The sequence below is a fragment of the Paenibacillus ihumii genome (assembly GCF_001403875.1).
Taxonomy (GTDB): domain Bacteria; phylum Bacillota; class Bacilli; order Paenibacillales; family Paenibacillaceae; genus Fontibacillus; species Fontibacillus ihumii.
Genome location: NZ_LN884299.1, coordinates 1904008 through 1961678 on the forward strand (window position 1 = coordinate 1904008; position 57671 = coordinate 1961678).

The 57671-nt window shown below is 49.3% G+C and carries 49 protein-coding genes and 1 pseudogene (2 of these 50 only partly in view); 45 read left to right on the forward strand and 5 right to left on the reverse strand.

Translation table 11 applies throughout. The features are described from left to right. The 21 genes and pseudogenes from BN2762_RS16080 to glnA all read left to right on the forward strand — a co-directional run. Positions 1-109: the final stretch of an ABC transporter ATP-binding protein gene (locus BN2762_RS16080; protein ID WP_055107935.1), read on the forward strand. It extends 674 nt beyond the left edge of the window; the window shows 109 of its 783 coding nt (coding positions 675-783); the start codon falls outside the window, past its left edge; the stop codon is at positions 107-109. Continuing rightward, the gene (locus tag BN2762_RS16085; RefSeq protein WP_316246802.1) at positions 109-1116 is read left to right on the forward strand and encodes an ABC transporter permease; all 1008 of its coding nucleotides are present in this window, start codon (positions 109-111) and stop codon (positions 1114-1116) included. Before BN2762_RS16080 ends, BN2762_RS16085 begins: the two co-directional genes overlap by 1 nt. A 519-nt stretch (positions 1117-1635) precedes the next feature. Continuing rightward, positions 1636-1818, forward strand: coding sequence for a hypothetical protein (locus BN2762_RS16090; RefSeq protein WP_055107936.1), 183 nt, complete (start codon positions 1636-1638; stop codon positions 1816-1818). A 519-nt stretch (positions 1819-2337) separates the two neighbouring features. Then, positions 2338-2682 carry a transposase gene (locus BN2762_RS16095; protein ID WP_230202464.1) on the forward strand — a complete coding sequence of 115 codons (345 nt, stop codon included), beginning with the start codon at positions 2338-2340 and terminating at the stop codon, positions 2680-2682. Then, on the forward strand, positions 2589-3599 hold the full coding sequence (locus tag BN2762_RS16100; protein WP_148499853.1) for an IS3 family transposase: 1011 nt from the start codon (positions 2589-2591) through the stop codon (positions 3597-3599). The genes BN2762_RS16095 and BN2762_RS16100 overlap by 94 nt, the downstream gene beginning before the upstream one ends. Before the next feature lie 577 nt (positions 3600-4176). After that, positions 4177-5133 (forward strand): aromatic acid exporter family protein, encoded by a 957-nt coding sequence (locus tag BN2762_RS16105; RefSeq protein WP_055107937.1) that lies wholly within the window; start codon positions 4177-4179, stop codon positions 5131-5133. Between the two features lie 393 nt (positions 5134-5526). Further along, on the forward strand, positions 5527-6072 hold the full coding sequence (gene cotE / locus BN2762_RS16110; RefSeq protein ID WP_055107938.1) for an outer spore coat protein CotE: 546 nt from the start codon (positions 5527-5529) through the stop codon (positions 6070-6072). Positions 6073-6200: 128 nt separating this feature from the next. Continuing rightward, entirely contained in the window at positions 6201-7814 is a 1614-nt protein-coding gene (locus BN2762_RS16115) for a putative amidoligase domain-containing protein (protein WP_055107939.1), read from the forward strand. Positions 7815-7869: 55 nt separating this feature from the next. After that, positions 7870-11049, forward strand: coding sequence for a DNA mismatch repair protein MutS (mutS, locus tag BN2762_RS16120; RefSeq protein WP_055107940.1), 3180 nt, complete (start codon positions 7870-7872; stop codon positions 11047-11049). 791 nt (positions 11050-11840) lie between these two features. Further along, a pseudogene (gene mutL / locus BN2762_RS16125) lies at positions 11841-13671 on the forward strand (DNA mismatch repair endonuclease MutL). A gap of 15 nt (positions 13672-13686) precedes the next feature. Further along, positions 13687-14460: a class I SAM-dependent methyltransferase gene (locus BN2762_RS16130; protein WP_055107941.1), complete on the forward strand. Its 774-nt coding sequence runs from the start codon at positions 13687-13689 to the stop codon at positions 14458-14460. Continuing rightward, positions 14457-15431: a tRNA (adenosine(37)-N6)-dimethylallyltransferase MiaA gene (gene miaA, locus BN2762_RS16135; protein WP_055107942.1), complete on the forward strand. Its 975-nt coding sequence runs from the start codon at positions 14457-14459 to the stop codon at positions 15429-15431. The genes BN2762_RS16130 and miaA overlap by 4 nt, the downstream gene beginning before the upstream one ends. Before the next feature lie 24 nt (positions 15432-15455). After that, the gene (gene hfq, locus BN2762_RS16140; RefSeq protein WP_055107943.1) at positions 15456-15695 is read left to right on the forward strand and encodes an RNA chaperone Hfq; all 240 of its coding nucleotides are present in this window, start codon (positions 15456-15458) and stop codon (positions 15693-15695) included. A 131-nt stretch (positions 15696-15826) separates the two neighbouring features. Then, positions 15827-18499 carry a transglycosylase domain-containing protein gene (locus BN2762_RS16145; protein ID WP_055107944.1) on the forward strand — a complete coding sequence of 891 codons (2673 nt, stop codon included), beginning with the start codon at positions 15827-15829 and terminating at the stop codon, positions 18497-18499. Between the two features lie 179 nt (positions 18500-18678). Next, a complete protein-coding gene (locus BN2762_RS16150; RefSeq protein ID WP_055107945.1) occupies positions 18679-19239 on the forward strand; it encodes a ribonuclease FAU-1 family protein in 561 nt (186 codons plus the stop codon). A gap of 1 nt (position 19240) precedes the next feature. Then, positions 19241-19936: a YdcF family protein gene (locus tag BN2762_RS16155; protein WP_055107946.1), complete on the forward strand. Its 696-nt coding sequence runs from the start codon at positions 19241-19243 to the stop codon at positions 19934-19936. 80 nt (positions 19937-20016) lie between these two features. Beyond that, entirely contained in the window at positions 20017-21009 is a 993-nt protein-coding gene (locus tag BN2762_RS16160; protein ID WP_055107947.1) for an AAA family ATPase, read from the forward strand. A gap of 13 nt (positions 21010-21022) precedes the next feature. Next, positions 21023-22327 carry a GTPase HflX gene (gene hflX, locus BN2762_RS16165; RefSeq protein WP_055107948.1) on the forward strand — a complete coding sequence of 435 codons (1305 nt, stop codon included), beginning with the start codon at positions 21023-21025 and terminating at the stop codon, positions 22325-22327. Positions 22328-22461: 134 nt separating this feature from the next. After that, positions 22462-23715 (forward strand): methionine gamma-lyase family protein, encoded by a 1254-nt coding sequence (locus tag BN2762_RS16170; RefSeq protein ID WP_055107949.1) that lies wholly within the window; start codon positions 22462-22464, stop codon positions 23713-23715. 137 nt (positions 23716-23852) lie between these two features. Then, entirely contained in the window at positions 23853-24263 is a 411-nt protein-coding gene (locus BN2762_RS16175) for a MerR family transcriptional regulator (RefSeq protein WP_055107950.1), read from the forward strand. 23 nt (positions 24264-24286) lie between these two features. Next, positions 24287-25615 (forward strand): type I glutamate--ammonia ligase, encoded by a 1329-nt coding sequence (gene glnA, locus BN2762_RS16180; RefSeq protein ID WP_055107951.1) that lies wholly within the window; start codon positions 24287-24289, stop codon positions 25613-25615. An 802-nt stretch (positions 25616-26417) separates the two neighbouring features. On the opposite strand, the gene BN2762_RS16185 is transcribed toward glnA, so the two are convergent. After that, positions 26418-27428, reverse strand: a complete 1011-nt coding sequence (locus BN2762_RS16185; protein ID WP_148499853.1) for an IS3 family transposase — start codon at positions 27426-27428, stop codon at positions 26418-26420. After that, positions 27335-27679 carry a transposase gene (locus BN2762_RS16190; RefSeq protein ID WP_230202525.1) on the reverse strand — a complete coding sequence of 115 codons (345 nt, stop codon included), beginning with the start codon at positions 27677-27679 and terminating at the stop codon, positions 27335-27337. Before BN2762_RS16190 ends, BN2762_RS16185 begins: the two co-directional genes overlap by 94 nt. A gap of 490 nt (positions 27680-28169) precedes the next feature. On the opposite strand from BN2762_RS16190, the gene BN2762_RS16195 reads away from it, so the two are divergent. Beyond that, positions 28170-28481, forward strand: a complete 312-nt coding sequence (locus BN2762_RS16195) for a hypothetical protein (protein ID WP_148499955.1) — start codon at positions 28170-28172, stop codon at positions 28479-28481. Positions 28482-28774: 293 nt separating this feature from the next. Beyond that, positions 28775-29239 (forward strand): hypothetical protein, encoded by a 465-nt coding sequence (locus tag BN2762_RS16200; RefSeq protein ID WP_148499956.1) that lies wholly within the window; start codon positions 28775-28777, stop codon positions 29237-29239. A gap of 630 nt (positions 29240-29869) precedes the next feature. On the opposite strand, the gene BN2762_RS16205 is transcribed toward BN2762_RS16200, so the two are convergent. After that, the gene (locus tag BN2762_RS16205) at positions 29870-30196 is read right to left on the reverse strand and encodes an SHOCT domain-containing protein (RefSeq protein WP_055107955.1); all 327 of its coding nucleotides are present in this window, start codon (positions 30194-30196) and stop codon (positions 29870-29872) included. A gap of 149 nt (positions 30197-30345) precedes the next feature. Here BN2762_RS16205 and BN2762_RS16210 point away from each other — a divergent pair, with 149 nt between their 5' ends. The 15 genes from BN2762_RS16210 to BN2762_RS16280 all read left to right on the forward strand — a co-directional run bounded on the left by BN2762_RS16210 (position 30346) and on the right by BN2762_RS16280 (position 52241). Continuing rightward, positions 30346-31329 (forward strand): sugar-binding protein, encoded by a 984-nt coding sequence (locus BN2762_RS16210; RefSeq protein ID WP_055107956.1) that lies wholly within the window; start codon positions 30346-30348, stop codon positions 31327-31329. Further along, complete coding sequence (locus BN2762_RS16215) at positions 31326-32762, forward strand: sensor histidine kinase (protein WP_055107957.1); 1437 nt, start codon at positions 31326-31328, stop codon at positions 32760-32762. The genes BN2762_RS16210 and BN2762_RS16215 overlap by 4 nt, the downstream gene beginning before the upstream one ends. Positions 32763-32865: 103 nt before the next feature. Beyond that, positions 32866-34446, forward strand: a complete 1581-nt coding sequence (locus tag BN2762_RS16220) for a helix-turn-helix domain-containing protein (RefSeq protein WP_055107958.1) — start codon at positions 32866-32868, stop codon at positions 34444-34446. A 204-nt stretch (positions 34447-34650) separates the two neighbouring features. Beyond that, on the forward strand, positions 34651-35754 hold the full coding sequence (xylF, locus tag BN2762_RS16225; protein WP_055107959.1) for a D-xylose ABC transporter substrate-binding protein: 1104 nt from the start codon (positions 34651-34653) through the stop codon (positions 35752-35754). 119 nt (positions 35755-35873) lie between these two features. Continuing rightward, on the forward strand, positions 35874-37385 hold the full coding sequence (locus tag BN2762_RS16230) for a xylose ABC transporter ATP-binding protein (protein ID WP_055107960.1): 1512 nt from the start codon (positions 35874-35876) through the stop codon (positions 37383-37385). A gap of 2 nt (positions 37386-37387) precedes the next feature. After that, a complete protein-coding gene (locus BN2762_RS16235) occupies positions 37388-38578 on the forward strand; it encodes a sugar ABC transporter permease (protein ID WP_055107961.1) in 1191 nt (396 codons plus the stop codon). Between the two features lie 289 nt (positions 38579-38867). Next, complete coding sequence (locus BN2762_RS16240) at positions 38868-41549, forward strand: fibronectin type III domain-containing protein (protein WP_187386544.1); 2682 nt, start codon at positions 38868-38870, stop codon at positions 41547-41549. A gap of 14 nt (positions 41550-41563) precedes the next feature. Next, a complete protein-coding gene (locus tag BN2762_RS16245) occupies positions 41564-42448 on the forward strand; it encodes a hypothetical protein (protein WP_055107963.1) in 885 nt (294 codons plus the stop codon). A gap of 4 nt (positions 42449-42452) precedes the next feature. Then, on the forward strand, positions 42453-47225 hold the full coding sequence (locus BN2762_RS16250) for an RHS repeat domain-containing protein (RefSeq protein ID WP_055107964.1): 4773 nt from the start codon (positions 42453-42455) through the stop codon (positions 47223-47225). 17 nt (positions 47226-47242) lie between these two features. Continuing rightward, complete coding sequence (locus BN2762_RS16255; protein WP_055107965.1) at positions 47243-47614, forward strand: hypothetical protein; 372 nt, start codon at positions 47243-47245, stop codon at positions 47612-47614. Between the two features lie 70 nt (positions 47615-47684). Next, a complete protein-coding gene (locus tag BN2762_RS16260) occupies positions 47685-48635 on the forward strand; it encodes a WG repeat-containing protein (RefSeq protein ID WP_055107966.1) in 951 nt (316 codons plus the stop codon). Positions 48636-49176: 541 nt separating this feature from the next. Next, positions 49177-49401: a hypothetical protein gene (locus BN2762_RS16265; RefSeq protein ID WP_055107967.1), complete on the forward strand. Its 225-nt coding sequence runs from the start codon at positions 49177-49179 to the stop codon at positions 49399-49401. Positions 49402-49886: 485 nt separating this feature from the next. After that, positions 49887-50792 (forward strand): YitT family protein, encoded by a 906-nt coding sequence (locus tag BN2762_RS16270; protein ID WP_083484965.1) that lies wholly within the window; start codon positions 49887-49889, stop codon positions 50790-50792. 239 nt (positions 50793-51031) lie between these two features. Continuing rightward, positions 51032-51346: a hypothetical protein gene (locus BN2762_RS16275; protein WP_055107968.1), complete on the forward strand. Its 315-nt coding sequence runs from the start codon at positions 51032-51034 to the stop codon at positions 51344-51346. Between the two features lie 79 nt (positions 51347-51425). After that, the gene (locus tag BN2762_RS16280; protein WP_055110126.1) at positions 51426-52241 is read left to right on the forward strand and encodes an alpha/beta fold hydrolase; all 816 of its coding nucleotides are present in this window, start codon (positions 51426-51428) and stop codon (positions 52239-52241) included. A gap of 67 nt (positions 52242-52308) precedes the next feature. Here the strand turns inward: BN2762_RS16280 and lexA are convergent, their stop codons facing one another. Then, entirely contained in the window at positions 52309-52935 is a 627-nt protein-coding gene (gene lexA, locus BN2762_RS16285) for a transcriptional repressor LexA (protein ID WP_055107969.1), read from the reverse strand. A 255-nt stretch (positions 52936-53190) separates the two neighbouring features. Between lexA and BN2762_RS16290 the strand changes: the two genes are divergently transcribed. From BN2762_RS16290 to BN2762_RS16305, 6 genes are all read left to right on the forward strand, one after another. Continuing rightward, positions 53191-53592, forward strand: a complete 402-nt coding sequence (locus tag BN2762_RS16290; protein ID WP_055107970.1) for a LysM peptidoglycan-binding domain-containing protein — start codon at positions 53191-53193, stop codon at positions 53590-53592. Positions 53593-53771: 179 nt separating this feature from the next. Further along, positions 53772-54014, forward strand: a complete 243-nt coding sequence (locus BN2762_RS26200) for a DUF4183 domain-containing protein (protein WP_187386545.1) — start codon at positions 53772-53774, stop codon at positions 54012-54014. Between the two features lie 87 nt (positions 54015-54101). Then, on the forward strand, positions 54102-54275 hold the full coding sequence (locus BN2762_RS26205; protein WP_074048641.1) for a DUF896 domain-containing protein: 174 nt from the start codon (positions 54102-54104) through the stop codon (positions 54273-54275). Between the two features lie 51 nt (positions 54276-54326). Beyond that, positions 54327-55319, forward strand: coding sequence for an aldo/keto reductase (locus BN2762_RS16295; protein ID WP_055107971.1), 993 nt, complete (start codon positions 54327-54329; stop codon positions 55317-55319). A 19-nt stretch (positions 55320-55338) separates the two neighbouring features. Further along, entirely contained in the window at positions 55339-55875 is a 537-nt protein-coding gene (locus BN2762_RS16300) for a hypothetical protein (protein WP_055107972.1), read from the forward strand. Between the two features lie 33 nt (positions 55876-55908). After that, complete coding sequence (locus BN2762_RS16305) at positions 55909-56700, forward strand: HAD family hydrolase (protein ID WP_055107973.1); 792 nt, start codon at positions 55909-55911, stop codon at positions 56698-56700. Positions 56701-56785: 85 nt separating this feature from the next. Here BN2762_RS16305 and BN2762_RS16310 read toward each other — a convergent pair whose 3' ends face one another. Continuing rightward, complete coding sequence (locus BN2762_RS16310) at positions 56786-57328, reverse strand: cupin domain-containing protein (protein WP_055107974.1); 543 nt, start codon at positions 57326-57328, stop codon at positions 56786-56788. A gap of 205 nt (positions 57329-57533) precedes the next feature. Between BN2762_RS16310 and metH the strand changes: the two genes are divergently transcribed. After that, positions 57534-57671 carry the 5' end (the start) of a methionine synthase gene (gene metH, locus BN2762_RS16315; protein ID WP_055107975.1) on the forward strand. The gene runs 3303 nt beyond the window's last position, so 138 of the gene's 3441 nt are visible here — the first part of the coding sequence; its start codon is at positions 57534-57536; its stop codon lies beyond the right edge, outside the window.

The following is a 57671-nucleotide window of genomic DNA, read 5'->3' on the forward strand; positions in this document are numbered from 1 at the left end:
CATTCGCGAGGCGCAGCCGTTTTATGCCCGGGAGGAACCGGGATTCAACGCCCTGTTCCACGAAATTTGGGGAGAACTCGAAGCATCCGAGAGAAGGGAGCGAGCTTGATGAAGGAGGAGCGCCCGGAGCACCTATCCGCCCAGGAGAATGTGAGTCGGTCTGACGAGGAGAGCCAGGAGCAGACCGTCACAGAGAGTGTGAGTCAATCCGACGGGGAGAGCCGTAATTATTCAACTGCGGAGTACCAGGGCTCTTTTGGCGGAGAGAACCAGAAACAATCGGCTAATACGGATCAAAACCAAGACGGTCAGGAGCCGCAGGCCTGGTTGTCCCATAAATGGCGGCAGCACTTGCAGGCGAAGCGAAGAATGAATAGAGCGGTTTTCGCGGCTCAGGCCTTCATTCTCCTATTTGGAATTGCGCTTTGGGAAATCGCGGGACGGCTCAAATGGGTAGACGTGCTCATTTTTAGTTACCCGTCCAAGATCGGCCAGCAAATTGTAAAGGACATCGTCAGCGGCGAGCTTTGGCCGCATCTAGCCATGACGGTATCCGAGACGGTGGTGGGCTTTCTGCTTGGTACGCTAATCGGCACACTGCTTGCCGTCGTCATCTGGTGGTCGCCATTTCTGTCCAGGGTGCTCGATCCCTACATGGTTGTCTTCAACAGCATGCCGAAGGTCGCCCTCGGCCCAATCTTCATTGTGCTGTTCGGTGCCGGCTTTACCGCGATCGTTATAACGACGCTGTCCATTACCGTCATCGTTACGACACTTGTCGTGTATACAAGCTTTAATGAAGTCGATGCCAACTATACCAAAGTCATACGCACGTTCGGCGGCAGCCGCCAGGATGTTTTTCGCAAAGCGATATTGCCTGCCTCATTCCCGACTATTGTCTCCACACTTAAAGTGAATGTTGGCATGGCCTGGGTCGGTGTCATTGTCGGCGAATTTCTGGTCGCCAAAATAGGCCTCGGTTACCTGATTGTTTATGGCTTTCAAGTGTTTAATTTCACGTTGGTGCTCTCCAGTCTCGTCATTATCGCATTTGTTGCCACCGCCATGTATCAGCTCGTCGTATATATTGAACGCAAACTAGTACGCGAACGGTAAAAACATCCGCCCAAAGAAATCTGCCTAAAAAATCTGTCTAAAAAATCTGTCTAAAAAAATCTGTCAAAAGAAATTTTCTACGACATTCGTTTTATTAATGGGGTTATTCAGCAACACATTTGTTTATAGATAACACTGTTTACTTGAAATAATAGGCTTGGAGCTCCGCTTTGGGCAAAAAGTTTATTTATGCTATAGAGTTAAATTGGGGAGAATTTCGCTCTGCATTACAGGCCGCCTTCTGATTTCACTGCCTCGAGAACCACTCGACTCGTGTGAAAATCTGGAATGCGGCTTATTTGTATGTATGACTCCAAAAATAAAGCAAAATATTTTAAGCGATGCAAAAGTTGAGTAGACTCGATGGATGGGCAGCATATGGGATCGAGGAAGAAGAGGAAGCAAGGGGTATTTGGAGTGGGAGGAGTAAGAGGAGTGTGAGTAGGTGTGAGTAGGTGTGAGTAGGTGTGAGTAGTGTGAGGAGTATAAGGAGCATGAGGAGTGCGAGGAGCTAGAAGTATGTGGGATGTGAGGAGCAAGAAAAAACGGAGGAAACAGGAAAGTGGAGTAAAAGCTGATGAGACAGGTAGGATGATCGCGGGAGAAGACTTAAGAGGGCAGGCAGGGGAGCGCAGGATGATCGCGGGAGAAGATTTAAGAGGGCAGGCAGGGAGAGCACAGGGCGATCGCGGGGAAGCATGAGGAACAGGAAAGCGATTATACAAAAAATAATGAAACTTCAACATACTGAAAAAGATGAATGGCAACATGTAGGAGGAGAATATTAAACAATGACCCAGGCAGGAGCAGGAAAAGTACAAGAAACAGAGTAGGGAGAGATACAAATGGCAGCAGGAGTTTATGCAAAGGGCAGAGAGTCCAGCCGTATTGACAGTAATAGTGTTGAAAAGGGAAGCTCAGTATAGCAATAGTGTCAGTAGTAGTGTAAAGAGGGAGAAAAATACAGCAACAGAGACAGTAGGAGGGTAAAAGGGAGATCAATACAGCAGCAGAGATAGAGCCGTGTAAAAGGGAGATCAGTACAGCCAACAATGGTTAGTAGCAGTGTAGAAGGGGAATAGTCCAGCGACAGTCCGTTATTTCTAACGGACACAGGGTTCGTTATTTAGTCAAAATGGGGGTAAAACGCATACGTATCGGACACAGCTATTTAGCCCCCTAATCCAATTGGACACTCTAATCCACCTCAGATACACTAAAATGAGTGAGGAGTTAGAATCCATGAAAAGACGATTTAGGTGCCCCAATGAAACGAAGAAGGAGCTTGTGGTAGAGGTGCTCTCGGGTTATCGGACGGAGATAGTAGCCCGGAAGCATGGAATGTCTCCTAGAACGTTAAGCCAGTGGGTTCGCCAGTATCAAGATGAGGTGGGTGACCTTATGAAAAAGAAGCAAAACGATGCAGAAAAAATGAAGCAGGATGCAGCCAATTTCAAGGAACTAGAGAAGAAATACAACGATGCCATGAAGCTACTAGGCGAAAAAGAGCTCGAGAACAGCATTCTACGAGACCTGGTAAAAAAAAAGTATCCCGATTGGAAGTAGCTATCTATTGGATTCAGCAAGGGTATCCCGTTCAAAAGGTGCTCCTTCTATGTGGAGTCCCACGTTCAAGTTACTACTATCGCCTAAAGCATCCTGAACGCCAGCAGCCAGTCAGCAGCGGTCGGCCTGTTCCAGGCTTCTCCTATGACAAGGATGGAAAAAAGGTAGGAGATGCTCGCATTAAAGGATACCTCAGACGCTTGATTCAAGGCCTTAACGCTGCCTTCGGCTATCGGAAGCTGACGACGTTGTTGCGGCGAAAATACCGGCTAATTATTAACAAAAAGAAGACCTACCGTCTCTGCAAAGAAATGGGGATTCTCCATCCACAGCGAGAGTTGAAAAACCCCGTACCTAAAAAGCTCGCCAATAACCGTATTGTGAGCGGACCAAACCAGCTATGGCAAATGGATATTAAGTATGGTTACGTAGCCGGCAAACGCCGACATTTCTACCTGGCCAGCATCATTGACGTGTTTGACCGGAGCATTGTCGCCCATTACCGTGGAAAGGTCTGCAGCACAGAAGACATTTTGCGTACGATCCAGAAGGCGCTTTTTAAACGTAGAATCCACGAACAAGAACACAAGTTGGTGATCCGGACGGATAATGGGCCGCAGTTCATTAGCAAAGCGTTCCATGCCTTTTGCGAGCAAGCGGGGTTAGAGCATGAAAGGATCCCCAACCAAACGCCAAACAAGAATGCTTTTATTGAGTCGTACCACAGCATTGTAGAGCAAGAATGCTACCAGCGGAATTGTTTTGAAACCTACGAAGAGGCTTTTGCAGTGGTCGACCGATTTATTCGATACTACAACACAGAACGCATCCACGGCAGTCTCTACGATTGGCCGCCCAAGGAATACTTGCGTTTAGTCACCGCGGGCTTGATTAACCCAAAGAAAATTGCGCTATAATGTGATTTCCTAAGTATGATGTGGAAAGTGTCCAAACTTAGGGGGTTGAACCGACAGAAGCCGCTATTTGCGAAAATCAGGGCCAAATAACCGCAAAAATGATGGAATAGGGTATTCTATGTCCGTTAGGGAGCCAAAAGCTCATTTTTACTGCAAATAAGGGCTCCTGTGTCCGTTAGGAATAGTTCAATGGAATGCCATGCGCAAAACCCGGACGGTTCGGTAAATGAGTATATATTACATAACCCTGAACGGCAAGGGGCTGGATCAAGGCAACATTCCATGCTGAATGTTCCAGCTGGCAGGCTGATGTGAACAATAATTGGAGAGGGACGGCTCGGCCGCCATAGCTGTCTTTTAGAAATCTCATTGTGCGCTAGCCGTAAAGCGTAGTACGATGCATTTAGAGAAACTGTAGAGAGTTGTGAAGGTGTAAGTTCGACCTCTTGCTCGCTTGCGGTTAACTGGCATTTGGTAATACTGAAAGAGTAGTAAAGAGTAGTAAGGAGAAAGAGGATATACAAGCAATTTTTCTTGCTGTATTTATAAATAATCTAATTTCTGTAAGGGTGATCGCATGGGATTTCGTATCATAAAAACAGCAATAGCAACGCTGGCAGCCATTATCATCGCGGATGCGCTGAACATAGAAGGGGCGCTGTCGGCAGGGCTGTTAGCCATATTAGGGGTGGATGTGACGCGGAAGAGGAGCTTGCGTACCGTATCTTCCCGTTTTTTCGCTTCGGTGTTGGGATTGCTGCTGGCTTTTGGACTATTCTTCCTTCTAGGCTTCCACATTTGGGTGCTTATCCTGTACATATTAATCGCGTTCCCGCTGATGGCGCGAACTCATTTCAAAGAGGGAATCGTCACGAGCTCCGTCGTCGTTTTTCGCGTGTTTGGCGGAGAGGAGCTTAGTCTGCACGTTATGTTTGCCCAAATCGAGCTGCTGCTAATAGGGCTTGGTTCGGCGATGGTCGTAAATCTTGTGTATATGCCGAAGGAAGAGAATAAATTAAGCGAAATACGCCATAAAATCGACGAGCTGTTTGCGGCTATTTTTAGCCAAATTGCCTTGACACTCCACCATCCGCAGCATATTTGGGATGGCAAAGAATTAATCGAAGCGTCCTCCCTGATCGAGGACGGGCTGACGAGAGCAAAGCGCGCACTGGAAAACCAGCTGGTCTCGCCGGATGAATCGTGGAGCGTATATTTCTATATGCGCAAGCAGCAGCTGGAGCGGATCGAATCGATGCTGGAGCTGATTGCTCAGGTGTTCCAGCGAATGCCGCAGACCGATATTGCGGCGCTGCTGTTTGAACGATTGAGCCTCGATGTGACCAAGGAAGAATACACTGGTAGAACCGAGGCAATGCTCTCGGAGTGGGAGCAGGAATTCAAAAAGATGGAACTGCCCTCAACCAGGGAGGAGTTCGAAATCCGTTCTGCCGTTCTCCAATTATGCCGGGAGCTGGCGGTGTATTTGGAAATTGCCAAAAAAGATAAAGCCCCCGCTGCTTCCAATCTATAAACTGTAATTTAAATAGCCAAAAATTATATACATTAGAAGAAAGGGCTTATTGGTTGTTGCAAATTTCAAAAAAACGCCAAAGCAGTTTCAGATTACAGCCGAACTATTTTGTTCCAAGGCAGCAGTAACCTTTTATAAGCCGCCTTCTGGAGTGGTCGCGGTCTGTCCGCCATGAAATCTGCGTCGATTCACGTTTTTCTTTAGATATAAGCAAGGTCCATCATCGTAGCCCAGTCTACGTTATATCGCAAGAAAAACAACCTAAAAAAGCGGTCTGTCTGCTTAGAAATCTACGTCGATTCACGTTTTTCTTATTATTTTGCTTCGTCCAATCAACATTCGCCTATGTCCTGCATACAATTGTAGTGAATGATGTATGGAGGAGGTTCGAACATGTCATCGAAATATCAAAGTAGAGAGATTATAACGAAAGCGATCTGCGGCAAAGGTCGTAAGTTCTCTACCGTAACCCATACCGTGACTCCGCCTCATAAACCGACGAGCATACTTGGCGCGTGGATTATAAACCACCAGTATGAGGCGGTCTCCGAAGGCGACGGAATTGAAGTTATTGGTACTTACGATGTGAACATCTGGTATTCCTTTAGCAAAAACTCTCAGACCGAGGTAGCCAAAGAAACGATTTCCTATGTAGAGCATGTGCCACTGAACTACCTGGATTCCAGACATCGCTCTTCAACGGTGGAAGTATCCGCGGAGGCAACGCAGGAGCCGAGCACCGTTGAAGCGAGCGTATCCGGAGATGGCCGTGTATCCATCCGCGTAGAGCGGGAATTCGCCGTCGAGCTCATCGCTGAGACGAAGATCAATGTCCTCGTTGTGCCGGGCGGTGGTCACGAAGACAAGGATTTCGATTTTGGCTCCGATCCGGGCGAATACGAAGACCTGGATCCGGATCTCCTCGACGACGAGCTGTAATTCGAGAGGATACGCGCTAGGTGAAGATAATCTAATATATGCGGCAGGGGCGGCGTCGTCGAGGGCGGCTGCCCTATTTTTGTATAAAAAATGATGCAATATTTCCGTAGTACGAGGGGGAGCAGGGGATGGAGAGACTTCGTCAATTCAAAATCCGGATTCAGATCATGGCTGGAGTATCCGCGGAAAAGCTGCTGGCAGCGCTGAAGGAAGCATCGCGCGGCGAGGCGTACCGTATCGGCAGAAGCAATAGCAATGCACATGGGAAACGACCTGGACGCTCGCGGACAGACGCCTTGGAATGGATAGAGCTTGCCTTGCATACCGACGATCTACCGGGATTGGAGGGACTTAAAAAGGCGTGCATTGACGGCGTTAACAGCGTTAACAGTGTGGATATTCCATACACAGATTCATCTTACAGCAATAGTCAAAATACTTGCCCGGCTAACACCAACACTCATCATGTTAAGGTTTACAGCATTAACGAACATTTAAGCGAATATCTCGGCCGCTCGATGACGAATTGCCACAATCGATTAACGTTAAGCGGATTGAGTACCAGCCTGTCTTCAGCAGACAGCGATCCGCTCATTTCCCGGAACCGTAAAATCCTGCGCCGTTTTGTCGTTCAAGTCTTTCATTTAAAGGCTACTTACATGGCTGAGCTTGGGGCTGGAGGGATACATCGTCCGTTGTCATTGCATAGGCCGGAAGAGGAGGATGGACACCGCCCGCTGCTCGAACGCCGGCTGGAGAAAGTCGCTGTCCGCGCGCTTTACGCCCTGCTTCTGGAAGTAGGGGAAGTAACGATTCGCGCCGGGGAGGACGGCAGGTACATCGTTGAGCAGGTGTCAGCGATGCCGGATTATCGGGGGGAAGAGCGGGCAGGCAGCACTGCCAGGGCGATATGGAGTACCTTGGAGGAGATAGGCCGGCAGGAGGCTGCAGCCAAAGAACGGCAGCTGCTTCTCGGGATGGATCCGGAATTTTTGCTGTTTAACCGAGCGACAGGCAAAGTGATCCCGGCCTCCCGGTTTCTGGCGAGGTCTGGAGAGGCGGGGTGCGATTCCTTAAGATACCGGGGGGAGCGCCGTTTTCCCCTGGCTGAGCTGCGCCCGCGGCCAGCGGGGGATCCGCGTAAAGTGCTCGTGCAATTGCTGCATGCCTTCCGGCTTGCCGAGCGGTCGATCGAGGACAAGGCGCTTCTGTGGCAGGCTGGCGGAATGCCGCAACGCGGCTTTCCTTTAGGCGGGCATATTCACTTCAGCGGCATCCCGCTGACCTTTCAGCTGCTGCAGGCACTGGACAACTATCTCGCCTTGCCTGTCGCCGCCCTGGAGGATCGGCGGAGCTTAGGGCGCCGGCCGCGTTACGGCTGTCTGGGGGATTTCCGGCTGCAGGGGCATGGAGGGTTCGAATACCGTACCTTGCCCAGCTTTCTGATCTCCCCTCTGGTGACGAAGGGCGTGGTCGCGATTGCCGCGCTGATTGCGGACCATGCGGAGCGGCTCCACCGAAGGCCGCTGCAGGATGACGCAATGTATGCCGCTTTTTACCAAGGGGATCAAAAACAGCTTCGAGAGGCGCTTCCCGGGCTTCACGACGACCTTAAGCAGCTTGCGGCTTATGCGCAATATGAGAGCTACATCGCCCCGTTCATGGAAGCAGCAGGCTCCGGACGAACCTGGGATGAGACGACGGATATCCGCAGGCTGTGGAAGTTGGAAAACCATTCGTAAGCTGTGTAGGCTTTTGATATAATAGAAGTCTACGAAATGGGCATGGAGGATGATCATGGCAACCTATACGCCGATGATTCAACAATACTTAAGCGTGAAGGCCCAGGCACAGGATGCGTTTCTATTTTTCCGGCTGGGCGATTTTTATGAAATGTTTTTTGATGATGCGATACTTGCTTCAAAAGAACTGGAAATTACATTAACAGCCAGAGCGGGAGGACCCGATGAGAAGATTCCGATGTGCGGCGTTCCTTATCATTCCGCCGAGAACTATATTCACCGGCTGATCGAGAAAGGCTACAAGGTCGCAATCTGTGAGCAGACGGAGGATCCGGCGGAGGCCAAAGGCGTCGTGCGCCGGGAGATCGTTCGTGTCGTAACGCCGGGCACGGTCATGGAAGGGAAGACCGTCGGCGAGAAAGCGAATAACTATATTCTATGCATCACAGAGCGGCAAGGCATGATGGCTATTGCTTCCTGCGACCTGTCCACCGGCGAGCTGTACGTCAGCTCCTCGCCTTCCAGCAAGGAATGGCTGAGGGATGAGGTCGGTCTCTACGACCCGTCTGAAATGATCGGCGACAGCGCCCTGTTGGATTGGCTGCGGGAGGCCAGCAGCCCTGTGGGCAAACCGGTCGTGTATACTCCGTGGGACAAAGCGAAGGACGAGCTCGGCCGCAAGCAGTTCGGAGAGGCGGCTTGGGCCAGGCTGGAGCCGGAACGCCGGGACTGCGTCGCGCTGCTCGTCGGCTATTTGAGCGAGACGCAGAAGCGCTCTCTCGGGCAGCTGACGAAAATTTCGGCATATGAGCCGGAGAACTTCATGATTCTGGATCCGTTCACTCGCCGTAATCTGGAGCTGGTCGAAACTGTGCGCGAACGCTCTAAGCGCGGATCGCTCCTGTGGCTGCTGGACCGGACGGAGACGTCGATGGGGGCGAGGATGCTGCGCCGCTGGATCGATAAGCCGCTGCTGCATCGCAGTCAGATTGAGGAGCGGCTGGAGGCGGTCGATCAATTGTTTGGCTCTTTTATCCTAAGGGAGGATTTAAAAGAAGCCTTAAAGCAAATTTATGACTTGGAGCGGCTGGTCGGGCGCATTGCTTTTGGCAGCGCCAATGGCCGCGATCTTATCGCCCTCAAGCAGTCTCTGCGACAGGTGCCGGCGATCAAGGCGCTGTGCCAGTCTTCGGCCTCAACGACCCTCTCCCGAATTGCCGGAGAGATGGATGAGTGCGTAGATCTGGCGGACCAGATCGAGGCGGCGATTGCGGACGAGCCGCCAGTATCGGTTCGTGACGGCGGCATTATCAAGGCTGGCTATCACGAGCGCCTGGACGAGCTGCGGGAGGCCGGAACGAACGGCAAGCGCTGGATCGCCGAGCTGGAGGCTGCCGAGCGCCAGGCAACGGGCATCAAATCGCTGAAAATCGGCTACAACAAAGTATTCGGCTACTATATCGAGGTGACGAAAGCGAATTTATCCCTGCTACCGGAAGGCAGATACGAGCGGAAGCAGACGCTGGCCAATGCGGAGCGCTTCGTTACGCCGGAGCTCAAGGAGAAGGAGACGCTGATTCTCGAAGCCGAGGAGAAAATGGTCGATCTGGAATATACGCTGTTCACCGAGCTGCGCGAGCGGATCAGCGGGGAGATCACCCGTCTGCAGCGGCTGGCCGAGCAGCTGGCCGAGATCGATGTGTACCGTTCGCTCGCTGCCGTGGCGGCGGACAGCGGCTTCGTGAAGCCGGCGCTCACGGATGGCTACGATATGGTCATAGAGCAGGGGCGGCATCCGGTCGTGGAATCGGTGATGAGGGATTCCGCGTTCATTGCCAACAGCACGAAGCTGCAGCAGGAGGAAGCCAGCATTCTGCTTATTACCGGACCGAACATGGCCGGGAAGAGCACGTATATGCGTCAGGTGGCGCTCATTTCGATCATGGCGCAAATCGGCAGCTTCGTTCCTGCCGCATCCGCCGAAATTCCGATGATCGACCGGATTTTTACGCGCATTGGCGCAGCTGACGATTTGATTGGCGGGCAAAGCACCTTTATGGTCGAAATGGCCGACATCCAGGTCATGACCGAGAAAGCGACCTCGCGCAGCCTGATCATTATCGACGAGCTGGGACGCGGAACATCGACGAGCGAAGGCATGGCGATCGCCCAGGCGGTCATCGAATATGTCCATGATCACATCGGGTGTAAGGCGCTGGTCTCGACGCATTTTCATGAGCTGGCGCATCTGGAGAACAGCCTGTCCGGCCTGAGCAACTATTCCATGGCCGTTCAGGAGAGCGGGGACAAGGTGCATTTCCTGCGCAAGCTGATTCCCGGCGCAGCGGATTCAAGCTATGGCATCTACTGCGCCAGATTGGCCGGGCTGCCGGGCGGAATTATCGAGCGGGCCTACGGTCTGCTGCAGGGCTTCGAGCAGGCGGCAGCCGAGGTCGCAACCGGAGGAGCCGAGCGCCGTGCAGGGCAGGCCGTCCAGCAGTCGGCAGAAGCTCCGGATGGACGAGCTTCAGGAGTTGCTGTACAACCGGCTAATCGCTTAGACGGATTTGCACAGGCTGGATCGCTGGGTACAGCAGCAGCGCCTCGTGTAATAGGTGAGGGCGTGGCTGGTGCCGAGGGATCGGCTAGCGGCGAAGTATCGCATTTAGCAGGAACGGAAACTGTAAATCAAGTCGTGGCAGAAGCCTCGAACAAGGCTTGGAACGGAGTGTCGCCGCAGGAACCTTATAAGTCAACGGCTGTTGAGAGCGTGGAGGGCCCGGAAGATCCGTATAAGCTAACGGCCGCTAAAGGGGCTGATGGGCCGCAGGAACCGTATAAGCTAACGGCCGCTAAAGGGGCTGATGGGCCGCAGGAACCGTATAAATTAACGGCCGCTGAAGGGGCTGAGGGATCACAGGAACCCCATAATTCAACAGCCGTTGAGGGGTTAGGGGGGGTGAAAGAACCGCATAATTCAACAGCAATTGAAGGGATCGAGGGGTCGAGGGGGGCATCCGCCTTATCGCCAAACGAGACGCCGGGAAATGCGGAAGTCGTGCAGCTCTCAATTTTTGGAGATGAATTGCCGGTCGCAAAAGCGAAACCTGTCGAGGAAGATGCCAAGGTGCGCAGCATACTCAATATGGTTAAGAATGCCGATCTGCTGAATATGACGCCGCTTCAGGCGATGCAACTGATCAATGATTTGAAGATGAAGGCCAAAAACTTATAATCTAAATATAAGAGAAACTCACATAAGAGGCTCGGGAATGTAAAAAATGGATGAAGGCAAGGGAGAACATCTCATGAACCTATATTATCCAGGGTATGGAATATAGGAGCAACAGCGACCGCGGGAACAATTGATGTACTTGTCTTACCTCCATTTCCATTTGTATCGTTCAACTTATAATAAATGGATTTACAGCGGTTATTTTCTACGACAAGAAAAGGAAGTTGGATTTAAATGGATTTCATGTCACTAAAGAAGGAAATTTACCAATGATGGGTGGGAGCCTTGATTTTAGGTATGTAAAATCCATTTATTTCCCTAAAACATTTGTTTAGGGTTTAATTAGATGCATGAATTCCATTTAAAAATTAATGTTTGGGATTTGCATCTTCGTTTGGCATTTACATCATAGTTTCGTATTTACATCATATTTCGTATTTGCATCATAGTTTCGTATTGCATCATTGTTTCGTATTTGCATCATAGTTTGGTGTTTGCATCTCGTATTTGCAATTTTGATTGTATCTGCCCCTTTATATGGGATTTACAGCCTGTTTGGTATTGCATCATTTGTTGGTATGTGTATCATCGTTTCGTATTTGCATCTTTTGGTGCGGTATCTTAGTGTACAACGGTGTAATATAAAATGAACTAGATCTTGCTGGTTAAGGGGATCTTCCAAGATATCAGGGATTAGCTTATTAGTTCATCTTATATATAAATACAAAACCGAATATACAATAATCCCGGAAAAAATAATCCCAGAAAAGTTCAGGAAGAGGTGAGTAATGATGGCCCATATCGTTGTGCTGGACGAGCATATCGCCAACCAGATTGCTGCCGGAGAAGTGGTGGAGCGCCCTTCTTCCGTCGTAAAGGAACTGGTCGAGAATGCGGTCGATGCCGGGGCCCGCAAAATCGACGTTCAGGTAGAGGAGGGCGGGCTGCAGCTGATCCGGGTCACGGACAACGGCTCGGGGATCGAGCCGGAGGACTGCGAGAAGGCTTTTTATCGCCATGCGACAAGCAAGCTGCTCACCGGACGCGATTTATTCCAAATCCGCAGCCTCGGATTTCGCGGGGAGGCGCTGCCCAGTATCGCGGCCGTTGCCAAAGTACAACTGCTGACAAGCAGCAATGACAGCGGCCTCGGCCGGGTGATTGTCATTGAAGGCGGCTCCCTGAAGCAGAATGAGGAGGCGGCAGCGCCAAAGGGAACAGATATTACGATTCGGGAGCTTTTCTACAATACGCCGGCGAGGCTGAAATACATGAAGACGATTCAGACTGAGCTCGGGCATATTTCCGACGTCATGTATCGGCAGGCGCTGGCTCACCCCGAGATTGCCATCTCCCTGCGCCACAATGGAAATACCCTACTGCAAACGCAGGGCAATGGCGATTTGCTTCAGGTCATCGCATCGATTTACGGGATCAATGCCTCCAAGGCAATGCTGCCTATCGATGAAGAGAATCTTGACTATAAATTAAGCGGCTATATCGGGCGGCCGGATTTGACCCGTTCCAACCGGAGCGGTATTTCGACGATCGTGAACGGCAGGTATATTCGCAATCAGGGATTGTACCAAGCGATTCTGCGCGCCTATCATACGCTGCTGCCGATTAACCGTTACCCGCTTATTGTTCTGCAGCTGGACATGCATCCCTCTCTCGTGGATGTCAATGTGCATCCGTCCAAGCTGGAGGTTAGATTCAGCAAAGAGCCCGAGTTGAATGCCTTCGTCGAGGAGAGCATTCGCGGGCTGCTGCAAGGTCAGGTGCTCATTCCGCAGGTCGTGAAGCAGAGCATCGGGAAGGGGGCAAACCGCTCGGTCATTCAAGAGCAGTTCCACTTCCCGGCGGCGCGCGCGGATGCTGCCGACCCCCGGCTGTTCCCTCAGCGTGACACCGCTGATCCCGGGCTGTCCCCGCAGCGTGAAGCTGCCGGCCCTGGGCTGCAGCAGCTATGCGCCACCGCAGGCGGGCGGCCGTATGCCGGAAGCGTTGTACGGCTCGCCGGAGGCGGCGCCGGAGCTTCCGTCCTTCCCGGAGCTGACCCTAATCGGCCAGCACCATGGCACCTACCTGATCGCTCAGAATGAGGACGGGCTGTATCTGATCGATCAGCACGCCGCACATGAGCGGGTCAACTATGAATATTATTATGAGAAATTCGGTCACCCTGCGGACGCTTCCCAGGAGCTGCTCATTCCGATCACGCTGGAATTCACGTCCGCGGAGAGCGAGAAGCTCAAGGAGCGGCTGAATTGGTTCGAGAGCGCCGGGGTCATCCTGGAGCACTTCGGCGGCGGAACGTTCCGCGTCGTCTCTTATCCGTACTGGTTCCCTTCGGGCGAGGAGGCGGCCATTATCGAGGAGATGGCCGAATGGGTGCTGCAGGAGCGGCAGATTGATCTCGCAAAGCTGCGGGAGAAATCTTCGATTCTCGTCTCCTGCAAAGCATCCATCAAGGCGAACCAGAAGCTGACGCAGGAGGAAGCGACGACGCTTATCCAGAGGCTGGCGGCCTGCAAGCAGCCGTATACCTGTCCGCATGGAAGACCGATCGTCGTCAGCTTCTCGACCTATGATTTGGAGAAGCTGTTCAAACGAGTCATGTGATCGGAGGAAGAAAGATTGATTATTACGACCGGAGAGCATCATGCCCCGGCGGCGGTGAAGCGCGCCGCAGCTCTGGCAGCGAAGTCGGGCTGCCGCTATGTACCGAGAAACCGGGCCTCGATGGCGAGGCTTGCAGAGCTGCATCCCGGGGAAGACATACTTGTCATACTCGAAGGGGGAGCCCGGCTGCACCGCCCCGGCGAGCAGCCGATGAACTTCCACCCCAGCATGTCGTTCGTCCGGGCCAAGCGGCTGTTCAAAGGGGAGCAGGATACGATGCTGGAAGCGGCTGGCGTGAAGCCCGGGGACACGATCATCGATTGCACGGCTGGGCTCGGGTCGGATTCCATCGTATTTTCCCTCGGTGCGGGGCCCAAGGGCAGGGTCATCGCCATGGAGGATTCGCTCCCGCTTTGGGCGCTGCTCAGCGAGGGGTTGACTTATTATGAGTCCGGGCTCCAGCCCTTTGACGAAGCGCTGCGGCGCATTGAACCGCGGCTTGGACATCATTTGGGACAGCTGGAGCTAATGCCGGATCAAAGCGCGGATATTGTCTATTTTGACCCAATGTTCCGCGATCCTGTCCTGGAGTCCGCCTCGATCTCGCCGCTGCGCGCGTTTGCCAATGACAGCCGCCTGGAGGAGGCGGCCATTGCTGAGGCCTGCCGTGTCGCCCGAAGAGCGGTCATTCTGAAAGAGAAAATCGGCAGCGGCGAATTCGAGAGACTGGGATTTCGCGTGTTGGGCCGCAGCCGTTCCAAAATAACGTACGGAGTGATTACCCCTTGAACTTACAACATAAACCCAAGCTGCTCGTGCTGGTCGGGCCGACGGCCGTGGGCAAGACGCGCCTGAGCATCGAGATAGCCAAGGCGTTCTCCTGCGAAATTATTTCCGGTGATTCGATGCAGGTCTACCGGGGTATGGATATCGGTACGGCCAAAATCACCCCGGAGGAGATGCAGGGGATTCCCCATCATCTGATCGACGTGCTGGAGCCGGACGAGCCGTTCTCGGTCGCCCAGTTCCAGGAATGGAGCAAGCAGCTGATTACGGAAATCCACCAGCGAGGGAACCTGCCGTTCATTGTGGGAGGGACGGGCCTATACGTCGAATCGGTCTGCTATGAGTACCAATTTACGGAAGCGGGCATGGATGAAGCGTTCCGCGAAGCGCATAAGCGGCTCGCCGAGGAGGAGGGGGCAGAGGCGCTGCACCGGAAACTGGCGGCCGTTGACCCTAAGTCTGCGGCGAGATTGCATCCCAACGACGTGCGCCGGGTCGTGCGGGCGCTGGAGATTTACCATTTGACGGGCGAGACGCTGTCGGCCCAGCTGGAGGGCCAGACAAAGCAGTCGCCGTATGATCTTTGCTTGATCGGTTTGACAATGGACCGTCAAATGCTTTATAACCGTATTGAACAGCGAATCGACGAAATGATCGCTAACGGACTGGTAGATGAGGTAAAGGGACTGCTGGATAAAGGATATAACCGGGATATGGTATCCATGCAGGGACTCGGCTACAAGGAGATGGCGGAGCATCTTCAGGATGGCGTGCCCCTTCACGAAGCGATAGAGAAATTAAAGAGGGATACCCGGCGGTTTGCCAAGCGCCAGCTCTCTTGGTTTCGGCGGATGAAGGACATTTCGTGGATCGATGTGGGCGACGGTCAAAATTTTTCCGGGAATTTAAAGGCCGCTCATGCTATAATAGCAGGAAAGTTTCCCACTGATCTTGAATATAATTCAAAACACTAATGATTTCTATTGGGGGTACGGCTAATGAACAAGTCCATTAATATCCAAGATACGTTCTTGAACCAATTACGCAAAGAGAGCATCCCTGTTACCGTCTTCTTGACCAACGGCTTTCAGATTAGAGGAACGATTAGAGCATTTGATAATTTTACGATCGTCATCGACAGCGACGGACGCCAGCAAATGGTGTACAAGCATGCGATTTCGACGTTTCAGCCGCAGCGCAATGTGTCGCTGATGCAAGAAAATCAGGGCGAAGGTTAAGCCTGATTGAAACTTTTTCAAAGCTGTTACGTTTAATGGTATAGGAAATGGAGCGGAGCAACCTGATAAGAGGTTGTTCTTTTCTTTCCGCGCACATTGCGACACTGGCAAGAAGGGAGTCAGAGATAACCATGTCTACGAAAAGACCTTCCAGACTAGAAAGAAGCAGCAGGCCGGAACCGAAGGCTGCGAAGCCGAGGGCAAAAAGAAAAAAGAAGCTGACGGCCAAACGGGTATTGTGGACTTCGTTTTTTACGATTGCGTTTGCTATATTTTGCGCCATAGCAGGTTACCTGTACATTACGATCAGCGGTGAGAAAATATTGGCAGAGAACGAGGGGAAGCTGACGGTCTATGAGACGTCTAAAGTATATGACCGCAATGGCAACCTGATGGGTGAATTGTCGCTGGAGAAGAGCGAGCCCGTCAAGTCCGAGGAAATTCCCGACCTGCTCAAGAAGGCATTCATCGCCACGGAGGACAAACGATTCTATGATCATAACGGCGTCGACCTGTGGGCGATCGGCCGGGCCGCAGTAAAGGATATTGTGGCGCGCAAGCTCGTTGAGGGGGGCAGTACGATCACCCAGCAGCTTGCGAAGAATATTTTCCTGGATTTTGACAAGACGTTCTTCCGGAAAGCGACGGAAGTCTCGATCGCGATGGCGCTCGAGCGCAACAACACCAAGGATGAAATTCTCACCTTGTATCTGAACCGGATTAACTTCGGGGGAACGGTGTACGGCATCAAGGCCGCGTCGATCCGCTACTTTGGCAAGAGCGATTTGAATGATCTTGAGCTATGGCAGATGGCTACCCTCGCGGCGATGCCGAAGGGGCCGTCCAAGTACAATCCGCTCCGCAATCCCGAGCTGTCGATGCAGCGCCGGGGAGTTGTTCTCCAGCTGATGTATGAGCAGGGGTATATTACACAGGCCGAGATGGAGCATGCCAAGGCGGTCGTATACGACTACGAGCCTCCGGCCAGGAACCAGAGCTTCGAAGCCTTCAAGGACTATGTCCTGGAGGAAGCGGAGCGCAAATGGGGCATGACGGAAGACCAGCTGAACCGCGGCGGCTATAAAATCTACACTACGATGGATATGAAGGCGCAGAAGGCTCTGGAGAAGGCGTTCGACAATGACGACTTCTTTGAGAAGAGCAAGGATGACCAGCAGGTTCAGGCCTCGATGGTCATCATGAACCATGAGAACGGAAGCCTGGTGGCATTGCTTGGCGGACGCGATTATCAGCGGAAGGGCTTCAGCCGGCTCGACAGCCGCAGGCAGCCGGGCTCGACCTTCAAGCCGATCGTCTCCTTTGCACCGGCGCTGGATACGGGCAAATTTACGCCGGATTCCATGATCAGCAACGAGAAGCAGTGCTTCGGTAATTATTGTCCAAGCAATTTGGGCGGATCCTACTCCAGTACGATCAGCTTCAGAACCGCACTGACGAAATCGATCAATATCCCTGCGGTATGGCTGCTCAATGAGATCGGCGTCTCGACCGGCGTGAAGTATGCGACGGAGATGGGGATCACGATGGATAAGGAGGACCGCAATCTGGCGATTGCGCTAGGCGGTTTAACGCACGGAACGAATACGCTGGAAATGGCTTCTGCGTTCAGCGTCTTTGCGAACCAAGGCAGATATAACGAGCCGTATTCGATCAAGTCGATCGTCGATCACAGCGGCAAAGAGGTTCATAAGGCCGATGCGCCGAAGCAGAAGCGGGTGCTTAAAGAGCAGACTGCCTATCAGATGACGCAAATGCTTCAGGATGTCGTTAACGAAGGAACGGGAAAAAGAGCGCGCATCAACCGCCCGGTTGCCGGTAAAACGGGAACGACGCAGCACGGCATCAAGAATCTGAAAAGCAGCAAGAACCGCGACGTCTGGTTCGTCGGCTACACGCCGGAATGGACCGGAGCAGTCTGGATGGGGTATGACAACCCGGATAAGGATCACCTGCTGAACGGAAGCAGCGGTCAGACTGCCGCGCTGTTCGCAGCCGTGATGAAGGAAGCGCTGGAAGGCGTTCCGGTCAAGGATTTCCCTGTGCCGAAAAACATGCAGGAGACCGAGCCGCCAGTGGAGGAGCTTAGCGCACCGAGCGAGCTATCCGCTTCGTACAGCGAGGATACGCAGACGGTATCCTTGACCTGGAATGGCGCCGAGCAGGATGGAGCGGTCTATCGTATTTATCGCAAGGAAGCCTCGGAGGCCGAATACACGTATTACCTGGATGCGGCTACGACCGCGATCGAGGATTTAAGTGTCGTGCCGGGAACCAGCTATGAATACTATGTGACCGCGTATGACCCAGCGAATGATATCGAGAGCGGGCCATCGAATAAGGTCGTTATCGAGACCGGCGCCGGCGAGCCGATGGACGATATTGACCCGGATGAAGGGGAACAGCTGCCATTCCCGCCTGGTCAAGGCCAGGACGGCAACGCTCCGGACCAAGGCCAAGGCGGATGGCCAGGTGGAGATGACCAAGGCCAGGGCAATGGCGAAGGAAATAATCCGGGGCAGGGCAACGGCCAAGGCAATGGCCAAGGGAACGGCCAGGGTAACGGCCTTGGCAATGGCAATGGCAACGGCAATGGCAATGGCAGCGGAACAGGCACTCCTTCTGATCCAGGCGGTACCGGAGAAGGCAGCGGTAATTCTGAAGGAACTGACGGCTCGGGAACGACAGAGTCCGGGGCCGGAAATGCGGTAACGCCTCCGCCGGACAACAGCGGCGCGATGGATCCGTTCGGGGACCCTGCTGCAGGCATGAACGTTGAAGGTTAAGAAAACCAGCATTTTCACTTACGAACCACCGGCAGGCTGAAATCAGCTTGCCGGTGGTTTTTTTGATTGCAATGCGGCATTTATCGTTTAATAAACATGTAACTGCCTCAATTTCGGTTTTGTGACTCTCTTTCAAATATGGTAAGCTGAAATTACATTGTGTTGAAAGGGTTTATACCATGAAGCGAAAATTTGGAGACCGAGCGAACTGGCGACGCATCACCCAGCGTCAATTTAAATCCAAGTATGTGGAGAGCGACAGGTTTACAGGCTATGTGACGTTGTACACTATTTTTGCGCTGCGCGATCCTTTGTGGAAGACTTATGGGGGCCATACCTTCCGAATTGCAGATAAAGGCTATACCTGGCTTCAGTACTATCCGAAAGGAAGCCGCTATGTCGTCACAGCCATGTTTGATGAGAAAGGCGATATTGTCGAGTGGTATATTGACGTGTGTAAGAATCAAGGGATTACCGATCAAGGCGTTCCCTGGTTTGACGACCTGTATTTGGACATCGTCGTGCTGAAGAACGGAGAAGTATTCCTGATGGATCAGGACGAGCTTGACGAAGCGCTGAGCAAGGGCCATATTACGGTGAAGGACTACGACATGGCGATGGAGACGGCAAGGGAAGTGCTGGATGCGATCAAGCGGCATAATTTCCCGTACTTCCAAATGTCGCTGGAGCATTTCCGCAGCGGCTTTATGGATTCAGAACCGTTCAGGCCTGGAGGTTAAGATGATACGTTTGGGGAGAAAATCAAGGAATAATTCATACCTAAGCAGTGCACGGGACAGACGCAAAGCGCGTCCGCTGTACATGCGGCTGCTGCGCTGGGGTCTGGTGCTGGCCGTGCTGTGCATTTGCTGGTTCCTCTTTGTGCTGGCGCAGATTGGCAGCGTAGAACGCAGTCAAGCCGTAATGACCAAGGATACACCGCCGGCGGACGTGGGGATCGTCCTAGGGGCAGCCATGTGGGGGGATCGGCCGAGCCCTGGACTGGAAGAGCGGCTTCGCCACAGCCTGGAGCAGTACGAGGCAGGCAAATTCAAGATATTCCTGCTGACCGGAGGGCTGGATCGGGAAGACTATAAATATACCGAAGCTGAGGGAATGGCTAATTATTTGGCAGAGCGCGGCGTGCCGCGAGAGGCTATGCTGCTAGAGAACAAGGCGACGAGCACGTATGAGAATTTGAAATTCAGTCAAGAAATAATGAAGGAGCATGGGTTCAGCTCAGCTCTTATTATGACCCATACGTTTCACGGAAACCGGGCTCTGGAAATCGCGAATGCCTTGAATTATGAACGCCCGAAGCTGTCTCTGACGAAATCTAACGTGCTCAAGCCTGTTCCGAATACGGTGCGAGAAGTGCTGGCATATACGAAGTGGAAGTTGGTTCAGGCTGGTCTTGCGCTGGGGCTGAATTTATAGTCTTCTAATAACGGGTTGGAAGAGAGAATACACTGGAAGAAGATAGTGACCTACCCCTTATACGAAGAGGTGATTCTACGATGCCAGGGCATGTTGTGGTCAGAAGCGGATCTTCTGAAGAGAGGCCTTCCAGACAGATCAACGTAATTCTCCGAAATCCCGAGCCCCCCGTTCTTACGCAGAGCGTACCAGACGCGGATCCCCAGTCAACGGCCAAAGCGATCCCTCAGCAAGGTGCATTCGCAGAAATACAAAAGGAATTAGATCAACTCATCGGGCTTAATCACATTAAGGATTTAATGTATGAAATATATGCGCTGCTGCAAATTACCGATATGCGCTCAGAAGCGGGATTACTGTCAAATCCCCAGGTGTATCATATGGTATTTAAAGGGAATCCGGGCACCGGCAAGACGACGGTCGCCAGAATCGCCGCAAAGATGTTTCAGCGGTTAGGCGTGCTCAGCAAAGGGCATTTAATCGAAGTGGAGCGCGCGGATCTCGTCGGTGAATACATCGGGCATACGGCACAAAAGACGAGGGATCTGGTCAAGAAGGCGCTGGGAGGCATCTTGTTCATCGATGAAGCCTACAGTCTGGCGCGCGGCGGCGAGAAGGATTTCGGCAAGGAAGCCATTGATACGCTTGTGAAATCGATGGAGGATCACAAAAACCAATTTATACTGATTCTTGCCGGTTATTCGGAGGAAATGGACTTTTTTCTGCAATGCAACCCGGGTATGCCGTCGCGCTTTCCGATCGTGATCGATTTTCCAGATTATACGGTCGATCAGCTGATTCAAATTTCGGAGGGCATGGCCAAGGAACGGGACTATATTCTGATGCCACAGGCGATACTCAAATTAAAGCAGCATCTGCTGCGGGAAAAGTGTGAGGGCGAGCACACCTTTAGCAATGCTAGGTACGTCCGCAACGTCATTGAGCGTTCAATTCGCAGTCAGGCGGTGCGTCTGTTGACACAGTACAGCGGCGGATCGCCCGGCAAGCTTGAGCTAATGACGCTGCGGCAGGAGGATTTGAAGCTGGATCAGAAGGAAGAACGGCGCCAATAAGGAGCATGGATGAATGACGAATTCGCTGTATGAGACGAACACGGAAGTACCTGACCGGGCGATCTTGGTCAGCCTAATTACGCTCGATGTGAAGCAAGGCGGGATTGATCCCGCCTATTCCATGGATGAGCTGGTTCAACTGGCCTTGACCGCGGGGGTCGAGGTGGTTGACACCCTTGTCCAGAATAGGGATAAGCCTGATCCGAAATGGTTTATCGGCAAAGGAAAGGTCGATGAGCTGCATGTAGCGATCCAGGATTATGACGTGAATACCGTCATTTTCGATCAGGAGCTGTCAGGGGCCCAGGTGCGGAATCTCGAGGATATGCTCGATGTAAAAATCATTGACCGCACGCAGCTGATTTTGGATATTTTCGCTCAGCGCGCGAAGACGCGGGAGGGCATTATTCAGGTGGAGCTGGCTCAGCTCACCTATTTGCTCCCGCGCCTGTCCGGCCATGGCAAAAATTTGTCCAGGCTCGGCGGGGGCATCGGCACCCGCGGTCCCGGCGAGAGCAAGCTGGAGACCGACCGGCGTCATATCCGGCGGCGGATCGGGGAGCTGAAGCGGCAGCTGGAGGAGGTGACTCGCCACCGCAAGCTGCACCGGGAACGCCGTAAGGAGACGGGCGTCGTTCATTTGGCGCTAGTGGGCTATACGAATGCAGGCAAATCGACGCTGCTCAAGGCGTTGACTTCAGCGGAAGTCTATATCGAGAATCAGCTGTTCGCTACGCTTGACCCGACAACCCGGTCGCTTGAGCTGCCCAGCGGCAAGGAGGTCATTCTTACCGATACAGTCGGCTTTATCCAGAACTTGCCGCATGAGCTGGTCGCAGCTTTCCGCGCTACGCTGGAAGAGGCGAATGAAGCAGACCTCATTCTGCATGTGGTCGATGCCTCGTCGCCGATGCGGGAGGATCAGATGGAGGTTGTCGAGCGGATTCTGGAGCAGCTTGGCGCGGGGAGCACGCCGCAGATCGTGCTGTTTAACAAGAAGGATATGTGCTCTGCCGAACGTCTGGAGATGCTTCCTTCTGGAACAGGGTATCTCAAAGTCAGCGCCTTCGACGAAGGCGACCTGCTGCGGATTCGGGAAGCGGTGGAGCAGCATTTGTCCGGAGGGATGTTCATCTTCCGCATCCCTGCCATTCGCGGGGATCTTGCTTCATTGGTCTACCGGGTGGGTAATGTGATAGAACGGAATATTGAAGAGGACGTTATTGTTTACCGCGTGATCCTATATCCGAAGGATTACGAGAAATACGGCTCTGCGCTGGTGCCGTTCAGAACGGATTCTGTAAAGAACGGCGAATAGATCGGCAAGTATAAGATGGCTGACGGAGCTTGAGAGATGGGCAGCAGCATATGAATGGCCGGGTACACAACTGGGAATCACAATTTAACTTAATCTTCAATTTGAAAGCATGGGTAGAGGAGAGTTTTAACATTATGGCAGTTTTTGCAGAAGAAATCGTAGCATGGCTGGAAGATGCGGAGCGGCAGGTTGCCGGGCAATTCCGGGGGATTGATCGCATCGTCGATCGGAACCAATGGAAGGTGATCGAGGCATTCCAGCGGCATCAGGTTAGTGATTATCATTTCGCAGGCTCCACCGGGTACGGCTATAACGATCGCGGACGCGAAGTGCTTGACCTTGTGTATGCCGATGTTTTCGGCGCCGAGGCAGCACTGGTGCGTCCGCATTTTGCGTCGGGCACGCATACGATCGCCACGGCGCTTTTTGGCGTGCTTCGCCCTGGGGACGAGCTGCTCTACATTTCGGGTACACCGTACGATACGCTTCATAAGGTCATCGGTCATCCCGGCGATGGAACAGGCTCGCTGCAGGACTTTGGCATTGGCTATGACGAGGTTGCATTGCTTGAGAACGGAGAGATCGATTGGGAGGGCGTACGCGCGAAGGTGGGCGATCGTACGAAGGTAATCGGCATCCAGAGATCCCGCGGTTATGATTGGCGGAATTCCTTCACGGTAGACCAAATTGGCGAAATGGTTCGCCAGGTGAAGGAAATCAAGCCGGACTGCATCGTCTTCGTCGATAACTGCTACGGCGAATTTGCCGAGGAGCTGGAGCCAACGCAGGTCGGGGTCGACCTGATGGCAGGCTCCCTGATCAAGAATCCCGGCGGCGGGCTTGCTGAGACAGGGGGATATATTTGCGGCCGCGCTGATTTGGTAGAGCTTGCGTCCTACCGTTTGACGGCGCCGGGCATCGGTGCGGAGGTAGGAGCCATGCTGGGGACGACGAGAAGCATCTACCAGGGATTGTTCCTCGCTCCTACGACGGTGGGACAGGCGATCAAGGGCAGCATTCTCGCCGCTGCCGTGTTCGAGCGCGCCGGATTTGAGAGCCGCCCAGGCTGGAACGATCCCCGTACCGATTTGATTCAAGCTATTTCCTTCAGCGGTCCAGAGCAGCTGATCGCCTTCGTCCAGGGTATTCAGCGCGCGGCGGCCGTGGACGGGTACGTTGTGCCGGAGGCTTGGGACATGCCGGGGTATGAGCACCCGGTTATTATGGCAGCAGGCACCTTCATTCAGGGAGGCAGCCTGGAGCTGTCAGCGGATGCGCCTGTTCGAGAGCCCTATATTGCCTATATGCAGGGCGGGTTAACGTACTCGCACGTCAAATTCGGCCTGTTAACGGCCCTGCAAACGATGAAGGATCGAAATTTGCTGTAAGAGAAGCAACGATCGACGAATTTTCTATGCCATTATTTTTTTGTTATTTTTAGAAGCAAACCTAACATGCTTGTTGACATGTCAGGTTATCTGACATAGAATATTTTTCGTGAAATATATGCGGAAGGTTGAGAGCGGTGAGTGAGGAAATTCGCAGAAACATGGCTTTGTTTCCGATCGGTATCGTCATGAAGCTTACCGATCTGACCGCCCGGCAAATTCGTTACTATGAGCAGCATCAACTGATTATGCCGGCCCGTACATCCGGGAACCAGCGTCTTTTCTCATATAACGATGTCGAGCGATTGCTGGAGATTAAGAAGTTGATTGAGCGCGGCGTCAATCTGGCCGGAATCAAGCAGGTGCTGGCGCCCGCGGTCAAGGAATCCCCGGAGACGACGGTCATGACGAAGGAAACCGAGGAGAAACGGAAGGAACTGACGGATTCAGAGCTTTATCGCCGGCTGAAGCAGGAGCTGGTAACTGGGAACAGACGGGGTCAGGTTTCGCTGATCCAAGGAGAGTTATCCCGCTTTTTCAAAATCTAGAAAATCGATAGGAGAGAGAGATCTTGAGTTATTCCAAAGAAGACATTTTACGCATTGCCAAAGAAGAGAACGTGCGATTTATCCGTTTGCAATTTACTGATTTGCTCGGAACGATCAAGAACGTAGAAATTCCTGTCAGCCAATTGGAAAAAGCGCTTGATAACAAAATGATGTTCGATGGATCCTCCATTGAAGGATATGTTCGTATTGAGGAATCCGATATGTACCTGTACCCGGATCTGGACACTTGGGTCATTTTCCCATGGGTGGCTGAGGATCGTGTGGCACGGCTGATCTGTGATGTTTACATGACGGATGGCACACCATTCCTCGGAGACCCGCGCAACATTCTGAAGCGTGCGCTGAAGGAAGCGGAAGCGATGGGATATACCGCGATGAATGTAGGTCCTGAGCCTGAATTTTTCCTCTTCAAAACCGACGAGAAAGGCAACCCGACGATGGAGCTGAACGACCAGGGCGGTTATTTCGATCTGGCTCCAACGGATCTCGGGGAGAACTGCCGTCGCGAAATCGTCCTCACCCTTGAAGAAATGGGCTTCGAAATTGAAGCTTCTCACCACGAAGTAGCCCCGGGTCAACATGAAATTGACTTCAAATATGCAGATGCCATCAAGGCAGCTGACCAAATTCAAACGTTCAAGCTGGTCGTCAAGACGATTGCCCGCCAGCATGGCTTGCATGCGACCTTCATGCCTAAACCGCTGTATGGTGTGAGCGGCTCTGGCATGCACTGCCACCAATCCTTGTTCAAAGGAAATGTCAATGCGTTCTATGATGAGAGCGACAGCCTTGGCCTCAGCAAAGAGGCTCGCCATTACATGGCCGGCATTCTGAAGCATGCCCGCGCTTTTGCGGCGGTCACGAATCCGACGGTCAACTCTTATAAACGACTCGTGCCTGGATACGAAGCCCCTTGCTACGTAGCCTGGTCCTCCAGCAACCGCAGCCCGATGATCCGTATTCCGGCTTCGCGCGGACTCAGCACTCGCGTAGAGGTTCGCAACCCGGACCCAGCCGCTAATCCGTACCTGGCATTGGCTGTTATGCTGCGAGCCGGCCTTGACGGCATCAAGAACGAGCTGCCGCTCTGCGCACCGGTTGATCGCAATATCTATGTAATGTCCGAGGAAGAACTGATCGAGGAAGGCATCCCAAGCCTGCCGTCCGATTTGAAAGAGGCGCTCAACGAAATGATCAAGAGCGAAGTCATTTCCGATGCGCTTGGTGAGCATGCCCGTACTCATCTGTATGAACTGAAGGAGATTGAGTGGGATATGTATAGAACGCAAGTCCATGAGTGGGAACGCGACCATTATATGACGTTGTATTAATCTAAATGAGAATCCCCTGACGCTTTGAGCGTTGGGGGATTTTTTTGTTTGCAGGGCAATAATAGCATTTTAGACTATACTCTAGGGGAAAATCGATCGGCTTGTTGTTACTTGTAGTTAATGATTTTTCTAGTAATGGTATTTGGTGAAAAAGACCATTTATTTAAAAATAGCGCTGACAGGATAAAGAACTGTTACAAAATAGAAATTTATAACTTCTCTAAACCAAATCCATCAGCAGGGAATACCGTAATATTTCGTAATAAAGTACCTAGGTCAAATTGCGGATTTTTCTTGATTCGATAACAAACTGGCTAGCAAATATAGTAGCAGCTGCATCGTGCGGATTGGAATCCCTCCTGCAGAAGCCTATGAAATTGCAAATTGCCGTTTATGCCCAAAATGTCAAATAACACCTCTGCAGCTCCCTAATAATTAATGGAGTCTTTCCCTCCAACAAATTAACTGCGGATTTATTACTATGCCCAGATGGTCAGGGGCGGTAAGCCAGATGGTCAGGATCGGTAACTCAGATGGTCAGGGGTGATTAGATGGTCTGGATTAGGTAACTAGATGTATTTCATGCAATTAGTTCATCGGTATTGGCCGGGTTAGAGGGAACTAACTGCGGAACCTACATTTAATTTTAAGATATTTCGACGAATTCGCTTGATCCAGGTAAACTAACTGCATGTTTTGCATCTAGCGTATATATTTTTTGCTAAAAGAGCTTAATTAGCTGTATAAAACGGTTCAACCCCCTAAGTTTGGACACTTTCCACATCATACTTAGGAAATCACATTATAGCGCAATTTTCTTTGGGTTAATCAAGCCCGCGGTGACTAAACGCAAGTATTCCTTGGGCGGCCAATCGTAGAGACTGCCGTGGATGCGTTCTGTGTTGTAGTATCGAATAAATCGGTCGACCACTGCAAAAGCCTCTTCGTAGGTTTCAAAACAATTCCGCTGGTAGCATTCTTGCTCTACAATGCTGTGGTACGACTCAATAAAAGCATTCTTGTTTGGCGTTTGGTTGGGGATCCTTTCATGCTCTAACCCCGCTTGCTCGCAAAAGGCATGGAACGCTTTGCTAATGAACTGCGGCCCATTATCCGTCCGGATCACCAACTTGTGTTCTTGTTCGTGGATTCTACGTTTAAAAAGCGCCTTCTGGATCGTACGCAAAATGTCTTCTGTGCTGCAGACCTTTCCACGGTAATGGGCGACAATGCTCCGGTCAAACACGTCAATGATGCTGGCCAGGTAGAAATGTCGGCGTTTGCCGGCTACGTAACCATACTTAATATCCATTTGCCATAGCTGGTTTGGTCCGCTCACAATACGGTTATTGGCGAGCTTTTTAGGTACGGGGTTTTTCAACTCTCGCTGTGGATGGAGAATCCCCATTTCTTTGCAGAGACGGTAGGTCTTCTTTTTGTTAATAATTAGCCGGTATTTTCGCCGCAACAACGTCGTCAGCTTCCGATAGCCGAAGGCAGCGTTAAGGCCTTGAATCAAGCGTCTGAGGTATCCTTTAATGCGAGCATCTCCTACCTTTTTTCCATCCTTGTCATAGGAGAAGCCTGGAACAGGCCGACCGCTGCTGACTGGCTGCTGGCGTTCAGGATGCTTTAGGCGATAGTAGTAACTTGAACGTGGGACTCCACATAGAAGGAGCACCTTTTGAACGGGATACCCTTGCTGAATCCAATAGATAGCTACTTCCAATCGGGATACTTTTTTTTTACCAGGTCTCGTAGAATGCTGTTCTCGAGCTCTTTTTCGCCTAGTAGCTTCATGGCATCGTTGTATTTCTTCTCTAGTTCCTTGAAATTGGCTGCATGCTCCTTCATTTTTTCTGCATCGTTTTGCTTCTTTTTCATAAGGTCACCCACCTCATCTTGATACTGGCGAACCCACTGGCTTAACGTTCTAGGAGACATTCCATGCTTCCGGGCTACTATCTCCGTCCGATAACCCGAGAGCACCTCTACCACAAGCTCCTTCTTCGTTTCATTGGGGCACCTAAATCGTCTTTTCATGGATTCTAACTCCTCACTCATTTTAGTGTATCTGAGGTGGATTAGAGTGTCCAATTGGATTAGGGGGCTAAATAGAAAATACATTTCGCTTTTTTAAAACAAATGCCCCTCTCGATTGGTAGGAGATTTATTCGGTGAAATATGCGAGAGTTGCCAGAGCTGGGACCTATTGCACAAAAGAATCCTAGACATAAACAAATAAATATGAAGGAAAATCAAAACCAATATAAAGGAATATATTGTATATTTGTAGAAAACATATATCTTTTATAAGGGAGGCGCCTTTAAGATTACTAATCTTCTGTTTATAGCAATTTTATTCTTAGTGCTATGCTGTATCCTGAACGAGATCATTAAATATTTAGATTGCCGAGACCAAGATGAGCCTGTGCCATGGCAAGTAAAGCTATGGCTCGTACCGTTATTGGCCTTACTTATTCTAGCACCAATCATTGGCTTTGCTTTCTTGTACAGTCTGTTCTTTTACTCCTTTTCGGGAATAAGCAGCTTGATGAATTTTGAGCAATATCCTGATTTGCTAGCGTTTTCTATATACATCATTATTGGATTTCTATTATTTGAAACTTTGATAAATCCTCTCCTAATTGCGGTAGCGAGATCTATTTTGAATAGGCAAATATCTGTTTATGCCAAAAATGCGATAACAATGATTGCAGATAGTATTATTATTTATTGGCTTGCGGGTTTGTTCAAAGGGATATTTATCGAGAGCATTTGGGCTGCCTTATCTGTATCCGTCTTCTATCATATTTTCGAGTGGATTATGATCTGGGCTCTGAGTTACTATAAAAAGAAAAATTAGTTATCCTCCACCAGGCCCAGTCTGATTGAGACTGGGTCTTTTTGTGTGCAGGCCATCAGAATTACATCTATTCATAATATTTCCATTAAGAATGCTACTGTGATATGATAAATTTTGATTAGAATTTCCAGTAATTTCATAATGCTGCGGAATAGCGATTCAGATTGGAGGAGAAAGCTTGTCTAGTATTTTTTTTGCCGATCCGAGCGGAAAAGACGAGGAAATTCGAATTAATGCCACATGAAAAAAACAGTTTAGTAGGTCAGCTGCACAAGATGGAGGTGTCTGTTGTCTTGAGCAAAAACAGCATGAAGGAACGCTTGCTATCATGGCTTGTGCTGGCGGGAATTATTCTAGTTTTAATGGCTATTCTAGTATTTGCAGTCTATTCGCTGCAAAGCTTTGATTTTATCCAGCTCCAAATTTCTTCGGTTGGATCGGCGTTTGCTTTTATGGGGTTATTACTGCTCGGACTCGGTTTCCTCGGTATGATCGGGACCCTACTGGACAGCCTGCGAAAGCATTTGTTCAAGGATCGGCTCATATGGGCGACTAGAGCCGTTCAGGAAATTCTGCTGATTGCTATTTTTGGCGCGATGATCTATATGATTGACCAATGGATCGACGGCGTAGAGCTCGGCAATGTTCAGACGGAGATTTTGCTGGCGTTATTCTTATACAGCCTGGTTACTCTGCTTGGAAGGCATGGTGATCAAATCAAAAAGCAGGATCCGGAAGTTAAGAAGAAGCAGACATGAACTGGAAAAAGTACTTGGCCCCGATTGTAGGGCTGTTGCTAGTCCTGCTCCCCCCGGCCGCTAATGTAGACGCGGATTGACGAGTGATCGTTCGCCATATTATACCGAATCCATATTAAAGCGGGAAACGGGCGACAGCGCGAAAATTGATCTTGCATTGGGCCAGTCTGGGATGCGTTCTCGTATCCTTTCGGCTGCAGGCAGGCCAGTTCTTGGATCTCTCACGGATTGCGTAAATGTGACCTCCATAGCTGCAGAGCAGGGGCGTAATCAAGTTTCGCACCACCGATCACAGCTACGCGGCATGTCTTTCTGCTCTGAACAGTAAGGTCCACGAAGTTAATGGAGAGGTGCAAGAGACGGACATCCTGTAGCCGAGCAGCAGGGGACATGGGGTGAATTCAAGCTTGAGCTTTCGGGCGGACTCAGACAGGAAAATACAATCTGGCATGGTCTGTGGAAGGGCCTGTTTCGTTGAATGCAGAGACAAATTTTCGGTTGAACCAGCGATAATTATAGACTCTAGCTAAGCAAAGCTAAAAAATACATCGGTTATATATTGTTACAGCCCTAGTACAGGTGACAAGCCAAGTATTGCGGGCTGTTTTTTTAGGACAACCTTCGTATCTATTATTGCAAGTAATTAGACTTTGATTCAGAAAATTTAGACTGCAACTGTTGTTTTTTGGATTCGTATTCTTCAAGTGTAATGAAGTCATTCTCGAAAAGCTCTTTTAGTTTTTGCAATTCATTGGCGATTTTATGTGGTTGATTTTCAATTCTTATTCGTTCGCTTTCTTCCTCCTCCTCTTTCTTACTAAAATAACCTCCGATTGGAAAACATGCTATAGCTGCAATAAAAAATAAGATGGCGAGTATTCCATTTAAAGAAGCGGATAGAAGTCCCAGAGCACAAAATGTAAAAAATAGAATTAAGATCTTTTTGCTTGATTTCATTATGAGATCCTCCTCCTTTCAGATTGTCTATAAGTTAGTATATCGGTCTTGAATGTCTGTCTAATAAGAACCCCGAGCAAAATAGATTCAGCCCCCCCCATTGCCAGCGCTTACACTTCTAGGTAGGATAGTCATTGAGGTGATGGGTAATGGACAAAAAATGGCTGGCCGCAGCAGCGGTCTTGATTAGCCTGCTTACATATCTGTTTATTGGCTTTGCGCATCATTCCGGGAAAATGAGCAGTATCGTCAAAGAACTGCAGGGACATGAGGGGAACGGAACGAAGCGGTATCACATCGTGCTGATCGAGCAGGAACGCTATCATCCGTATTGGGAGATGGTAGAGAAGGGGGCACAGCAAGCAGCGGAAGAATACGGGATCGATATCGAATTTGTCGGAGCCGTCCGCAATAACATGGAGGAGCAGCTTAATCTGCTGGAAAAAGCGATTGCGGCTCGCGTAGATGCGATTATAGTGCAGGGGCTGAATGAGGAGAAGTTCACGCCGCTCATTGATAAAGCCGTGGCCCGCGGCATTCCGGTCGTTACGATCGATACGGATGCCCCGGACAGCAAGCGTCTCGCCTATGTCGGCACAGATAATGTGGCGGCGGGCGAGAGCCTGGGGCGCTTGGTCGTGGAGCGGGCGGGCGAATCCGGCAAGATCGGCGTCATTATCGGCAGCGAAATTGCCGAGAGCCAGCTGCAGCGCCTGGGCGGGCTGAAGCAGGTCATTGGGCAGCATAGCGGGCTTGAGATTGTCGCCGTGCGCAGCTCCAATATTTCGCATATGGAAGCGATACAGCAGGCGTCCGAGATGCTGCGGGAGCATCCGGAGATCAGCATCATGGTCGGTACCAGCGCCACGGATGCGTTAGGCATGCTGCAGGCGGCCAAGAGCTTAAGGCGGGATGAGCTGATTATTATCGGCTTCGATAACCAGAAGGAGACGCTGGCCGCGATTCGCAGGGGAGAGATTCAAGCGACGGTTGCGCAGCAGCCTTTTTCAATGGGCAGAACGGCGGTCAAGCTGCTCAATGATCATTTCCAGGGAGAGCAGCTGCTCCCGGCATATTACACCGAGGTCAAGGTACTGGACATTAGTAATGTGCAGGAGGGAGAGAGCTTATGACGATCCGCAAGAAGCTGTTTACAGTGATCCCGCTGCTGGTGCTGCTGCTCAGCTCGGTTTCCTTTTTCCTGTTCGAGAGCGGCAAGACAGTGCAGGAAAGCTATCATTTGATGATGAACCGCATCCTGCTGTATAAAGAAGTCTCGTATGAGGTCGGAGAAAATATGCGGTCAATGAACCGCTACATCATGCAAATGGATGCGGAAAGCATGCCGGAGGTTATCAAGCATCTCAACAATGTAAAAATGCTGCGTGGGGAGCTGGACAGTCTGGCCACCATCGGTCCCAGTGATCTGCCGCTGGTTAACTACCGCAATATTATCGATACGTTTATCGAGCAGGCGGAAGCGATGATCGCCAGAATTGATGATCAGGATTCGGGCACGATGGCAGGTCAGTACATCGAAGCGGAGAGGACGGAGCGGTTCATCCGCGAGGAAGCCCAGGCGCTCGTCGATCTTGAACTGGAGCAGTACAAGCCGATCTATCAGGAGATGATGTATACGTCGGAGCGGTTGAATACGCTTGGCATTCTGCTCGTTATTACCATGGGGGCGCTCAGTATTCTGCTCGCCCTGTGGCTGTCGAAGAGCATTACGGAGCCGATCCGCCGCCTCGTGGTCACCGCGAAGCAGATCTCTAAGGGGCGGATGGACATGAAGGCTCCGGAAAGCGACAGTCATGACGAAATCAGCATTTTATGCCGCGCTTTTAACGGAATGATCGATAACATTCAGCGCCTGATGGCTGAGAATATGGACAGCCTGGAGAAAGACCGTCTCGTCAAGGAGCTGGAGCTGAAGACGCTGCAGAGCCAGATTAACCCGCACTTCCTGTTCAATACGCTGAACTCGATTTCCAAGCTCGCTTATATCGAGGGAGCAGCCCGGACGAGTGATCTCGCCGTATCCGTCTCACGTCTGCTTAGATACAATCTGCAGAAGCTCGATCAGGCGGTGCCGCTGCGCGAGGAGGTGGAGCATGTGACCGAATACATCAATATCCAGAAGGCGAGATTCCGCGACCGGATCGAATTCGTGATGGACATTGATGAGCGGGCGCTGGACTGCATGATTCCCTGCTTGACTCTGCAGCCGATATTGGAAAATGCGTTCGTGCATGGCATCGAACAGATGGAGGCCGGCGCTATGCTGAAGCTCGGGATCAAGTATACGGAAGAGGGCGTGGAGATCGAAATTCGCGATAACGGCGTCGGAATGAGCGAGGAGACGGCGAATATGCTGCTCCAATCGATTCGAGAGGAATCGCCGCGCTATGGCGGAAGAAAAGGGCAGTCCACCGGGCTGGGCACGCATAATGTGTTTAAAAGACTGCATCTATTCTTCGACGGTCAGGAGCGCATCGAGATCGATAGCGCAGAGGGCGCGGGCACTGCTGTGCTGTTCACGCTGCCGTTTCGCACGGCGGTGTAGAGGAGGACGAGGATTAACTTTTTATCCACTGGGTGGCATAGATTAGTTCGGCAAGGGATTGTATGTATAGATATCACTTAATTTACTACATGGGGGGATCGCAATGTACACCCTGCTTATTGCAGACGATGAGGCCCTTGAGCGGGAGGGACTGGAGCTCATGATCCGGCATATGCTGCCGGACACCTTCAAGTTTCTCCATGCGGAGAACGGGAGACGGGCCATTCAGCTTGCGGAGGAGGCGCGGCCGGACTTTATATTTATGGATATCAAGATGCCCGGCATTCAGGGCCTGGAGGCTGTCCGCGAAATATTGGCGAAATATCCGGCGACGCGAATCGTCATGATTACGGCTCATGATTATTTCACGTATGCTAAGGAAAGCTTGGCGTTAGGGGTGCGGAATTACTTGCTTAAGCCGGCCAGGCGGGAGGAAGTGCTGCAGGTGCTCGAGACACTGATCGCTGAGACGGAGGAGGCAAGGCGCGAGCGGAATGAACGGCTGGAAATGCAGGAGAAGCTGTCTCAGCTGCTGCCGCTTGCAGAGAATGAGCTGTCGCTCATGCTGATGCTGGAATGTGTGCAGGAGGTTGAGCTGGAGCAGCTGGCGCATTTATTGAATTTGCAGTGGCGGAAGGGGTATGCGATGGTGCTGTCCTTTGCCCGGCACGCCGCCAAGGACTGGGAAGGATTTCAGCTTGCCAAGAAGGAAATTTACGAAACTGTCAAGCAGTTCGCCAAGCCGAATCTCTCCTGTCTCGTCAGCCCCGTGGTCGGGCACCAGCTGGCGCTGTTCATTCCCTTGCCTTCCGGCCAGCCAGGCTACCTCCAGCGCGTGAATTCGCTGGACTGGGGCAAGCGGGTGAAGGAGCTTGTCCATGAGCGGTTCCAGCTGTCCGCATCCGTCGGAATCGGTTCGATCCGCGAGGGCTGGGATGGGCTGGGCCAGTCTTACCGGGAAGCGGTTCGCGCGTGCGCGGATGATTATGATATCGTCAGTGTCCGTCATTATGACGATATCACGCAGAGCTCGGGCCAGAGAAGCATATCGCTCGATGAAGAGAGGAAGCTGCTGGATGCGCTGCTCCGCCAGAATAAGCTGGAGGCGGCGAACCGGTTTGCGCTGTTCTGGGAACGCCTGCTTCAGAGCGAGCCTGTCCATTTGCCGCGCCTGCGCGGAGAAGTGATCGGGCTGCTTCTGTATTTGAGCCGGGGGACACAATCAGGCGATGGGGCCGATTTGATCAGCTCGCTCAGTGCAGTAGAGGATCATGAAGCGCTCCGGCAAGCCGCGCAAATGTGGCTGGACAGACTTATCGATGGATTGAAGGAAGAAAAAGAGCGCAGCCGGACTCACGTGCTGCAGCGGGCCTTGCTCTATATCGGCCAGAAATTCAAAGAGGACATCTCCATGGAGCAGAGCGCCGAATACGTTAATCTGAGCCCGTATTATTTCAGCAAGCTGTTCAAGCAGCATACGGGGGAGAACTTCATTGATTATGTGACCCGCCTGCGCATGGAAGAGGCCAAGAGACTGATTGGAGAGCAGCGCCTCAGCTTGAAGGAAATTTGCTTTGAGGTTGGATATAACGATCCGAATTATTTCAGCCGCGTCTTTAAGAAGACGACGGGAATGACGCCTACCGAGTATCGGCAGCAGCTGGAAAAACCAAGTCCTTGTTAACCGACAAGGACTTTTTTGTTGTGCAGAGCAAAATTGTGCTATGAAAACGCTAACCATGAATTTCATTACAATCGTTCGCAACCGATTGAAGGTGGAGAGCAAAGAAGTGCAGGGAATCGCCCGCCCGCTTCATCCGGCGAGGTGCTAAGCTTTAAATGTAAGCGCAATCAAATATTTATTAAAGCGAGAAGGGGCGAAGAAAGAATGAGAAAAGTCGGTCAACTTTTACGGTCGAGCTTGGCTGCAGTTTTGCTGGCATCCTCTCTGGTAGGCTGCGGTGTCGTGTCGGATGGAAGCAGCGGCGCGAAGAACAACGCAGGTGAAGGAAACACAGCTGCAGGCAAGGACGATGGAAAGATTGTCATCGGGCTGTCCATGGACACGTTGAAGGAGGAGCGCTGGCAGAAGGACCGGGATATTTTCTCGGCCAAGGTTAAGGAGCTCGGGGGCGATGTGAAGGTGCTGGCAGCGAACGGCGATGACGCCACGCAGCTCAGCCAGGCGGAGCAGCTGATCTCCCAGGGCGTCGATGTGCTCGTCGTCATCGCGCACAATGCGGAAGCTACGGCCCCGATTGTGGAGAAGGCGCATAAAGAAGGCATCAAGGTTATTGCATACGACCGGATGATCAATAATGCCGAGGTGGATTACTACATTTCTTTTGACAACGTTCGTGTCGGAGAGCTTCAGGCCCAGGCGGTCATCGACCAGGCGCCAAAAGGGAATATCGTTTACATCGGCGGAGCCGATACGGATAACAACGCGCATATGTTCAAGACGGGCGCGATGAACATTCTGAAGCCGCTGGAGGAGAAGGGCGATATCAGAATCGTCTATGACCAGTTCTCCAAAGACTGGAAGCCGGAAGAGGCCTTGAAGAACATGGAGAATGCGCTGACCGCTGTGAAGAACGATGTACAGGGTGTTGTAGCGGCGAATGACGGCACGGCAGGCGGAGCGATACAGGCACTGGCTGCGCAGGGCATGGCCGGCAAAATTCCGGTATCCGGTCAGGATGCGGATTTGGCCGCTGTACAGCGGATTGCAGAAGGCACGCAGCAAATGACGGTGTATAAGCCGATTAAATCGATAGCCACGAAGGCGGCGGAAATGGCTGTGGCGGCAGCGAAAGGCGAAGACCTTGCGACCGACACGACCGTATACAACGGCAAAATCGATGTTCCATCGGTGCTGCTCGATCCGATCCCGGTCAGTAAGGATGAACTTTCTATTTTGATCGAGGACGGCTTCCACAAGCTGGAGGATGTCTACAAGAACGTTCCTAAGGATCAGTGGCCGCAGCAGTAAGCTAAGCTAAGTGAATCCGGCAGGGGATAAGCGGGGCAGTTGAAGTCTGCAATAGACACATAGCAGCAGCTGCCCCCGTTCCCTGGCGATAACTCGGCATTAGAAGGAGATAAAAGCCTATGTACGTGTTAGAGATGGTGAACATCAGCAAGGAGTTTCCAGGTGTCAAGGCGCTGGATCAGGTGAACTTCAAGGTGCGGAAGGGCGAAATTCATGCCTTGTGCGGGGAGAATGGAGCGGGCAAATCAACGCTGATGAAGGTGCTGAGCGGTCTGTATCCGGCGGGAACCTATAGCGGGGATCTGCTCATCGGCGGGGAGAAGAAGGAGTTTCACAAGATTGCGGATGCGGAGAAGGCGGGAATCACCATTATCCATCAGGAGCTGGCGCTCGTGAAGGACATGACGGTGGGCGAGAATATTTTTCTCGGGGCAGAGCCGCAAAGAAATGGAGTCATCCGTTGGGATGAGCTGTACCACAATGCTGCCCTGTGGTTGAAAAGAGTAGGCCTAAACATCTCGCCAAACACCAAAATCGGCAGCCTGGGCATTGGCCAGCAGCAGCTCGTGGAAATCGCCAAAGCGCTGTCCAAGCACACGCAAATTTTAATCCTGGATGAACCGACAGCGGCGCTGACCGAGAGCGAGGTAGCCATTTTAATGAGTATTCTGAATCAACTGCGCAGCGAAGGGGTTTCCTGCATTTACATTTCACATAAAATGCCGGAAGTGTTCGAGCTGGCGGATTCGATTACGGTGCTGCGCGACGGGCAGACTATAGCTACGCTGGACCGGCGTGAAACGAACGACGACCATGTCGTATCGCTGATGGTGGGCCGGGAATTGACGGAGCGGTATCCGAGAGTTGAGCATAAGCCGGGGGAAACCGTGCTGGAAGTCAGGAATTACAATGTATGGCATCCCGAGAACCGGGAGCAGAAAGTGATCAAGGATGTACATTTCACCTTGCGCAAGGGAGAAATTTTGGGGATCGCCGGATTGATGGGGGCAGGGCGTACCGAGCTGGTGAGCAGCCTCTTTGGCGCCTATGAGGGCCGTTCCACAGGGGACGTGCTGATCGAAGGCAAGCCGGTTCGCATCCGGTCGGTTACTGATGCGATCAAGGCCGGCATCGCTTTAGTGAGCGAGGATCGCAAGCGTCAGGGACTTGTAATGAACATGGACGTAAAGACGAATACGACGATGGCTACCATGAACAAAATTGCGAGGCTTGGAGTCATTAACGAAAATGAAGAAATTAAATGGGGACTAAAATATGTGCAGGATTTGAAGACGAAAACAGCTTCGCTCGAAACGGCCGTAGGCACTCTATCAGGCGGCAATCAGCAGAAGGTCGTCATCGGCAAATGGCTGATGTCTGATCCGAAGATTCTGATTATGGATGAGCCGACCCGGGGCATTGACGTTGGAGCGAAGTACGAAATATATCATTTGATGAACCAGCTCGTCGAGCAAGGGGTAGCCATTATTATGATTTCCTCGGAGCTTCCGGAGGTGCTGGGCATGAGCGACCGGATTCTCGTCATGAGCGAAGGGGAGTTCGTGCGCGAGTTCGATTGGCGCGAAGCGACGCAAGAAAATATTATGCAAGCCGCAACGGGAGGGAAATAACTATGCAGCTACAAAAAGAACTTCAGAAGCAAGATGCTCCCGCAGCGAAATCGTCGCTCTGGGGCAGCCTATTCGGCAAAATGGACGTGCGCGCATATACGATGGTCGGGGCGTTGGTGCTCATTTGGGTACTGTTCGGCATACTGGATCCTACCTTCTTGACTGCCCGGAACTTATCCAACCTGTTCACGCAGATGTCGGTCACCTCGATTCTGGCCATCGGCATGGTGCTTGTCATTGTTGCGGGACACATCGACCTCTCGGTCGGTTCAATCGTGGGCTTAACGGGAGGCATTGCTGCCATTCTGAGCAACTGGATGGGACTATCCCCGATCATCGTCATCGCGGGTACATTAGCGGCTGGAGCGGTGCTGGGACTCGTTCAGGGCTGGCTTGTCGCATATAAAATGATTCCCGCATTTATCGTGACGCTGGGCGGGATGATGGTGTTCCGCGGCGTCCTGATGGGAGTTACGGAATCGATGACGATCCCGGTATCCGATCCGGTGCTGGCGATGCTGGGCAACGCGTATTTTGCCAAAGGGTTCGGCCTGGCTATCGCTGCTATCGCCATCGGGTTCTTCGTGTGGAGCACCCTTAGAAAACGCCGCTCCCGGCAGAAATACGGCTTCGAGGTAGCTCCGCTCGGCGTGGATCTGATTAAAATCGCCGCAATTGCTATACTGATCATTTCATTTGTGCTCATCATGAACAATTACAAGGGTATTCCGTTTCCAATCATTTTCGTGATTGCGCTTGCCGTCATCTTCTACTTCTTGTCGACGAAGACGACCTTTGGACGCCATATTTACGCGATTGGCGGTAATAAGGAAGCGGCCCGCTTATCGGGGATCAACATCCACCGGAAGACGATGCTGATCTTCCTGCTCAGCGGTCTGCTCAGCTCGATCGCAGCGATCATCTTAACGTCTCGCCTGGCTTCGGCCACGATCACCGCGGGCACGATGGCGGAAATGGATGCCATTGCCGCTTGTGTCATCGGCGGCACCTCGCTGATGGGCGGCGCGGGTACGGTCATCGGCGCCCTGATCGGCGCCCTGGTCATGACCTCGCTCGATAATGGCATGTCGCTGATGGGGCTGGAATCGTTCTGGCAATATGTCGTGAAAGGCTCCATCCTCGTCTTCGCCGTCTGGCTGGACATTTCCAACCGCCGCAAAGGCGTGAAGTAATTTAGTATAGAAGCGAATTGAATATGGGGATCGATCAAGACCTTGGGTTTCTCCTGATGAGGGGGGATCTGGGGTCTTTTTTTGTTGTTTGGGGGGATTAGATATTAAGCTCTATTTTGCCAATCTTAAAGTATGATACATCGCTAGCTAACTTGGTATTAACGATTCAGGTCCTAGGATTCAAATTTGTGAAATCGACAGCATTGGTGAATTATCAACAAATTCAACCGATTGATTATAAGTAAAATATTGATATTCTAGGAATAATATTTCAGAAAGGGTGATGTTTTTGTCAACTATTAGAAGAAAAGTATTTACTAGCTTCTTGGTTATTGTAATACTCATTTCTCAATCGACGATCCTTTTTGCCGACACTCAGAAAGTCAAATCTTTGGCAGAAGAAATGCATTCGGAGACGGAACCCGATCTTGTGAATCGCAATCATACGGACGAAAATCCAAATCGGAGTGAGGAAAGCGTAGGAAGTGAAGGAGCCGATTCAGACACCAGTCCAGACACCGAATCTTCTTTAGAAGCACCAGCAGAAATACTAGACGAAGATATCCCGACAACCACTGAAGATGAAATAGAAATTTCACCTAATCCTGATAGTGAGGAACTGCTAGAAGTCTCATATCCATCCTTGAAGGCAATGACACTGTTATCCGGGCAGCAGGTGTATGAGTTTGAAAATACTTATACAGGCAGCCATTCGGGAGCGCGTCTAACCTTTGTCGAAGAGGATGTTTCCAGCGGAGGACGCCATGCATTCTATGAATCCAATGCAGTTGGGGATTGGATTGAATTTTCATTTGAGGCAGAGGAAGGAACCTATCAGCTCGATTTGAGAATCAAGCAGTTTAAGAACCGGGGAATCTCGCAAATATACATAGATGGTTCAGCCGTAGGTCAGCCTCTGGATTTTTATAACCTTACGGCTAGGCATATAGATACGGAAATCGGTCAGATTACGTTGGATGACAGGGGAACGCACACGATTCGCCTTGAAGTTATTGGTAATAACCCCGCAAGTACAAGCTATATTTTGGGTCTAGATGCGATGTATTTGATGAAGCAAGCACCATCTGTCACTCCTAAAGCCCCAACGAATTTTAAATCGGGCGTCCAATCAGATACGACGATTAATTTGGAATGGACGGTTCCTGCTCAAGATCCAGGGGGTGTGATTCAAGCTTACGAAATCTACCAGGACGATGTTTTAGCAGCGACTGTTGCTGGAACAAAAACATTCCATACTTTGACTGGTTTAACTCCTGGTACGGAGTACTCCTATAAAATTCGAGCCTTGAACCAGCATCAGATTGCCTCGGAGTTTAGTCAAAGCATAGCTGTATCGACGCTTTCCGGGAAGCAAATCTATGAATTTGAACAACTTCCGGGCATCACGCATTCGGGGGATAAGCTCAGTATGTTGGAGGAGAGCAAATCGAGCGCGGGGCTGCACGCCTTCTATGAAGCTAATGCGGTAGGAGATTATATTGAATTTCCATTCACAGCTGAGAAAGGAACATACCAACTCGATTTGAGAATCCGCCAGTTTAAAAATCGTGGAATTGCCAAAATTACTGTGGATGGCATGACGGTCGCCGAGTCTCTTGATTTTTATAATTTGACCTCTCGGCATATAGATACTGAGATTGGTCAGATTACGTTGGATGATAGGGCAACGCACACGATTCGATTTGAAGTTATTGGTAATAACCCCGCAAGTACAAGCTATATTTTGGGTCTAGATGCGATGTATTTGATGAAGCAAGCACCACCTGTCACTCCTAAAGCCCCAACGAATTTTAAATCGGGCGTCCAATCAGATACGACGATTAATTTGGAATGGACGGTTCCTGCTCAAGATCCAGGGGGTGTGATTCAAGCTTATGAAATCTACCAGGATGATGTTTTAGCAGCGACTGTTGCTGGAACAAAAACATTCCATACTTTGACTGGTTTAACTCCTGGTACGGAGTACTCCTATAAAATTCGAGCCTTGAATCAGCATCAGATTGCCTCGGAGTTTAGTCAAAGCATAGCTGTATCGACGCTTTCCGGGAAGCAAATCTATGAATTTGAACAACTTCCGGGCATCACGCATTCGGGGGATAAGCTCAGTATGTTGGAGGAGAGCAAATCGAGTGCGGGGCTGCACGCCTTCTATGAAGCTAATGGGGTAGGAGATTATATTGAATTTCCATTCACAGCTGAGAAAGGAACATACCAACTCGATTTGAGAATCCGCCAGTTTAAAAATCGTGGAATTGCCAAAATTACTGTGGATGGCATGACGGTCGCCGAGTCTCTTGATTTTTATAATTTGACCTCTCGGCATATAGATACCGAGATTGGTCAGATTACGTTGGATGATAGGGCAACGCACACGATTCGATTTGAAGTCGTTGGTAATAACCAGGCAAGCACAAGCTATATTTTGGGTCTGGATGCGATGTATTTAACACCAGTGAGCATTGATACATTCGAGCCTAACGATACGCCGGAGACCGCAACCGCAATCAATGTTCTACAGACTTATGAGTCGTATGTTTCCACCGAGACGGATGTGGATTTCTATAAGTTCACGGCCCTGGAGGCGGACACCTATTTTCTGACTTTCCAATCTCCAAGCGACCGCAAATACAAATTAGAGATACTGAACGCCAATAAACAACCTGTTTCAACGCTGAGACAAACTCAGGGCAGGGATGAAGAGGTTTCTGTTTATTTAGCGAAAAATGCGTTCATATATATCAAAGTGACTTCCTTGAACGGCGATTTCAGCTTTGAGCCCTACCGCTTTAGAATTACGCCGGCTCCTACGAAACAATATGTTTATGATGATGCCAATCGGCTGACTAGAACGGAATATGTTCAAGGGTTGTACCGTTATCAGATTCAATACGAATATGACCGGAATGGAAATCTGTTAAAGAAAAAAGTGGTAAGGACTATAACTCCTTAATGAGGTGGGAAAAAATGAAAAAATCGAAAATGAATCGTAAGTGGCTGGTATTGCCGCTTTGTGCTGGTCTTATTGTTTCTCTAATTACTCCGGGCTCCATCGGATTTGCTGAAGAGTTCGTCGGAAAGATGAACGAAGTGATGTTCGGTTTGCCGCCACGGGAACATATTATTCAGGTTCCAGATCAGGAACCGAATCTTAGAGTTGAGCAAAACAATGATTTGGAACGGTTTACCGGGTTCCATACGGAAGAGAAGGTCGTGTACGAGAATGAAGAAATTCAGCCTGAAGTAAATCCCGCGGTTGCAAAATCACTGACGGTTGACGTAGAAAAAAAAGACCTATTTGAACTATCCGAAGAACAAATAGAAGAGTTGGTTACCAGAGGGTACTCAATTGAAGATTTATATCAACTAGATCATTTGGCCAATAAGCTGATCATAGAACCTGTGAAATTAGCGGAACGCAGAGATGTCAGCGGGTTGGATTGGAATGAATTAGAAGCGCAGGTAACTAGGGAAAATCAACTGAAGCAGTTATCCCAATTATCCGAAGATCATCCTCAGGCCTACGCCCAACTTAGCCGTGAGACGCTAAAAGATGAGGAAAAACTCATCATATTAATTGCTTTTGACATGGGGAAAGGAACAATTACGGAACTTATCAAGGCCTATCAAACGGGCGGTGAACAGGCGGTTGTCAACTATCAGCCTAAGCCGAACGAGAAAATGCAGACCCAAAGCGTTAAAAGCAACAGTAGCAATTCATCTGTCGATGCGGATGTTCTCAAGTCCATCCGTTCGATTGCAGAGGAAACAGGGATTTCTGAAAGTGAACTGATCCAGCAATACCATGCTGCTAAAGAAGCGAGCAAACATGCGTTGGCAGAGAAGGAGTAGCCAAATGAGGAAAATTGGAGCATTGATTCGAAATTTTATCGTTGCCGTATTGGTGTTTGTTATTGCTTCTCAATCAGGCGTCTCCAGTGTACATGCTCAGATCGATGGTCAGCAGCTTGAGCGGGTATTGAATGGTCTAGTTACTCCCAAGCTAGTAAATGAATCTAATAAGCCCAATCTAGCGGATCGGAACATGGTATCCGAGACCGTTGATCCAGCTTCAGGAACGCTTACACTTTACGAAACAGATATTAGTCTACCCGGAAAGGATGGCTTAGATCTAACGTTAGGACGGATATACAATTCAAACCAAGCCGAAGTTGGAACAAAACGTGTCTCTGTCACATCGAGTACTTCTCAGCAGGCTGGATGGGGATCTGGATTTTATGTCACCATACTCTATTGGGACAAAAATGCCAACAAATACGGTACTTATTTTCCCGGATATTATTTAAATACCACTGCAGCACATAATATAGCTAACTATTATATTAAAAACCAACCTGATAGCGGCCGTGTTTATTTAGATTATGATATTGAGTACAAGGATGTTTTATACGTTCAAGTGACCTACACGACAACAACAAAAATTTATCCTGATGAAAATTCATATAGCCGACTGAGATATGATTTAGGCGGCGGTTGGTCCCTTGCGTTCCCGTCTTTACAAATTGAAGGAACTTACCTTCATTATCATGATGGCACTGGAGCTGCTTATACTGTAAAATTTGATGCGAATAACCGGGGGAAACTGGAGGATTACAGCCGAAATGATGTTGAGCTGTTAAGAGATACTGGATATTCAAACGGTCAGATGACTTCCACCTATGCGCTCGTCGATCAGAATAAGAAAAAGACTTATTTCGGCAGTGACGGAAGGCTTCTTGGGATCAAGGACCGGTTCAATAATGAAATAAAGTTCACTCACATCAATCGAACAATGAATGGCAGAAGTTATCCTGTAATTTCGAAAATAGTGGATTCTATCGGTCGAAATGTTGACTTTGCATATCAAAGCAATTTGACCGATCCTAATTTTGATCGTCAAAACATGACGGAGAATATTACGATAACGATAAGCCACCCTTCTACGACAGAGAGAAGAACCATTGTTTATGCCAAAAAGCGTGAGGAAGTCAGTGTATTTGAGAATGGTTCATTGATCGGTCGAAGATATGAGCCGTATTTATATCGTGTTACCGACATGAAAGGTTACAGCACTTACTATGAATATTACTTGGCATCCGAAAAATTTAATGCAACGGGCAAATCGTTAAATAACTCTGCCGGCACCGCAGTCTATTTATTGCAATATGCGATGTACCCTCATTCTAGTTCATTTTATGAATATAGAGTCATATCTCGAAACTGGGGCGGAGAGGGTGCGTATCAAGCATTTCAAGTGACCAAAAGATGGGACGGGTTGAATCGCTACAATTATGACGCGACAAGTCCATCGATGTATGCGGAAGGACCGTATAATCAGCGGGATTATACTTACTTCGGCGATGTGACGGGATATCCTACTTATTATGCCGAGGAATCCATTCCGGAATCCTACCGATTCGGTTCGGAATATGTGAATCAAGATGGAATAAGAACGAAGTACACCTTCAATGGCAAGAAGCAATTGCTAATTACCGAGCAAACGGCCGCGAATGGAGAAAAAATCACGGAAACAGTGCAGGCTTTTGATACAACATATAAATATAAGCCGACAAAAATCGAAACGAAGACAACGAGCGGAAGCAGGGAAAACAAACTTTATCAAACATATGCTTATTACGAGTGGGGGGACTTGAAGAGTACAACACGTCCATTAACTGCTGCTCAGTTAAATGATACAGCTCAGGTTCAGCAGCATACGACAACCTATTCGTATGATACAAACTATAGACTGCCGATTAAAATTGAGTATTATCAATCGGCTGGTAATATGCTTACTGAACAATTTACGTACGACGCCCAGGGCAGGCTCAAAACAGCGCAAAATGCTAATGGAGAAATGACAACATATAATTTTACGCAAGCGGCTGACGGCAGAACCGAAGAAGTGATTGTGCCGCTAGAGAATGGCAAGACGGTGAAAACGGTCTCGCATTATAGTCAAAATGGGTCCTATCAGCTATTCCCTACCACAATAAAAAGCTATTATACGAATGAGTCAGGGCAGCAAGTAGAGACTTCGGTTCAGCGGACATATAATGTGCTGCTTGGACTGATGACTTCCGAAACAAATGCTGACAATAAGACAACACAATACCAGTATGATGTCTACGGAAGATTGACCAAAACGCTCTATCCCGTGACCAATAACCAAAGCGGAGAGCGTTATCAGACGGAAGAGGTATTTGTGTATAACGACCAGACTGTAGATAACACTCCTAATTATTTTGATAGTGAGAATAAATATCTGATCACGACACGGGTTGATTCGCATACGATGACGACGCGTTTAAGTGATAATGCCGTCAATTACGACAACATTAGGCATGAGTTTTACGACGGATTTGGAAATGCAGTCCTTATCGGGCAGTTGGACAATACAAGCAACCGTGAGTTAATTCTGGCGCAATATCATTATGACGCTATGACTCGGCCCAACTATGTAATAGATACAAGCGGCAATGTAGCAACGGCGAAATATGATGCGTGGGGAAGAGCATTCGAATCTACAGATCCGTTTGGAAATCTGTATCGTACGGACTATGACATCATTGATCGCAGGAATACCTCCTATACGGTGGCGGCAAGCGATATTGCCTCTTTCCGCAATAGTCCGCAGGATGGCTTGAAACGGAACGTATTAGAAACGGTCTCTGATCAATGGGGGCGGGAGACAGCCCTCAAGGCGTTTCCAAACTGGCCGAATCGGACGGCAGGTGTTGTGCAAGAAGACATGGCTTATGATTATTTAGGAAATGTAATTAGTTATACGAATCCGAACCGGAATACTACTACATATCGATATGATAAGCTTAATCGCTTAATATCGGTTATAGACGCATTAAACCAGACGACTTCGTATTCGTATAACAAGCTCGGACAGCTTCAATCCACGTCACAAAGCGAGGGCAGTAAAATCTGGGCAACGACAAAAAGCTATGATGAGACAGGATTTTTGCGGACGAGTACGGATCCTGCTGCCAATCAGGATGTGTTCACTCGAAACAAACTCGGCCAAATTGCTAGCCGCAAAGATCCGAATAATAGTTACATTAGCTATCTTTACGACGAAACTGGCCGTAATATCATTAAAGTTGCTGGATCAACCACTTTAAAAAATGTATACCAATATCGTATATTTGGCCCACTGCGTCATGAGGAAGTTCGTAATGGCTCAAACTATATGACGGTGTATAATGACTACAATATTTTCGGCTCCTTGAAATATAAGGCAACCGTATACGATGGGGTAGCCACGGTTGTCCGGCATGAATACGATGACCAGAATCGACTGAAGAACGTGGCTGACGCCTTCGATTACTTCACGCATTATACGTACGATAAGACGCGAATTAGCCGGGTCCAGACCAACGGTTCACATGCGCTAACGACTGCTGAAAATGCGAATGCCCAGTACAGCTACGAACCGGACGGTAAGCTGAAGCGGGTGACTTATCCAAAACTGTTGGATGGCAGTTTCCTGACCAGTGATTATGCCTATGATGGTATTGGCAGACTCTTGAAAGTTACGAATAAGAAAGGGGCGACGACCCTATCCGAGTACCAATATCAATATGATGCCAATGGCAACATCATCGCGGTGACGGATGCGACGGGAACGACGCGCTACCAATACGATAAGCTGGATCGGTTAATTCAAGCAAAACGTCCTTCTGGTCAGACCATTGTCTACACCTATGATGCCCGTGGCAACCGCAAGACACTGAAAGGCGATAGCCTGATTGAAGACAGCAAAGAACAAACATACACCTTCAATGTCTGGGATCAGCTTAAGAGCGTAGCGAAAGAAAATGTGACAACCGAGTTTGAGTATGAGATGCAAGGACTGCGGTTGTCCAAGACGACCACGACAACAGTTGACGGCAGTGGAACGGGCACCCCCCCCACGCCAGTTACGGAAAAAGTACGTTACGCGTATAACAATCGTGGCCAAGTCATTTCCGAATCTGATGCTTCGAATCGGGCGATAGCGAATTACGTCTGGGGCCCGGATCGGATGCTCGCCAAACGGGATGTGGCCACAAACAAGAAATATTATTATCTCTATAACGGCCACGGTGATGTCGTACAGATTGTGGACGAGAACGGCGCGCAGGTTAACAGCTACCAGTACGATGAATGGGGTAATATTCTGGCACAGGAAGAAGGCATTCGTAATTCCTTCAAATATGCCGGGGAGATCTTAGATCAGGAGACGGGGCTTTATTACTTACGGGCCAGATATTATAATCCAGAAACAGGGCGGTTTGTTAGTAAGGATACGTATGAGGGGAGCATAAGCAATCCGCTAAGTTTGAATTTGTATACGTATGTGCATAATAATCCGTTAATTTTTGTGGATCCGAGTGGCAATATTGCGGTTGAACTTTTAAATAGTGTTTCTCGTGATTATATAAAAGGTAAAATGAGTCAAACTAGTGTTGTTGTTAGAATACTAGGTTATAATGGTTTGCTTGTTAAGGGTATAGACAGTAATAATAGAACCGTATTCCATGAGATTGCTCAGGTTATTGCATCAAAAGAAATTAAAAAAGCATATGGAGGAAAAGGGTATCCTGAGTTAGAAGCTAAAATAAAAGGGGGGAAATAGATATTTTATATAATAAAATGATTTGGGAGGTAAAGCCTTTTGGAAGTAGTGCAGCAGAGCAGTTAAAACGTTATTCAGAATCTACAGGCTATGAATTAGGGGCTGGAAAAGTAATAAAACCAGTTAAAGGTATAGAAATATATGGGAACTTAAAAATGGATATATATTTTACAGAACCAGGCACTATTAATTATGCACTTTCTTTAAAAAACAAAAGAATATCTGTGGATAAAGCCAGAGATTATGTAAATGAAACCTATGCTGCTAATAATCCTACTGCTTCTGAATGGTTTATGAAAGGAATAGTAACTGGTGGTGCTGTTTTTGGAGGCACTTTACTTAAAGGGTTAAAGGTGGCAGGAAAAATATTAGTTCCAGTTAAAGGGTGATATTCACACTTGTTAAATGATTAGCTCTTACATGACTTAAAAAATAACAATATAAGGAGAGAAAATTAGTTTGGCAACTTTTCTTTATCCATACGAGTTAGATGGTAATTGGGGCTATATTCGAGAAAATGGGGTGTGGAGCATTCTACCTAATTTTTCTGAAGCGGATTTTTTCTCAGAAGGGATTGCAGCCTTTAAATCAGGTGAAAGATGGGGATATTTGGATGAACAAGGTGATATAATTATTACTCCGCAGTTTGTTTCCGCAGGGCCGTTTAGCTATGGAAGGGCTTGGGTAGGAACAGATCGTGGATATATGTTAATCAATACTAAGGGAGAAATGATTGTTTTTTACTCTTTTGATCATATTGAATATGTTGACCCACTAAATTCAGAATTCTATAGGTTTTCAAGAGAGGGTAAATATGGATATATGAATAAAGAGGGAGAAATTTTCATAGAAGCCTTGTATGATGAAGCAAGCCCTTTTAGCGAAGGAGTAGCATTAGTTAATAGAGGAAACGAGTCTTATTTTATTAACTATAATGGTGAAAGGGTATTAGAAAATAAAGATTACAAACCTTTAGAAGTATTCTCGGATGGCTTAGCTTTGGTTCTTTTCCAAAATTATTGGTTTGGTTATATTAATAAACAAGGGGAAGTTGTTATTCCTGCAAGTCCTAACGTTGGTAGTTCCTTTTCTGAAGGAATGGCTTATTTCTACAATCCCATAAAGTCTAAATATGGTTATATTAACTTAAATGGTGAAATCTCTATCAAACCTCGGTATGATTCAGCTTTACCCTTTGTTGATGGGCTTGCTTTTGTCAAACAAGGTGATCAATCAGAAATGATTGATAAGAAAGGTAAGACCGTATATTGTTTTCCAGAGGGAATTCAGATTGACGTAGAGACGTATTCTAATAAGTCAAAGATTATTTCAATTAGAGCTAACTATGAGGAGAAATTAATCCTACGGTCTTCGGGACAAATAATTAAAGTAAGTAATCCAGTACTTTAATCTATGGTTAGCTTGTCATTTTTCTTTCTGTTAAAGATATATTAATGAAACGCATAAAAGCTTAGTTCTTCATGAAGTTTTAGCCGTAATTGAGTCATTTTTTCTCAATTGCGGTTTTTTAATTATGGAATGGGTCATTGAGGAAGCAACGGCACTAGACACGCTAAAACTAGTAAATGATGCCTAGAAATACAAACTAAAATTTGGAATTAATTTCCAATAAAATAGAGCATCACAATATCTTCGGTTCCTTGGATGCCTTCGATTACTCACGCATTATACGTACGATAAAACACGAATTAGCCGGATTCAGACTAACGGTTCACATGCGTTAACGACTGCCGAAAATGCGAATGCTCAGTACAGCTACGAGCCGGATGGCAAGTTGAAGCGGGTGACCTATCCGAGCCCATACTCGTAAAGGAGTTAGGGTTGGTGGGTTAATTGCAATACCAGTAAGTATATTATTATTTGTAATTGATTTAATTTGGTGATGATCTTATTTCAAGCCAAATGATAGATCAATATAGGAGGTAATTAAATGGGGGATAGAATTATATTCTCATTGTTAATCCTTCCTTTTATTATTTGGGGAATAGTAGGAGTAATATTTCCGGTCTTCATGTATAAAACAACGGCATTAAACACGTTAAAAAAGAAGCCGACACAGGAGGAAATAAGACGCTCTAAAACTAATGGATTTGTCATGCTTGCAATAGGTGTTATCTTGGTTGTTATAACGTTAATTGGGGGGTTAGGATTTTAAGATGCTGGCTTTAAGAAACGGGATATAACCGCAAACAAGAAGTACTACTACCTCTATAACGGACACGGTGATGTCGTGCAGATTGTGGACGAGAACGGCACTAAAGTCAACAGTAAGCAGTACGTTGCAATATTCTGGCGCCGGAAGAGGGGATTCGCCACTCCTTCAGGTATGCCGGGGAAACCTTAAATCAGGAGACGGGCCTATAATATGACCACATGCGAGTGTAACAACTCCATGTGGCTTTCCATTTTTCTAAGCCCCTGCACCAGTGCAATGAATCTTCCCTTCATCCGTGGGGCGACAAACAGGCAAGATGTTAGCCTACCCCACTATCGAATAAGCCATATATGACACTATTACTCTTGCTATGGACAGTATTAAATTTTCAAGAACTCTATTGTGTGCATTAAAGACCCATTTGATTTTCATTTCAATTTTCATTAAATTATTACTATGTAAATTTTACTGAAAGGGTTGAAAAGATGGCAGAGGCAGAAGCAAAGCCAAGCATCGGCAAGGTCGGCAGAAGAGGGCCGAAGGTCAGCAAGCCGGTGGAACTTATCTCGAAAATTTTATTTATTACGATTGGAGCGGTGATTGCCGGGGTTGCCTTGGAGCTGTTCCTTGTACCGAATGCGATTATCGACGGGGGAATCACAGGGATATCGCTCATGCTGACGAACATTACGGGAATACCGCTCGGGATTTTCCTCTTTGTGATTAATCTTCCTTTTATATTTATCGGCTATCGTCAGGTAGGCAAGAAGTTCGCATTCTCTTCGTTGTACGGGATTGCAGTGCTGTCACTTACGACGGGGTACTTGCATCATGTGGAGGCATTTACGAATGACAAGCTGCTGGCCGTTCTGTTTGGTGCTCTTCTTCTCGGCTTAGGCGTCGGCATCGTGCTAAGGCTGGGGGGGACGACGGACGGAGCGGAAATCGTAGCAATATTAATCTCGAAAAAAGTCAATGTTTCCGTAGGCCAGATTATCCTCATGATTAACATCGTTATTTTTATCGTGGCAGGCTTCCTGCTCGGCTGGGATTCGGCGATGTACTCGATTTTCACTTATTATATCGCCTCGAAGGTTATGGATGTAATCGTACAGGGTCTTGATGAATCGAAATCGGTGACGGTTATTACGAAGCAGTATGAAGAAGTAGCGGAAGCCATTATGAGAAGCCTGGGCAGAAGCACCACCTATCTGTATGCGAGAGGCGGGATGAGCAAGGAGGAGACCCAGGTCATTTATTGTGTAGTCAGCCGGCTGGAGCTGTCCATGCTGAAGACGGTCGTTCGTGAGATTGATCCTAAGGCATTTATCGCGATTGAAACGGTATCTGACGTGACAGGCGGCAGTTTTACGGATGAAAAAGCACATTGATGCGTTAAGGGAGGTTGCAGCCATGCAACTTTAAAAGGGGCAGGCATGGGGTAATCTGCGTTGACGTATCGCTGCTTAATTTGCCAATCGGCCCTGGGGCGTAAGCTCCAGGGCTTGCTGCTGTTTACAGCTGCTGCCCGCCTCCGTTAAGATCAAGATAACAGCGTATTCGTATTGATCAACGAGCAAATGGGTAGGGATACATAGCCTAGAATCGAAGTTAAGGAGATACAGGATTGATGGAAATGAGAGTTATCGTAATTATCGGTGGTTTCATTATGCTTCTCTTTGCGGCAGTCCTTGGAGCGGTGGCTATGAACGTAAAGAAGAAGAGGAGCAGGTTCTCGGGCTCGAGCAGCAAAGTCATCCATTTGTCTAAGAAGCGTTTTTCCTCAGGGCGTTCAGATCTCGCCGCTCCTCGAAGTCAGAAATGCTCCCGATGCAATCAGGTGAAGAAGCTGGTGTTCTATTCGAATGACTGGGGTCATGTTGCCGGATTATGTAAGGAATGTAGAAAGGAAATTGGGGATAAGCAGGAGCTGTATCCGATCTAAAGCATGGATTTACTGCATACCTTCTAAGTGAAGCGTAATGAATGAGGCCAATAAGAAGCGCCGCTGGAAGGGAGTAGGGATGATGTATTATATCGAGGTGGAGCAAGGGGTAAAAATTTTTGTTGAGGATGTGGATCCTGGCCCTGGAAGCATGCCGATTCTATTCATCCATGGCTGGCCGGTCAATCATAGAATGTTTGAATACCAGTGGAATATCCTTCCTAAATATGGGTACCGCTGTATCGGCTTGGATTTGCGGGGCTTCGGAAAATCGGATCGTCCGTGGTCCGGATATGATTACGATCGGCTGGCTGCCGATGTGCACGCTGTTGTAACGGCGCTTCATTTGAATCCTTTTATCCTTACAGGCTTCTCAATTGGAGGAGCGATCGCCATCCGCTATATGTCCCGCTACGCAGGTTACGGGGTATGCAAGCTTGCATTGATTTCGGCGGCTGCCCCTCGTTTCTCCCAATCGCCTGACTATCCCTATGGTCTGCCTGCTCAAGAAATTAATATGCTCATTAATCAGACTTACAGGGATCGTCCGCAGATGCTTGTGGAGTTTGGGGAGAAATTCTTTTACAGCAAAATTACAGCTTCATTCCGGGATTGGTTTCAGGATCTAGGCCTGGCGGCTTCCGGATACGGAACTATTCAGGCTCTCGTCTCCTTGCGGGATGAGGATTTGCGGCCTGATTTGAACAGAATCGCCGTACGGACCGGGCTATTTCACGGCGTGCATGATCAGATCGTACCATTTGCCTCGGCTGAGGCATTACGCAAAGGGATACCGCAATCAGAGCTCTATCGGTTCGAGCGGAGCGGGCATGGGGTATTCTACGATGAGCTGGAGGCTTTTAATGAAGCCTATGTTCATTTTCTAAGGGGATAGGGGTAGATAAGCGGAGACAGAGAAAAGAGCGCACCTGGAATGAGGCCGCTCTTTCTTTGAGTCTAATTTAATGAAGATCACGGAACAGGCCTACAACCTTGCCCAATATCGTTACATGCTTCAAACGAAGCGGCTCCATCGTGGCGTTCTCCGGCTGAAGGCGGATATGATCCTTCTCCTTGTAGAATGTCTTGACGGTGGCCTCGTCGTCCTCCGTCATTGCGACGACGATTTCTCCATTGTTAGCCGTCTGCTGCTTGCGTACGATTACATAGTCGCCGCTATGGATGCCGGCATCAATCATGCTGTCGCCTACGACGGACAGCATGAAGATTTCGCCGTCTCCGGCATAATGCTGCGGAAGCGGGAAGTAATCTTCAATGTTCTCGGTAGCCGTAATAGGAACGCCCGCTGTAACCTTGCCGATCACAGGGACGCGAGCTACGGAATGAGCGAACTGGCCCATGCTCTCCGCATCGTCTTGACCCAGTAATTCGATTGCTCTTGGCTTCGTAGGATCACGCCGGATGAAGCCTTTCTTCTCTAGCCGATCCAAATGGCCGTGAACAGTGGAGCTGGAAGCCAATCCGACGGCTTCGCCGATTTCCCGCACAGAAGGCGGGTAACCTTTCAATCTGACTTCAGAGCGTATAAATTCAAGAATAGCTTGCTGACGGCTAGAAACTTTCGACATAATCCATCAACCCCATTTAGTAACGTTTGGAAAAATTATAACATAGAACTTCCGTTCGCACAAACATAAGTTCTAAACCGGACATAGCAGCACCGGTGATAAATGGATATGCTTTAAGGATATGTAACCAAGATAGTCCACTTATCTTTGTCGAAAAATAGGGGAACAATTGTTCTAAAAAACTATTGAATCAAACAAGTGTTCGTGTTATTATGATTTCAAAATCATAAGAACATTTGTTTGGAGTGATAAATTATGTTGAGATACAGTACATATCAAAGCATTTATGATCGTAAGACTGATTCCCGTAATGAAGGGGCGCTGCGAAAGGGTGCCGCCAGATTGAAGGAAGCAATTGCTAACTCCATTTCGAATATAATTGCTAGAATAACTTTGGTTAAAGTGATGGTGTTTTTTCTGTTCGTAGTTATGGCCTGGGCTGCAATGGCGTCAGCGGTAGACTCATCATCTGACCATGATGTTGCAGAATCAGAGTCCGTTGTGGTCAGGCAGGGCGATTCCCTGTGGAAGATTGCAGCAGCTCATAAGCCGGGCGATATGGATACGAGAATATATGTTACGGCGATTCAGCGGGCGAATGGTCTGGCCGGAAGTAATATTCAGCCAGGGGATATCCTCGTCCTGCCCGCAAAATGAGTTTAGGTTTAGTTATTCATAAAAGTCTATTCACGCTCTGAATATGCTTTACGCCAAAGAAGGAGCCGCAAGTTTAGTTTGCGGTTCCTTCTTTGTGTTAGTTACGTATTAATTGTAATGTTCCTGAAATTACGATTCTGCCAAGCGCCTTTCGTTATTTTTATTTTCCTCCCAAGGAATTGACAGGTACTGTCCGTATCCCGGCTTCCGGGTTTACAGATGATGACGGCCACATCGCTTCGGAGTTCGAAGGGATGGGGACGAACGGATATTCTAATTTATACATTAATGGAGTAATGCAGGAGAGCAGATTGTACCGTTTGACTAGAGCGGATTTAACACTTATTCTTGAAGGAGATACCGTTTTGGTCGGGGCACCTATTATTGTGGAGAATGTTTCATTTACAGCCCGCATTCAATAGCGTTATCTCTGGATCCGGTATCTTGACAACCCTTATTCGTCATGTCAATGTTAAAAGGGAAATCATGATTTTGTTCAGGAGGAAACTATGGATATAGATGCAATGGTACGGCGCATTAATGAATTGGCGCGCAAGAATAAGGCTGAAGGACTAACGGAAGATGAAATGCTGGAACGCGCGCAGCTTCGGGAGACTTATCTTCAGAACATAAGAAGAAATTTCCGCCAGCAGCTGGAATCAATCGAAGTGGTGGATAAATAATAGGCCGGCCTACGGGTCCGGCTTTACATATGAGCAAGGAGGTTCTTATACATGGAATATGCATATCTAGGCAAAAGCGGTTTAGCCGTATCGCGGCTATGTTTAGGAAGTATGACCTTCGGCGGACAGACCGATGAAGCGGAATCGGCCCGCATGATCGCCGCCTTTCTGGATCAGGGCGGCAATTTTATCGATACGGCCGATGTATACACCGAAGGGCGTTCCGAGGAAATCGTCGGCAAGTATATTAAAGACCGTCGTTCCGAGGTCGTTCTGGCTACCAAGGTCCGCATGCGTACGTCGCCTGACGTGAATGGCTTCGGAGCTTCCCGCAAGCGGATTATGGACGGGGTGGATGCCAGCCTAAGAAGGCTTGGGACCGATTACATTGATCTTTATCAGATCCATGTCTGGGATGCCGATACGCCGGTGGAGGAGACGCTCAGAGCGCTGGATGATCTGGTTACCTCCGGTAAAGTACGTTACATAGGCTGTTCGAATTATTTGTCGTGGCAGCTCATGAAGAGTCTAGGCATCAGCGACTTTAGAGGGTATTCCCGTTACATTTCTTTACAGCAGCAGTACAGTCTGGTGAATCGAGAGGCCGAACGTGAGCTTGTCTCTTTATGCGAGGAAGAGAAGGTGGGCATTATTCCGTGGGCACCGCTCGGGGGCGGCTTCCTGACCGGTAAATACCGCCGCGGCGAAACGCCGAGCGAAGGCCGTCTGGGAACGGCAAAATCGGGAGAAAGCAGCTGGCAGAACCGTGCCGATGACAGAAATTTTGCTATTCTGGATGCCGTATTGGCTGTAGCCGAGGAAACGGGCAGAACCCCTGCCCAGGTGTCTCTGAATTGGCTGCTGGAGCAGCCTTGCATTACGTCGCCGATTTTCGGGGCCAGCACATTTGCGCAATTCGAGGAGAATATGGGAGCAGTCGGCTGGAGATTGCCGCAAGAGCTGCGTCAGCGCCTGGATGCAGCCAGCGCGCTTCCCGATGAATATCCCGCCCGGTTCCTGAACAAATTTAGTAGAAATATCTAATCATCTAGGAGGAAGATCCATGGCTTCATTTGACAGGAAAGTTGAACGCAACCAGATGAAATTAAGCAAGAAGGGAAAGAACCCGCTCGACAAGAAGGGCGGAGTAAGAACCGGTACGGGCAGGATGATGGGGGCCCGGGGGGATGGGGATGTTTTTAAAGGCAGAAAAATCATTCTTCCGCTGCTGCTCATTCTTCTAGCGGGCCTATACGCAGGCGTCGCGCTGGCAGGCGGCAGCACGGAGGTAAGCACGACGATGTTCTGGGTCACGATTGTCCTCTACGTCATTTTGGCTATTGCTTTATTCCTCAACAAGCCTTATTTGCGGGTGAACAAGAACTATTTGTTTACCGCCAAGTTCAACCGGGACCGCATGCTGGAAGCGGGGCAAATCAGCAAAATTACAGCATCTGCGAACAAAATCACGATTACGCCAAAGGCTGGCGGACAGAATTGGGTATTCCACCGCAGACGCAACTTGTTCGATACGCCGGCTATGTCGGAACGTTTGGAGACATTTGCCAAGACACATAAAGTCGATTTTATTAAAGAGTAAGAATTTATCGGGAGAAGAGAGGACAGAGAATAAATGACGATTAAAGCCGTATGTTTCGATCTGGATGATACCCTGCTATGGGACGAGCGCAGCGTGAAGGAGGCTTTCTCGGAAACCTGCCAGAAGGCCAAGGCAGCGGTTGGCATCGATCCGGTAAAGCTGGAAGAGGCGGTGCGCAAGGAAGCCAGGGAGCTGTATGAATCCTATGAGACCTTTCCGTTTACCAAAATGATCGGGATCAACCCGTTCGAAGGGCTGTGGGCCCACTTCACCGCAGGAGAGCAGCCTGAATTCCGCAAGCTGGAGCAGCTGGCTCCGGTATATCGCAAGGAATCCTGGCGCCGCGGTCTGCTTGCTTTAGGCATTGACAACGAGGAGCTTGCAGCGGAGCTGGCCGAGCAGTTCGGCAAGGAGCGGCGCGCCCGCCCGCATGTCTACGAGGAGACCTTCGAGGTGCTGCAGGAGCTTAAAGGAAAGGTGAAGCTGCTGCTGCTAACGAACGGCTGCCCGGCGCTCCAGCAGGAGAAGCTGAATGGGGTTCCCGAGCTGGCCCCGTTCTTTGATGAAATTATTATTTCCGGAGCGTTCGGCAAAGGCAAACCCGATTCCGCGATATTCCGGCATGCTCTGGAGCGGCTCGGCGTTGAAGCCAATGAAGCGATTATGGTTGGGGACAAGCTTACGACCGACATTATCGGTTCGCTTGGCGTAGGCATGAAGGCCGTTTGGATCAACCGGGTCGGCCATGAGCGCAGCGATGAAATCATTCCGGATTACGAAATCAAGCATTTATCCGAGCTTCATGACATTATTGCCGCCAATTAATTAATATAATTAAGAAAAAGCTGCTTACGTTCCACAAGCGTGGAGGACGGAAGCAGCTTTTTTGTGCTCATATGTTAAGCCCGAATTATGCTTTCTTGAAGGCAGGGTCATCGTAAGGATGGGCGATCCAGCCGTTCTCTTCCACGAAGAGCCGCACGGCTACGACCTTGCGTTCATCTGTTAATGTAAAGAAATGCGCCGTGTTCTCAGGAACGGAGATTAAGTCTCCCGGCACGAGGTTGACGTCGAAATAGCCTGTTTGATCATCGCCCTTAATGATAAAGGTTCCGGCACCGGCGATAATAACGCGGATTTCATCCTCCGTATGCGTATGAACCTGCTCGAATTTAGCGAGCAGCTCCTCAATATTCGGCGTTGCTTCGCTTAGCGTGATGATATCCCACGTCCGATATCCGCGACGTGCAACCAAATCTTTAATTTCTGCATCAAAGGTACGGAGAATTTCACCTTTTTGTTCATCAGACAAGGTGAAATTGTTTTGGAGCTCCGCAGGCAGCTTGCTTACGTCCCAATGCTCATAAATCACCTCATACTGACTCAGGAAATTCCGAACATTATCTTCCCCGGATATAATTTCGTTCGTGTTTCTTATTCTGATTTCCGCCATGGGATTACCCCGCTTTCTTATGGATATGATTGCATTATATCCGATACCTCCCCGGATTGTCGACACTTAAATTCGATTCTGGCTGCGCTGCCTGATCTTAGGCCGTTAAAGGGTTCGCACAGCCAAGTAAATTGCTTTTCACCTTTTCTTTAACACTTTGTTCTGTTAAACTAAATGTTAATGTTTTGTGGGAGGGATTAAGATCATGAGTAAGCCTAGCATAGAGTCCAGAATGAAAGAACGAATATTGATCCTCGACGGTGCTATGGGCACGATGATTCAGCAGGAGGATTTATCGCCGGCCGATTTTGGCGGCGAGGAGCTGGACGGCTGTAATGAAATG

What these genes read in the sequence shown, in the direction of transcription:
- BN2762_RS16115 (WP_055107939.1), top strand. Translation starts at nt 6,201, where the DNA reads ATGGAGAGACTTCGTCAATTCAAAATCCGGATTCAGATCATGGCTGGA.
- BN2762_RS16235 (WP_055107961.1), top strand. Translation starts at nt 37,388, where the DNA reads ATGCAGCTACAAAAAGAACTTCAGAAGCAAGATGCTCCCGCAGCGAAA.
- BN2762_RS16265 (WP_055107967.1), top strand. Translation starts at nt 49,177, where the DNA reads ATGGGGGATAGAATTATATTCTCATTGTTAATCCTTCCTTTTATTATT.
- BN2762_RS16190 (WP_230202525.1), bottom strand. Translation starts at nt 27,679, where the DNA reads ATGAGTGAGGAGTTAGAATCCATGAAAAGACGATTTAGGTGCCCCAAT.
- BN2762_RS16150 (WP_055107945.1), top strand. Translation starts at nt 18,679, where the DNA reads ATGAAGCGAAAATTTGGAGACCGAGCGAACTGGCGACGCATCACCCAG.
- BN2762_RS16250 (WP_055107964.1), top strand. Translation starts at nt 42,453, where the DNA reads ATGAGGAAAATTGGAGCATTGATTCGAAATTTTATCGTTGCCGTATTG.
- BN2762_RS16155 (WP_055107946.1), top strand. Translation starts at nt 19,241, where the DNA reads ATGATACGTTTGGGGAGAAAATCAAGGAATAATTCATACCTAAGCAGT.
- BN2762_RS16215 (WP_055107957.1), top strand. Translation starts at nt 31,326, where the DNA reads ATGACGATCCGCAAGAAGCTGTTTACAGTGATCCCGCTGCTGGTGCTG.
- BN2762_RS16280 (WP_055110126.1), top strand. Translation starts at nt 51,426, where the DNA reads ATGATGTATTATATCGAGGTGGAGCAAGGGGTAAAAATTTTTGTTGAG.
- BN2762_RS16145 (WP_055107944.1), top strand. Translation starts at nt 15,827, where the DNA reads ATGTCTACGAAAAGACCTTCCAGACTAGAAAGAAGCAGCAGGCCGGAA.
- mutS (WP_055107940.1), top strand. Translation starts at nt 7,870, where the DNA reads ATGGCAACCTATACGCCGATGATTCAACAATACTTAAGCGTGAAGGCC.
- cotE (WP_055107938.1), top strand. Translation starts at nt 5,527, where the DNA reads ATGTCATCGAAATATCAAAGTAGAGAGATTATAACGAAAGCGATCTGC.
- BN2762_RS16310 (WP_055107974.1), bottom strand. Translation starts at nt 57,328, where the DNA reads ATGGCGGAAATCAGAATAAGAAACACGAACGAAATTATATCCGGGGAA.
- lexA (WP_055107969.1), bottom strand. Translation starts at nt 52,935, where the DNA reads ATGTCGAAAGTTTCTAGCCGTCAGCAAGCTATTCTTGAATTTATACGC.
- xylF (WP_055107959.1), top strand. Translation starts at nt 34,651, where the DNA reads ATGAGAAAAGTCGGTCAACTTTTACGGTCGAGCTTGGCTGCAGTTTTG.
- BN2762_RS16205 (WP_055107955.1), bottom strand. Translation starts at nt 30,196, where the DNA reads ATGAAATCAAGCAAAAAGATCTTAATTCTATTTTTTACATTTTGTGCT.
- BN2762_RS16195 (WP_148499955.1), top strand. Translation starts at nt 28,170, where the DNA reads ATGAATTTTGAGCAATATCCTGATTTGCTAGCGTTTTCTATATACATC.
- BN2762_RS16290 (WP_055107970.1), top strand. Translation starts at nt 53,191, where the DNA reads ATGTTGAGATACAGTACATATCAAAGCATTTATGATCGTAAGACTGAT.
- BN2762_RS16305 (WP_055107973.1), top strand. Translation starts at nt 55,909, where the DNA reads ATGACGATTAAAGCCGTATGTTTCGATCTGGATGATACCCTGCTATGG.
- BN2762_RS16170 (WP_055107949.1), top strand. Translation starts at nt 22,462, where the DNA reads ATGGCAGTTTTTGCAGAAGAAATCGTAGCATGGCTGGAAGATGCGGAG.
- BN2762_RS16220 (WP_055107958.1), top strand. Translation starts at nt 32,866, where the DNA reads ATGTACACCCTGCTTATTGCAGACGATGAGGCCCTTGAGCGGGAGGGA.
- BN2762_RS16095 (WP_230202464.1), top strand. Translation starts at nt 2,338, where the DNA reads ATGAGTGAGGAGTTAGAATCCATGAAAAGACGATTTAGGTGCCCCAAT.
- BN2762_RS16090 (WP_055107936.1), top strand. Translation starts at nt 1,636, where the DNA reads ATGTGGGATGTGAGGAGCAAGAAAAAACGGAGGAAACAGGAAAGTGGA.
- hflX (WP_055107948.1), top strand. Translation starts at nt 21,023, where the DNA reads ATGACGAATTCGCTGTATGAGACGAACACGGAAGTACCTGACCGGGCG.
- BN2762_RS16270 (WP_083484965.1), top strand. Translation starts at nt 49,887, where the DNA reads ATGGCAGAGGCAGAAGCAAAGCCAAGCATCGGCAAGGTCGGCAGAAGA.
- BN2762_RS26205 (WP_074048641.1), top strand. Translation starts at nt 54,102, where the DNA reads ATGGATATAGATGCAATGGTACGGCGCATTAATGAATTGGCGCGCAAG.
- BN2762_RS16245 (WP_055107963.1), top strand. Translation starts at nt 41,564, where the DNA reads ATGAAAAAATCGAAAATGAATCGTAAGTGGCTGGTATTGCCGCTTTGT.
- BN2762_RS16300 (WP_055107972.1), top strand. Translation starts at nt 55,339, where the DNA reads ATGGCTTCATTTGACAGGAAAGTTGAACGCAACCAGATGAAATTAAGC.
- BN2762_RS16160 (WP_055107947.1), top strand. Translation starts at nt 20,017, where the DNA reads ATGCCAGGGCATGTTGTGGTCAGAAGCGGATCTTCTGAAGAGAGGCCT.
- BN2762_RS16210 (WP_055107956.1), top strand. Translation starts at nt 30,346, where the DNA reads ATGGACAAAAAATGGCTGGCCGCAGCAGCGGTCTTGATTAGCCTGCTT.
- BN2762_RS16255 (WP_055107965.1), top strand. Translation starts at nt 47,243, where the DNA reads ATGATTTGGGAGGTAAAGCCTTTTGGAAGTAGTGCAGCAGAGCAGTTA.
- BN2762_RS16275 (WP_055107968.1), top strand. Translation starts at nt 51,032, where the DNA reads ATGGAAATGAGAGTTATCGTAATTATCGGTGGTTTCATTATGCTTCTC.
- BN2762_RS16230 (WP_055107960.1), top strand. Translation starts at nt 35,874, where the DNA reads ATGTACGTGTTAGAGATGGTGAACATCAGCAAGGAGTTTCCAGGTGTC.
- BN2762_RS16295 (WP_055107971.1), top strand. Translation starts at nt 54,327, where the DNA reads ATGGAATATGCATATCTAGGCAAAAGCGGTTTAGCCGTATCGCGGCTA.
- hfq (WP_055107943.1), top strand. Translation starts at nt 15,456, where the DNA reads ATGAACAAGTCCATTAATATCCAAGATACGTTCTTGAACCAATTACGC.
- BN2762_RS16105 (WP_055107937.1), top strand. Translation starts at nt 4,177, where the DNA reads ATGGGATTTCGTATCATAAAAACAGCAATAGCAACGCTGGCAGCCATT.
- BN2762_RS16085 (WP_316246802.1), top strand. Translation starts at nt 109, where the DNA reads ATGAAGGAGGAGCGCCCGGAGCACCTATCCGCCCAGGAGAATGTGAGT.